Here is a 45,389-nt window from a genome sequence, read left to right as displayed (position 1 = left end):
CCTTCACCCGTGGCCCGACCGGCGTTTTGCCGTCAAACACCCAAGGTAGGAGCCCGGTGCCCGAATTGGGCACGCCGGGATCTGTGCGGGGGGTGCTCAGTAATGAGCATTCCTACCGCGATCACGCGGCGGCGAGAGGCCCGCACCCTTCGGCGGCCCAGCGCCGCGGTCCGCAAGCGCTTGGATGTCGGGCGGGCACTGATGGAGGCCCGCCCGAGCCTGTGCAACTCCCTTGAGAGAAGCCGAATGCCCGCTTCTCCGCCCGCCGCGGTTAGCGCGACTTACCAATCCCCTCAAGATTTCCAACTCGACACCATCCCGTTCAGCCACGAAACTGGCCTTACCCAATTCTTTCCAGGTTCTCGAAATGAACGACGATAAAAGCACGCCGCCGCCGCTGAAAGGCATCAAGGTCATCGAACTGTCCCACCTCATTGCCGGACCGTATTGCGGCCAGCTTCTCGCCGAGGAAGGTGCCGAGGTGATCAAGGTCGAGCCGCCCAGCGGCGAACTTTCCCGGTCGCGTGCCCCGCTGCGCGAGGATGCGGAGGGGCATACTGTCTCGGCCCATTACGGTGCGCTAAACCGTGGCAAGCAAAGCCTTGCGCTTGATCTGAAGAACGCTGACGGCATAAAGGTCATGCACGGCCTGCTGGAGTCGGCGGACGTGTTCATCACCAACATGCGCGCCGCTGCATTGAAGCGACTGGGCATCCATCCGGAAGCCCTGCACAAACGCTATCCGCGGCTCGTTATTGCCTGCATCTCCGGATTCGGCATGGGGGACGCCGGCGAGTATGCCGACCGGGCGGGCCTGGCCCTTGTGGCCGAAGCCATGACAGGTACCACCGGCCTCACCCGCGACCATGCGGGCAATCCGGTATGGTGCGGCTTCGCCCTCGGGGACATCCTCGCCGGCATGAGCGCCCACGCGGCGATTCTCCTGGCGCTACGCAATCAGGAGCGCCACGGCCTGGGCCGGATTCTGGACTTGGGCCTGATCGAGTGCACGCTCCCCATGGTTTCGGTGGCACTAGCACGCGTTCAGATCGCCGATGCCGCCCTGTCCGCCTTCGCTGGTTCCAACGATTTCCACGGCGTGCCCTATGGAGCCTTCCCCGCGTCGGACGGCTACGTCAACATCGGTGTCAATCGTGACGACTTCTGGTGCCGCCTCTGCGAGGCGATGGACCGACCCGAGTTGGGCACCGATGCGCGCTATGCGACCTACGTGGAACGGGCAAAGCGGCAGGAGGAGGTCATTGCCATCACGGAGACCTTCACGCGGGCGCACACGCGCGCGGAGATCACGGCAAAACTGAACGATGCCGATGTCCCCGTGGCAGGCGTCCTTAGCATGCGCGAAGTACTCGATGATCCCTATCTACTGCAGCGTGGCGCGCTACAGGAAGTCGACGACGGGCTCGGCGGGACACTGCGGCTGCCGGCCGACCCCTCGCGCTTCAGGACCGCGCAGGGTGTACCGCGCCTGCCGCGACTTGGCGAACATCGGGTAGCGGTGCTGGAGAAGGAGCTCGGGCTCTCCGCCGCCGAGATTGCGCGCCTGGAAGCAGCGGGCGCCTTCGGCGCTGCGAAGCCGGCGCGCGCGACTGCCGAATCCTGAAACGCCATGTCCGATATCAGGCATGCATACACGGATCCACATTATATAGGCAGATATGAAGGAACAATCGGAGAAGCCGCAACGGAAGGTTGCCATCGTCACTGGCGCGACCGCCGGATTGGGTAAGGCCATTGCCATCCGGCTGGCGCAGGAAGGCGTGTTCGTCGTCGTAACCGGCCGCAACCAGGCGGCTGGCGAGGCGCTCGTCGCCTCCATCCACTCGTCGGGCGGACAGGGTGCCTTCCTGGCGGCCGACATTGAGGACACCGCCGGGGCGACCGCACTGGTCAAGTGGGCGATCGAGGAATTCGGCCAAGTGGATATCCTGGTGGCCAGCGCCGGGGCGCCGCCTGCCGCGCAGGGCGTGATCGGCCAGGTCGCGCCGAACGCTATCGCGGACCAGATCGCCAAGACGGCTCGCATCAAGCTCAACCCGGTACATGCAGTGGTGCCGCACATGACCGAGCGCGAAAGCGGCTCGATCCTGTTTGTCACGTCCGAAGGCGGCCGCTTTCCGACCCCCGGCCAGACGACGGTGGCCCTCCACTCCGGCGGGCTCATCATGGCTGCCAAGGTGATGGCGAAGGAGTTGTCGCGCTCTCACGTGCGGGTCAATACGCTCTGCGTCACGCTGGTCGAGGACACGCCGGTGTACGAGCGTTTCGCGGGCGGCCAACTCACGCCGATCCGCCAGAAAGTGTTCGACAAGATCGCATCGAAGGCTCCGTTCGGCCTGGCGAAGCCCGATGACGTAGCGGCGGTGGCCGCATTTCTCGTGTCGGATGCAGCGAGCCACATCACCGGTGCGACGCTGAGTGCCACCGGCGGGCAAACCTACTCCTGACGGAACAGGTCGAGCCTCGCGCACGGTACCGATGCCGTGCGAGAGTTTTTTTCGTGGAGAATCCCGGGAGGGCAGGCTGCGGCAAGTTGCGGTCATGGCCCCAGTGCTTGCAATGCGTTCAGCGGCCGAAATCGCCCGCTGCCTTTTATCCATCTCCCGGAAGCCAAGGCGCACGACGACTGCGCAGGCTTGGCCACCAAGTCACCTCCGATTCACCATTCACTCCTGTCGCAGAGCCTCCCGGACAGCCGGCACGGCACGCCGGAGGAAGCCGAGCGCGGCGCGGCCGAACACATCGTTGCGATCGCCCGAAACCATGTGGCCGGCGCCCGCGATGTTCACGAACTCCGCCTTCGGGCACAGGCCCAGGAAGTCGCGCGCGCCTTCCTCGCTGACGACGTCCGACTGGCCCCCACGTACCAGCAGCGTCGGCAGTGTCAGACGGCGCGCCGCCTCGACGCGCCGTTCGTCGCTTTCTCGCCCGCGCGCCATGAGTTGGGGGTCCCAGTGCCAGTGGTACCTGCCATCCGCGCCCATCCGGAGGTTCTTGGCGATCCCGTTGGGCATGCGTGATTGCTGCGCGCGCGGGCGGTAGGCGTGGATGGCATCGGCCGCTTCCTCGAGGGTCCGGAAGCCGTTGGTCGTGTCGCGCATGAAGGACTTCACCTTCGCCACGCCGGACGGCTCCGTGCGCGGCGCGATGTCCACGAGGATGAGCGCGCTGGCATCGATGTGCCCTTCGCCGACCCCGATCAGGCTGGTCGCCCCACCCATCGATGCGCCAACCAGCGCCGGCCGCTTTTCCAGTTTCGCGATCAGACGCTCCAGGTCGCGAATCATCGCATCCCGGGAGTAGTCGCCATCCGCGGCCCAATCGGAGTCACCGTGGCCGCGCGCGTCGAAAGCCACGGCGTGGTAGCCTGCGGCGCCAAGTATCCTGCCGGTTGCGCGCCACGCGTGCCGCGTCTGTCCCACGCCGTGCAGCAACAGCACCAGAGGCCCATGAGGATCGCCCCAGGAATCGCCGGCGAGTTGCAGGCCGACGTCGACAGTCCAATGGTGCATGGGCACCGGGGTGCCGGGAAGTCGGGTGTAGGGGTGCATGGCTGTGGCGGTCATGGAATGCTATTTAGAACAGAGGCCCCGGCGCAGAGCCTGCGGCGGGGCCGGATGCAGGCACGCTGTCGGACGAGGCGTGCCGGAATGACAGAGGGAAGCGTCAACCCTTGGGGCGACGGCGGTACAGGAAGGTGGTCCGCATCTCCTGCGCGACAATCCCGTCCTGCTTGACGACTTCGCGCTGGACCACGATCACGCCGCGGTCCGGCTTGCTCGTCTCCTTCTTCTCGATCACGCGGACGCGCGCCCGGATCGTGTCGCCGTGCTTGACCGGCGCCAGCATCCGCCACTGGTCGTTCTGCAGCAATGCGATCAACGTGCCGTCGTTGACCCCGCTGGCATATTGCAGGCCGGCCATTACGGCGTACACCAGCGGGCCGTGCGCGATCGGTTCTCCGAACGAGGTGGTCTTGCAATATTCGAAGTTCGTGTGGACTTCGTTGAAGTCGCCCGACAGGCAGGCGAAGTTGACGATATCCGTCAGCGTGATAGTGCGCGCCGGACTGATGAATTCCTGTCCGACCTCAAAGTCTTCGAAATACTTGCCGCGCGGCGCGGTGGAAATGGTCATGGCAATCCTTGGGATATGGTGAGCTCGGGACCTCAGCCCCTGTCGTTGGCGAGAATGATGGTGCAATGCGAGGACAGGATGCCGCCCTCGTTGTGGACGAGCGCGACTTCGGCGCCATCGACCTGCCGCTCGCCCAACCCGCCGCGCAGTTGGCGCACCGCCTCGACGATGCCGAACAGCCCGCCGGCAGCGCCAGCGTGCGCGTGTGACAGCATGCCGCCGTGCGTGTTGACCGGCAGCCTGCCGCTGATGCCGGCGTGGCCCTCCGCAAAGAACGCGCCCCCCTCCCCGGGCTTCACGAAGCCCAGCTCTTCGAGCTCGAGGATCGGCACGATGGTGAAGCAGTCATACAATTGCGCCACATCGATGTCGCCGGGCCCGAGTCCCGCCATCTGGTATGCAATGCGTCCCGATTCCGTGGCGCCGAACTCGGTCAGGCTGGGCGCGCACATCAGGTGCTCGTGCGTGTGATATTCGCCGATGCCCTGGAGGTACACGGGCTTGCACTTGAGATCGCGCGCGCGTTCGGCGGAGGTTACGATAAACGCACCGCCCGCGTCGGAGATGAGGCAGCAATCGAGCATGCCCAGCGGATCGGCGATGGGTTTCGCCGCTAGCACATCCTCAAGCGCCAGCGGCTTCTTCATATGGGCGTTGGGGTGCAGCAGGGCGTGCTTGCGCGTCTGCACGGCGACGTGGGCGAGCTGCTCACGCGTCGTGCCGTACACCTCCATATGCCGCTGTGCGATCATGGCGTAGTAGCCCGGGATGGAGCCGCCGTAGGGTTGCTCGAAATACGGATGCCCCACCGCGAGCAACGTGCTGACCGTCGCATCGCGCGACTGGCCGGTCGCGCGATTCTCGCCGGCGCAGACCAGGATGGTCTCCGCCTGCCCCGCCGCGATGGCCTCGGCCGCGTGCTTGAGCATCACCGCCGGGCTTCCGCCGCCTACCACCATGGAGGCGTTGTAGTGAGGCTTGAGGCCCAGGTATTCGCACAACACCGAGCCGAGCATGAAATACGGCTCGGTGAACGAATAAGCCGTCAGCAATCCGTCGATGTCGGAAACCTTCAGTCCGGCATCGTCGAGCGCGCGCTTGGCCGCCTGCGCATTCAGGCCGAGGCCCGACATGTGCGGCACGCGGCCAATCTCCGATTCGCCGACGCCGACGATGGCCACCTTGTTCTTCAGGGATGCAGGTGTCTTCATGTCATGCTCCCGACGCGGCGACCCGCTCGAACTGCGGAATCAGGGCGCCGTCGCCGCGATCCTCGAACGTGAGCTTCACGGCGTCGCCGATCGCGACGTCAAGCGCATCGTCGCCAAGGATGTTGGCCATCATGCGAGGCCCCTCGTCGAGCTCGATGAGCGCGATGACGTAGGGCACGCGCGAGGCGAAGGCCGGATCCGAGGCACGGTGGATCACGCTGAAGCTGTGCACGCGCCCCTTACCATTGGCATCGATCCAGTCGAGGTTGTCCGACCAGCACGTGGGGCACAGGTAGCGCGGCATGAAGTGGATCTGGCCGCAGGCATTGCACTTGCGGATGACGAGGCGCCGCTCGCGGGCGGCGTTCCAGTAGGTCTGCGAGTCGGCGTTGGCGACCGGCTTCGGCAATATGGCTTGCACGGCTTGTTCTCCTTGTGCTCTTCTCAGTTCGCGGTGGCGGTCTCGACGTAGGCGCGGGTGCGGATCATCCGCGTGGAGTCGTACACCATGACCACCTCGCCGCGCTGGTTCTTGACCTCGTGCGCCGTCGTGACCACGCCCCGGTCAGGCTTGCTCGTCAGCCGCTTCGACTTCAGCCGCACGTGAACCGTGAGCGTGTCGCCCGCGAAGACGGGCTTCACGAACTTCGGCGTCAGTTCCATCAGGAAGATGCCGCGGCGGCGCGTCAGTCCCGCCTGCAGCACTGCGCCCTCCGCCAGGCACAGGCCGTGCAGGCCGGGCGCCATGCGCGCGCCGTATTCCTTCGACGATTCGACATAGCTGCGGTCGGTGAAGGTCGGCGTGTGGAACCGGTGCAGGTCGACGAAGCCGGAGATGCCTTCTTCGGTGACGGGCACCGCCGCGGACTCGTACCTCCAGTCCTCCATGTAGTCCTCGAAATAGAGTCCTTCGTCCATCGTCTTCTCCTGGCTCAGTAGGAACGCGGCAGGCCCAGGACGTGCTGGCTGACGTAGTTCAGGACCATGTTCGGCGAGATCGGAGCGATCTGGAACACGCGGGTGTCGCGGAAGCGGCGCTCGATGTGGTACTCGCGCGCCAGCCCGAAGCCGCCATGCGTCTGCATGCAGACGTTGGCCAGTTCCCACGAAGCGTCCGACGCAAGCATCTTGGCAATGTTGGCCTCGCCACCACAGGGCTCACGACGATCGAACTTCTCGGCTGCCTTCCAGCGCAGGGCGTCCGCCGCTTCCAGATGCGCATAGCCGAGCGCGATGGGAAACTGCACGCCCTGGTTGGCACCGATCGGCTTGCCGAACAGCACGCGCTCCTTGGCATAGTTGACTGCCTTCTCCACGAACCAACGGCCGTCTCCGATCGCTTCAGACGCAATGATGATGCGCTCGGCGTTCAGGCCGTCGAGCAGGTACTTGAAGCCCTTGCCCTCCTCGCCGATCAGCGACGTCTCGGGCACGCGCATGTTGTCGTAGAAAACCTCGAATGTGTGATGGTTGAACATCACGTCGATCTTGCGGCTGGTGTACTGCTTCGGATCGACCTGGCGCTTGTCGACCAGGAAGGCTGAGATGCCCTGGTGCGGCTTGGCCGGGTCCTTCGGCGAGCTGGTGCGCGCGAACACCATGAAGGCGTCGGTGTAGTCGAAGCGCGAGGTCCACAGCTTCTGGCCCTTGATCACCCACTCGTTGCCGTCCCGCCATGCTTTCGTCTGCAGCTTGGCAGTGTCGGTGCCGGCGTTCGGCTCCGTCAGCGAGAAGGACTGCAGGCGCACGCGGCCCGCGCACACTTCCTCCAGAATCTTGCGCTTCTGCTCATCAGTGCCGTGGCGGGCAAGGATGCCCATCATGAACATCTGGCCATGGATCATGGAGCCGACGCCGCCCGAGCGGTGCATCTCCTCAACGATGACGCAGGCCTCGCGCAGGCCGAGCCCCATGCCGCCGTACTGCTCGGGAATCATCACCGTGTGCAGCTTGGCGTCCATCAACGCCTTGATGTAGTCGTGCGGGAAAGCCTCTTCTTTGTCCAGCTTAGCGAAGTACTCGTCGCCGAAGTTCCGGGTAACGGCCTGCGTGGCCTGGAGCACGTCGTCCAGTGTGACGCCGTGGGAGGAGCTCTGTTCGGTGGAAGTTGGGATAGCGGACATGTTGGTTTCCTTGGTTTCACTGCAGCGAGGAATCACGCCGGGTAACGCGGTGGCTTTCGTTCGGTGTCTCGTGCTGTGAGGTCAAGTTTCAAATCTGCGGGATGAAAAGTCGAGTCGATTTTTTTGGCGACATCGGTAAGTTTTGCTAACGCTTATCCGGGCGCAGGCGCGGCGAAGCAGGCCGAGTTCCGGGGGATGGCGGATGCGATGCGCAGAGGGATCCAGCGGGAGGACGTGCAGGCGCGCGCCGCATCATACGGCGACCAGATGGCAGCGAGCAGCGAGGAATGACACGTAGCGTCGCACGCGAGAAAAAGCCCGCCCGGGGGCAGGGGGGGCAATGCGGGGCCACACGGCTGCCGAGGCGCGACGCAACATCACGTCGCGCCCTGTGGCACGGCCGCTGTCGGAACAGGATGCGGCGAACCGGCGGCCTATGCGTCAGGCGCGTGGCAAAACGCGTCCACGAGTTGTGCGACGCTGGCGAGCTGGTCGACCGACCATAGCAGGTCCAAAGTCCGGCGGGCCGCGGGGCCGTCGCTCCAGGGGCGGTAGAGTTCGAGAAACTTCGACTCCAGCTCCGCATCGGTCAGCGGATTGGCGGCGCTTCCCTTGGGGTCGTTTTGCAAATGGCTGTACGTGGTGCCGTCCTTCAACCGGATCGCGATGCGACTGCGCGAGTGCGCGGGGAAAGCGTTGGTCAATTCGGCGGAGCAACCGACGCGAATCCGCTCCATCAGGCGCAGGGTCCGTGGATCTGCGAGCCGCTCGCGTTCATAGTCGGCGGACACTAGCCGGCCGTTCAGCAAGGCGACGGCAATCGTATAGGGCAGGCTGTGATCCGCGGTTTCCCGGTTCGTCGGCGCCCAGCGCGTGGGGTCGCCGCCCATGGCGCGAAGGGCGGCCTCGTAAGTCTGCACCTCGATCGCTTCGATGGACTCGATGGCCACAATGTCTTCGCCGGAAATCCTGTCGCGCAAGGTCAGCGCCGCGTCCACCGCCGCCTGACCGTGATAACAGACAGGATGGAACTTCAGATGCGTGCCGACGATGAGCGGCATCTCGCCCGCGCCAACCCTCCAGTCGAGTTCGCCTGCGACGTCGCGCAGGCCGCCCTTCCCCTCCACCACCGCACTCGGCCCTGTAACGCCTTCGCGGGCCAGCAGCGCGGCAAAGACGCCATTGCGGGCACCGTTCGGACCGGCACAGCCCTTCCAGTCGGACAGGTCGCCGGTACGGACGTTGTAGAGTTGCAGGCTGGATGACAGCGCCAACGATATCGCCTCGCCGGCTTGCGTCTCGCCGAGGCCCAGCAAGCGCGCCGCGCCGGCGGCGGAGCCTGCCGCCGCGCACGTGCCCTGATCGATGCCGCGCGAGGCGAGCGCGGTGCTGTCGCAGAGGCTGCAATACACTTCATAGGCGACGACGATGGCCGTCACAAGATCCTCGCCGCCCAGGTGAAAAGCCTCGGCCAGCGCGACGAGGCCGCCGATCATGTCGCTCGGATGCCCGTTGCTCTTGCCGAGATGCGTATCGCTGTAGTCCTGGTAGCGCAGCATTGTGCCGTTGGCAAACGCCGCCATCTCAATGGAGGTGCGTTCGCCGCTCCCCCACATGCGGGCGGCGGGCGTTCCGGCATAGCGTGCGGCGAACGTCCGGATCGTGGCGCAGAACGGCTCGCGGTAAGCGGCGGCCGCGCAAGCCACGCTGTCGATGATGCGGCGGCGGCATTCGTGGATGGCCTGTTCAGGCAGCCGCCTGAACTCGGCCGCCGCGACATGCCGCGCAATGCGAAGCGTCGTAGCGTCCATGTTCAGCCCAGTACGCGCAGTACATCAGTCGCATCGTCCAGCGCCTCGAGATGCCGCACCATCTCCTGCGCCTTGCGAATGCCTTCGGACGAGGGAGGAACCGCGGCAAGCTCGGCGCTGTAGCGGAATTTCTCATCGAGGTACTCCCAGCTCATCGGGCATTCCACGTCGCCCGGAACATTTTCCCCGACGCGCGACAGCGTGCGGCCGTCGCGTGTGACGATGTCGAGGCGGCCCTTGGGAAGCGTGGTCTTCCAGTCGAAGCTGTCGTCGACAACAGGGACCACTTTCTGCGCGACCGCCAGCACCTGCGGGTCCCGCAGTGCGTCGCCAAAGAAGTCGGACACCTTCACCTGGCGCTTGGTCGCGGCGACGGCCACGCAGAACGGGATGCTGAATTTGGCATCCACCGGCGTCGCCGGACGACGGCGGCTTTCAATCGGCTCGCAAAGCTGCTTCTGGAAGTCACCGACGTTCACGCGGATCTGCTCGATGTCGCCGATAGTCAGCCCGTGTTCCTTCATGAGTTCCAGCGTCGCATGGATAAAGCCGTGTGAGGCGCCGCAGGAAGGCCACGGCTTGTAGAGAATCGACCCGCCGTCATAGATCTCGCCGAGGTTCTTCACCATAATCGCCCGGTCGTACTCTCCCCGGAAGTAGACGTTGAAGAAGCCGGCTTTGCCCTCGAACATGCTCTTGACGCCGCTGACGCCCTTCTCGGCCAGCAGCGCGGCGAGCACGGCACCCTTCGTCGTAAAGCCGGCATACATGCCACGCAGGTCGCTGCCCACTCCATACGCCAGTTCCATGGTGCCGCAGCACTGCATGCCAGCAATGCCGAAGGCGTCGACGATCTGCTCGCGCTTGAGGCCGAGCACATGCGCGGCGGTCGCGGTTGCTGCATAGACCCCGATCACCGTCGTCAGGTGCCAGTCCTGCCGGTTTGCGACGTTGCGCCGGATGCGCAGGAACATGTCCTGCCCTGCGGCGACGGCGGCGATGAGGTCGCGCCCCGAGACACCGCCCGCGCGCTCAGCCAGGGCAAACGCGGCGGGCACGATCGAGCTGCTCGGGTGATGGCCTTCTGGCGCGTGATCGTCGAAATCCAGGCAATGGGCCAGCGCGCCGTTATGGAACGCGGCCCAAAGCGCCGGGGCACGCCCGCCGAAGCCGAGCAGCGTGCTCTCCTCCGCGCCGCCAGCCTCACGCACCAGCGCGTTCACGCCCTTTACCGCCGGCTCCACGCCGGTCGCCGCAAGCATCACTCCCAGGGTATCCAGAATGCTCTTCTTCGCCCCCTCGACAGCCTCCTGGGGCAAGTTAATATACTGGGTGTTCGCGACGAACGTGGCGAAGTCGTAGGACAGGTCGACAGCTTGTGTCATGGAGTCTCCGAGTATGGTGGCCTTTGATTTTTTCTGATTGTCAATGGGCAGCCACAGGCATGTCGAGTCAGATTTTCCTAAAGCGAGAGTAAGCCGATCTGACCGCCGTACCCATGCTTTAGGAATCGTAAGAACCGCTTACGCTGGCATCGACGAAAAGCGACTGGCTCTGCGCCGTCATGCCGGCCGATACTCGACGTGTCTACAACCTTACCTGTCTCACTATGGATATCGCCAATCTGCTCGCCTCGAATGCCATCGGCCGCGAATACGACAAGCTGCGCGACGAAACCATCGATGCCACCGTCGACGGCCTGATCGACAGTCTCGCCTGCGCCCTTGCCGGCCTGCACGCCCCCGGGCTGAAGGAGGCGCGTGCGGCATTGGGGCGCTGGGGCACCGGCGACTGCTCGGTCTGGGGCGGCTTCGGCCGCGCCAGCGCGCCGTTTGCCGCGTTCCTCAACGCGGTCAGCATGCACGCGCTGGACTACGACGACACCGACGACAAGGTGCCCCTGCACGCCAATGGCATGGTGCTGCCGGGCCTGATCGCCGATGTCGAGGAAAACCGTCCTGACTGCGATGGCCGCGAGTTTCTCACCGCACTCGCCGTCGGGGTCGACGGCGCCATGCGCATCGGCCGCGCTGGAGGTCCCAAGGGCTCGCGCGGGTGGAACTACAGCGTGATCAGCGGCTCGGTGGGCGCGGTACTCGCCATCGCGCGGCTGCGCCGCTGGGACACGGAAACCACCGTCAACGCGCTCGGTCACCAGCTCACGCAGACGGCTGGCAGCCTGCAATCGATCATCGACGGCAGTCTCGCCAAGCGCTTCCAGCCGGCACAGATGGTGAAGAACGTCGTCATGTCCGCCGCCCTTGCTCAGGCCGGCATCGATGGGCCGCGCAATGTGTTCGAAGGCAAGGCCGGATTTATCAACCTGTACCAGGACGGCAAGTTCGATCTCGACGCCATCCGCGCCGGCATCGAACGGTGCGACCTGCCAGAAGACCTGAGCCTCAAGCCCTACCCGGCCTGCCGCTTCACGCACGCCCCCATCGACCTCGCCCTGCAACTGCACGCGCAGGGGCTGCGCTCCACCGACGTCAAGCAGATCCGCATTCGCGTGAGCGGCCAGGCAGTGAACATGGTGGGACGGAAGTTCAACCATCGCTCGGCCGGCGTCGTCGACGCGCAGTTCAGCATCGCCTACACCGTCGCTGTCGGCCTGGAACGCGGCGCCGTTCGCATCGGCGACTTCACCGAAACGGCCATCCGCGACGCGCGCGTGGGCACATTCGCCGCCGAGCGGATCACGATCGAAGCCGATCCCGCCCTGCCGTTCCTGGGCATGGTGCCGGTATCGTTCGACTTGGAACTGGCCAACGGCAAGCGGCTCCTCGTCGAAACCCAGGACGTGTGCGGCAGTCCCGAGAAGCGCATGTCGGCCACGCAACTGCGAGACAAGGTCGTGGACTGTTTGGACTTCGGCCGTTCTTCCGTCAGTGCCGACGCACTGATCGAGGCCGTGCACGGGCTGCGGGACGGCAAGCCGTTTGCCTCGGTGCTGCAGTTGATCGCCTGAGTTGCTGCCGGATGGCCGCCGCAGCGGCCGTCCGCGAAGCCATGCCCCGGCTATGACTGTGGAATACCCTCGGCAAGACACCCAAATGGAAAACGACGCGGGCCGCATGACCGCGTCGCTGCTGGCGATTCCTCCAGGTCGAAGGCTTCGGAAATGCTACCGCGAAACGACGTCCGCGCTCCGGGCGCTGTCGATCATACTCAGCCGCTTGTAGAGATAGGAGCGTGAAATGCCGAGCTGCTCCGCGACGCGCGTCTTGTTGCCGCCCGTGCGCCGCATGGCCTCCATGATCATCTCGGACTCGACCCGTTCGGTCGCCTCGCGGATCTCATAGCTATTCTCCTCGGGACCGCTTCGCCTGCCACCCCCCTGGATGGAGCTGGACGGGTGTTCGACACTGTCGAGGCTCCCGAAGTCCAGGATGGACAACACCGGGCTATCGCAGAAGATGGCCGCCCGCTCGATCGCATGCTGGAGCTGCCGGATATTGCCCGGCCATGAGCGCGATTGCAGGAAGCGGATCGCCGATTCCGAAATCGACTTCTTTGGCGTTCCATGCCGAACTGAGAATGCCTCCAGGAAGCTGTCAGCCAGCTCGGGAATGTCCTCCAGGCGCTCGCGCAGGGGGGGCAGACGGAGGGTGACGGCACTAATGCGGTAGAAAAGATCCAGCCGGAAACCGGCGCTCGCGATCATGGCATTGAAATCGCGGTTGCTGGCCGAGATGAGCCGGAAATCGGAGTGCCGGGCATGATCGCCACCCACACGCTCGAACCGGCCGTCCTGGAGCACCCGCAGAAGCTTTACCTGCATGTCGATGGGCATATCTCCGATCTCGTCCAGGAAAAGCGTGCCGCTGTCGGCCGCCTCGAACTTGCCTATCCTTCCCTTGCGATCCGCCCCGGTGAACGCGCCCGGCTCGTAGCCGAACAGTTCGCTCTCGACAAGGTTCGGCGGCATCGCCGCGGCATTGACCAGCACCAGGGGCTTGTCGCTGCGCGGACTCAGCATGTGGATGGCGTGCGCGACCATCTCCTTGCCGGTACCGCTCTCGCCCGTGAGCAGGACGGGCACGTCGAGCGGCGCGAGGCGCAGGATATCGTCCTTGAGGCGGCGCACGGCGTCGCTGCTGCCGACGATCTGGTCCAGCCCATAGCTCCGGTTCCGGATGCCGGAAAGCTCGCGCCGATAGAAATCCAGCTCCTGCTTCACCTGGGCCAGCTCGACCGTCAGCTCGCGGATGGATTCCGGCCCTTTGAACATCACCTGCCCGATGGCCGCGACCACCCGCTTCTTGCGGTCGAGAATGGGAAGGCGCGAGACCACACGAGTGACGCCGTTCATCTCCTGCAACTGCGCAACCTGCCCCTTCCCAGTCGCCACCACCTCGTGCAGCCGCGTGTTCTCGACCACGGCGGTCACGTGCTTGCCGATCGCTTCGCCATGCCGGAGGCCGAAAAAGCGCTCATGGACGGGACTCATGTACGTGATCTTGCCGTCGGCGTCGACGACGACCAACGCCTTGTATCGATCGGTGATGAAGTGACGGAGGATGTCCTCCGCCGAGTCGACGCTCGCCAGGAACTCGCTGAATTCGTCCCCTTCCTGCGAATCGAAGATCAGAAAGCAGACTGCATCCCGCGTGGGGATGGCAGCCACTGTCATCGGGCGGTCCAGGTTCGTCACGGCCGCCAACCGTTTGACCGGCACCCGTCCCCGGTTCTGCCAGAGCTGGCAGAGCGACTGGGCGATCAGCGAGTCCCGACCCAGGCCGCTGGAAAACGTCGTTGCCCCATGCTCGTCCAGGACGAGGATTCCTTCCGGTTCACGCTTCATGTTTCAACCACCATGACGATCGCTCCATCACCGATCCGGCAATATCATTCCGGCTGGATGTTTGCTTCCTTGATCAATTGCACGGTCCGCTTCTCTTCCGCCAGCAGGAAAGCCTGGAATTTTTCGGGCGTGCGGACTTCGGACACTTCCTGGTCCAGCGCGGCGAGTCTGGCCTGCAGCGCCTGGTCGGAGCGGGCGACCTCCATGGCGTCCGCCAGCCTGGCCAGCACCGCCTTCGGAACGCCGGCCGGTGCAGCGAGGCCGACGAAGATGCTATACGTGCCCTCGGGATAGCCGAGTTCCTTGAAGGTGGGAACGTTCGGGAACTTCCGCGACCGGCTCTCGGAAGAGATGGCGAGGGCGCGCAGCGTTCCTGCCTGGATCGAGCCGTACAGGGATGTCGCCGTCCCCATCATGCAGCTCACCCGCCCGGAAATGACATCGGGCACCACAGGGGCGACGCCTTTATAGGGGATGTGCGTGAGGTGGATGTCCGCGCTCTTCATGAACAGCTCCACTGGCATATGCGACGTGCTACCCTGGCCGGCGGAGCCGAATGTCACCTCCCCGGGCTTCGACTTCGCGGCGCTCACCAGATTGCCCAGTGCCTTGAACGGTGACGTCCCTCCGACGACGAGCAGGCCGGGAGAGCGTGCCATCTCCCCGACTGCCACGAAGTCCTTGTCGAAGTCATACCCTGCCCCCTTCACAAGGTGAGGCATAGTCACCACCGTATTGGCGAATGCGAGAAGCGTGTAGCCGTCCGCCGCCGAGCGGGCGACATAGCGGGCGCCTAGCATGGAACTGGCGCCCGGCATGTTCTCCACGACCACCGACTGCTTCAGGTAGCGCGACATCCTGTCCGCATACAGACGGGCGGAAGCGTCCAGCAAGGCGCCGGCTACGCTGCTGACGATGATCCGGACGGGCTTGGTCGGATACGACGCCGACTGCGCGCCCGCTCCGCAAGTTACGACTGCCAACGACATCCCGCCAACAGCCCTGACGAATTGACGCCTGTTCATTTCCTTTGTCTCCTGCTTCTAGTTGTATGGATCGGATGCTAGTGCGCCGTCGCTTGGTGCGTCGAGTTCGATTTTCTCCGCCGTTTGGTAAGAGAAGCTAACCGTCCTTCATGCGTCTACGGGCGGAGGAGAGCCTGGAAAGTGCCGCGACGGAGATCCCGAACTGGTCATACACCGCGTTCTCCAAGCGGCACCGGTCCGAAAACCCATAGGACACTGCGGAAGACTTCGCCGCCGAAGATAGAATGTCGAAGACGAATCGCGAAAGCCGCTGCGCCCTGACCAGTTGGCGAAGGCTCGAGCACTCCTGCAGCAGCTTGCGCGAGAGCCATCGCCCATCCAACTTGCCAAGGCATGCTGCGGCGGACGAGAGCCCCCAGTCCAATTGAGGGGAGGCGAAGACGGCCAGGGAAATTCCCGCCGTCGCGGGCTTCCGCTCTCGTAGGTCATCCACCGACAGGTTGAAGGCGCCGCGGTCTTGGCCGCGTCCGGATTCGGGAAGAATCGTCAGCGTGACCCTGGCCTGTCGCAGCAAGGTCAACGACACCTCTTCGAGTGCGGGAATGAGGCGGGACTCGCCGCAGCGAACCGTCCTGGTAAAGCCCCGCATCGAGACCTCGCACGCCCCAGTTTCCACGTCCACCCGGATTGGCAGCGGAAACCGGATATTCCGGATGCCAATCATCCCTGCGTCGAGGGAACTGAGCTTCACCGGCCCGGCGAGACGTTCGATCGACCGATGGAGCGTGCGCTCGGCGCTCGCACACATATAGTCGACGGAGATTGGCATGGCGACGCAGCGTTGAGCCATGCTTCAGCAGCCAACTGAGGGGTCCGGCCGGCTCAGACTCACTTTCGGAGCAGGCTCACCGATTTCTCTTCTTCTTGCCGGAGGAATGCGTCGAACTGCTCTGGCGTTCTCACATTGGAGACTTCCATGCCCAACTGCCGCAGCCGCCCGGTGAACGTTGGGTCCTGCTTTGCCAAATCCATGGCATCGGCCAGTGTCTTCCGTACGGCATCGGGGATCGCGGCGGGCGCAAAAATGCCAAAGAACAGGTTGTAGGTCGCATCCGGGTATCCCAGTTCCCTGAAGGTCGGGACATTAGGAAACGCCGGGGAGCGCGACCATGAAGTGATCGCTAAGGCACGCATCTTTCCGCTCTTGGTTAACTCTTCCGTCGAAGTCGATGGCCCCATCAGGAAGTCGACTCTCCCGGCCAGCACGTCTGGCACCGCCAGCGAAATCCCCTTGTACGCGATGCCATTGAAGCTGACTCCAGCGTCCCGCGCGAACAACTCCGCCGTCATGTGCGACGTCGTCCCGCGGCCCGTGTACGCATACGTAACGACGCCCGGATTCCTCTTGGCTGCCGCGACAAGCTCGGGGATCGTCTTCATCTTCGACGATCCGCTCACCACCAGCAGAGATGGCGAGCGTGCCAACTCCCCAATGCCGACAAAATCCTTCATCTGATAGCCGGCATTTTTCTCGACGTGAGGGAGCGTCGCGATGGTGTTGGCAGCGACGAGCAGCGTATAGCCGTCGGCGGCTTGTCTTGCAACATAGCGCGAGGCGAGCATCGTACTGGCGCCAGGCATGTTTTCGACCACGAACGGCTGCTTCAGGGTCTTCGAGAGTTTGTCTGCATAGAGGCGCGCTAAGATGTCGGTCATCCCGCCGGCCGACGTCGAGACGACCAGGCGCACCGGCCTGACTGGAAATGCTCCGTCCTGCGCCTGCGCGGAAACGACGGCTGACGCGATCAGGCAGCCGGCAAGGGACTTCAGAAGATGGCGGCGGTTTTTCATGTGTCTCCTCAGGGTATTTCGGGCCGACGGAAAGCCCGCTGCAGCCGGATTCGACCCGGTGCAGGCCCTGTCCTGGCAGGAGCAGACGTCGTTGCCGCATGGTGCCGGGCGATGCCGGGCGATAAAGGGGCCCTGTTTGCTGTGCATGCAGAGCGATGAACAAAAGTGTCGTCGCTGCACGGCCTGGGCGTCCAGTTGATTTTAGGCCCTTATCCGGTAAGCTGTGCTTACCCTGCGACCAGCGTCGAGCGGTTAGCATTGCTTACCAGATACAAGGTAAACGCGACTCGACACCCCGGCACAATGTTGCGACACTGTAAGCAAAGCCGACCTTCCCAGCCACGGAAACGCGGCGGCCCGTCGACCGACAAGCACGAAGCCCCTGACAGAGACATCCCCCGATCCATGGAACTCAGACACCTGCGCTATTTCGTCGCAGCCGCAGAAGAGGAGCATTTCGGTCGAGCCTCGGACCGTCTGTTCGTCACGCGCCCCGCGGTGTCGCAGATCATCGCGGACCTGGAAGACGAACTCGGCGTGGAGCTCTTCGAAAGGCAGCCACACAAGGTCAAGTTGACCGCCGCCGGGCAGGCGCTCCTGCCTCGCCTGCAAAGCATCATGAGCGATCTCAGTCAGGCCGTCACCCTGGCCAAGCAGGTTGGCGAAGGCAAGGTAGGCGGATTGAGCATCGGCTACGGATCACTGACCCTGTACCACCCGCTCTTCCGCGCTGCCATCAAGCGATTCCTCGAATACCACCCCAACGTCGCACTCACGTTGGTCGAGATGCCGACGTCCGAGCAGGTCAAGGCTGTGCTCGAGGGACGGATCCAGGCTGGCTTCATGCATTTCGGCCCGGATGCCGGAGCGCCCCGGAAGCAGCGAAAGGGCATCGTCCAAGCGGAAGGCAAGGCGTCGCTCGAACGCTACGTGATCCAGACCGGCGGGCTTGGCGTCGTGGTGCCCGCCGACCATCCCCTCGCAAAGCGGAAAGCGGTCTCCCTGAGCCAGCTCGCCGGCGAGCGATTCGTCGTCGTGCCGAGGTCCAGCGTCAGCCCGGGATACGGGCCACTGTTCGCCTTCTGCCAGGAGGCGGGATTCGAGCCGCAGGTCGTGCAGGAAGTCCACTCCATCGCATCCCAGATGAACCTGATCTCTGTCGGGGTCGGGATAGGATTGGCCGTGCTGGGGAAGGACTTTACCTACCCCTCCGGCCTGGCAGTGATCAAGCTCACTGACGTCAACTACAGGACCAACTTCCAGCTTTGCTGGATGAAGGGTCGTATCGAACCTGTCCTGCAGCAGTTCATCGCCGTCGTCCAGGAGCTTTCCGGCGCGAACCACGGCAAGGCCGCGGCGTCCGGGGCCGCAGCCGACTCACACTAACACTGAGCGAGGGCGGCGAGGTTCACTTTGCCGACAGATCCGCCAGCGTGCGCGCCGCGCTTTCCAGGAACCTCTCGAGTCCCGGCGTCACGAGGGCCGGATTCCAGACCAGCATGCCACGTGCGGGCACGGCGGGACCAGCGAGCGGTACAAGTCGCACGCCGGCCATGCGCATGCGCCCGAGCGTGCACGGCACGATCGCCATGCCGCAGCCTTCCGATACCATCGACATGGTGGTCATCCAGTTGCGCGTATAGTGCACGATCCTCGGATGGATGGATGCCTGGCTGAACAAGCCGATCACCGTGTCATGGTTCGCCGGGTTCATCTCGCGCTCGAACATCACGAACGGTTCGTCTTCCAGCCTGGCCAGGTCGATCACGCTCTCGGCAGCCATCGGGTGCGCGACTGACAGGCAGAGCACTAAGTCATCCTCTTTCAACGGCATCGACCTGAGCTCGGGCGGCGGCGTCACGCCGTGCGCGAATCCCGCGTCCAGCCGTCCGTGCAGCAAGCGGTCGAACTGTTCCGCCGACGGCATTTCGCGCAACATCACCTCGATGCCCGGAAGCTCGCGATTGAACTGCCCGATGATCGTCAGGATGTCGCGAAACAGGAGCGTCCCGCCGAAGCCGATGTCCAACCGCCCGCTCATGCCCTGGTCGATGGCCCTGACCACGCTGACGGCCCGTTCCACGCCCTCCAGCAACTTGCGCGCTTCCACGAGGAACGCTGCGCCTGCCGGCGTCAGCTGCACCCGGGTCTTGCTGCGCAGGAACAGGGCCGCGCCCAACTCGTCCTCCAGGGACTTGATCGCCGTGCTCAGCGGCGGCTGCGTAATCGCCAGACGTTGCGCGGCGCGGCCGAAATGCAGTTCCTCGGCCAGGACGACGAAGTACTTCAACACGTTGAGCTTCATGGCATCGGCGCTCTGATTCGCAATTTGTATCAGCTCAGTGAAAAAGAGAATTAGACCCGAATCACGCGCGGTAGCAAAGTCCCGACTGAACAATGGCAAACACCAGCCCCTACGGCGCTGGAGAGAAGACATCATGGAGACTTGGGACTACGTTGTAGTGGGCGCCGGCTCGGCTGGCTGTGTGGTGGCACGCCGTCTGTCGGATAACCCTTCGATGCGCGTGCTTCTGATTGAGGCGGGCCCTTCCAGCAAGACATTCTGGAGCAACGTGCCGGCCGGCATGGCAATGCTGATCGGCGACGAGCGCTTCGACTGGCGCTACATGACCGAGCCGGTTCCGGCGCTCAACGGCCGCCGCATATCCTGGCCGCGCGGCAAGACCCTGGGCGGCAGCAGCGCGATCAATGGCATGGTGTATACCCGGGGCAACCGGCGCGACTATGAGCATTGGGTGAGCCTTGGCAATCCGGGCTGGGGCTGGACCGACATTCTGCCTTACTACAAGCGCATGGAAGACAATGTGCGCGGGGCCAACGAGTTCCGCGGCCAGGGCGGCCCGCTGAAGATCAGCGACGCCGCTCCGGCCTCGCGCGCCGTGCAGGCATTCATCGAGGCAGCCCATCGCTGCGGCATCGAGCGTGTCGACGATCTGAGCGTGGCAGGCGAGGAAGGCGTAGGGCTGCTGCAAGCCACCATCCACAAAGGGGTGCGCCAGACCACCTACGACGCGTTCATCGCGCCTGTGCGACACCGCGGCAATCTCGACGTACTGACCGAGGCTCACGTCGCCCGGGTGCTTGTTGAAGGCGCTGCCGCCGTTGGCGTTGAAGTGATCGAGAACGGCAAACTGCGCACCATCCGCGCCGCGCGCGAAGTGATCCTCTCCGCCGGCGTAACCAATTCTCCACATATCCTGATGCTTTCGGGGATAGGCGATGCCGAGCATCTGGGAGCCCACGGCATCCGGGCGCGTGTGCACTTGCCCGGCGTCGGCAAGAACCTGCAGGATCACGTCGGTGCGCACGTGAAGGTACAGACACGCCCGGGCTGGTCTCACAACCGCGACCTGCGCGGCTGGCGCAAATACCGCGAAGGCCTGCGTTACGTGGTAGCGAAGACCGGCTACCTCGGCGCCAGCGCCACGCTTGCGGCTGCATTCGTGCGCAGCAGCAGCAAGGTCGATTATGCCGACCTGGAGATCGGCTTCCGGCCGATGACATTCAGCCAGGCTCCCAACGGCAACATCTTGGTGGATGACTGTGACGCGATTAGTGCCAATGTCTACCGCGTGCGACCGGCTTCACGGGGTGAAATCCTGCTGCGCTCTGCCGATCCGCTCCAGAGTCCCGCATTCCACGCCAACTTCCTGTCGGCACCGGAGGACCAGGAGGCCACGTTGTCCGGCCTGCGCCTGATCCGCCGGGTTCTCTCGACCGACCCGATCGCGTCGGGCATCGTCGGCGAACTCCAGCCTGGCCCGGAGGCGCGCTCCGACGAGCAGTTGATCGAATTTGTCGGCAAGTACGGCAAGTCTTCGTACCACCCGGTCGGCACCTGCAAGATGGGCAACGACGCACTTGCCGTCGTCGACGCGCGACTCCGCGTTCGCGGCGTGAATCGCCTGCGCGTCATTGACGCTTCGGTCATGCCGACACCCACCTCCGGCAATACGGCCGCGGGCACCACCATGATCGGCGAGAAAGGCGCCGACATGATCCTTGCCGACGCCATGGACATCCTGCCGCCGACCTGAGTGATACACCGTCCTTCGCTTTCTGAACCACAGTGACCAAGTCAATGACATCACATTCGAATATGGCGGGAGATACCGCGCTCGACCCCGGGCAGCAGCAAGCCCTGGACTGGATCCTTTCCGGCACGAAAAAGCTTCTGATAGGCGGAGATTGGGTCGAGGCGGTCTCCGGCAAGTCCTTCCGGACCGAAGACCCGTCCACTGAACAGTCGCTCGCACAGGTGGCAGAGGCCGACGCGCCGGACATCGACAAGGCAGTCACAGCCGCTCGCAGCGCCTTCGAGGCGCCCTCCTGGTCGGCGATCTCGCCCCACGAGAGAGCGCGCTACCTGCTACGGATCGCCGATGCAGTGGAACGACATGGCGATGAACTTGCCGCGATCGAGACCTACGACAACGGCGTGCCCTACCTCGCCAGCAAAGCGCGTATTCCGCATATCGCCGAGACCTTCCGCTACTATGCCGGATGGGTAAGCAAGATCTACGGCACGACCAATCCCGCCGATGCCTCCCGCTTTATCTATATGCTGCGCGAGCCGATGGGGGTCTGCGCCCTAATCAATGCGTGGAACGTGCCACTGGGCATGGCCGCCACCAAGATCGCCCCGGCACTGGCATGCGGCAATACGGCTGTGCTCAAGCCAGCCGAGCAGGCCCCGCTCAGCACGCTGCGTCTGGCGGAACTGATCCAGCAGTGCGGCTTGCCGCCGGGCGTCCTGAATGTCGTTCCCGGGCTCGGACCCACAGCTGGTGCCGCCATGTCGGCGCACATGGGCGTGGACAAAATCGCCTTCACGGGCTCCACGGGCGTGGGGAGGCAGATTCTGCAGGGCTCCGCCGGCAACATGAAGAAGGTGTCGCTGGAACTCGGCGGAAAGTCGCCCAACATCATCTTTGCCGACGCCGACCTCGATACTGCGGTGCCAGCCGCGGTCGCGAGCTTCTGCCGCAACTCCGGCCAGATCTGCTCGTCAGGGACGCGCCTGTTCGTACAGCAGGATATCTATGACGCGGTCGCTGAACGCGTGTGCGCGTTGGCCGCGGGATACAAGGTAGGCTCGCCGTTCTCCCCGGACACGCAGCTGGGGCCGCTGATCTCCGGTCAACAAATGCACCGCGTGCTGTCATACGTCGACGCGGGGCAACGCGATGGCGCGCGATTACAGCTTGGCGGCCAGCGTGTGGGGTCGATCGGCTACTTCGTCACTCCGACCGTATTCACCCATGTCGGCAATCGCATGACCATCGCCCAGGAAGAAATCTTCGGCCCGGTACTGTCGATTATCCCTTTCAAAGATGAAGCCGAAGCGGTATTCCAGGCAAACGAGTCGATCTACGGTCTGGCGGCAGCGGTTTGGACGCGTGATACGAGCCGCGCGCACCGCGTCGCACGAGCGCTGAAGTGTGGGCGGGTCTGGATCAACACCTATGGCGAGGCCGATCCGGTGATGTCCATCGGTGGCTACAAGCAGTCAGGCTTTGGACGAGAGTACGGCGCCGAATCGATCGAAGCCTATACGCAGACGAAGTCAGTGCTCATGAAGCTTTGACTGGCCTTCCTGGTCACGCTTGCCGCAGCAAATCATGCTGAAGGAGACATCGTGAAATTCAACATATTGACCACCATGGCGGTGCAATGCCTCGCAGCCTTGGCAATCGCCGCAGGCACGCCGGCTCAGGCTGAGACATGGCCCGGCAAGCCAATCCGGCTCGTAGCCCCCGTTGCAGCGGGAAGCGCGACCGACCTCGTCGCCCGCGAGCTCGCATCCCGCCTTTCGAAGGAACTGGGCCAGCCCGTCGTCGTGGACAACCGCCCCGGCGCCAACACGGGCATTGGCATCATGGCAGTCGCCAGGAGCCCGGCGGACGGCTACACCTGGCTGCTCGTGTCGTCGACGCTGACGTCCAGCCCAGCGCTGACGAAGGTCACGTTCGATCCGGTCACGGATTTCACGCCCGTCTCCATCCTCGGCTATGCGACCACCATCGCCGTCGCCTCGCCCGGGTTAAAGGTGCATAACGTGAGCGACCTGATCGCGCTGGCAAAATCAAATCCGGGCGCAATCAACTACGCCTACCCTTCGGTGGGCGCACTCGGTCACCTGCATTCCGCAATGCTGGCCCATACCGCTCGCATTACGCTGAGCGGCGTGCCATACAAGGGTTCTTCGCCGGCCATGACCGACCTGCTGGCCGGCCGGATACAGTTCATGTTCGCCCCACCCGGCGTGGTACAGCCCTATGTGAAGGCCGGCAAACTGGTCGCACTGGGCGTAGTTGGCGCCGAGCGCCTGCCGCTGTACCCGAACGTGCCCACGCTGAAGGAACAGGGCATACGGGGCGTCGACCTGGAGGCCTGGATGGGCGTCCTGATGCCGGCCGGAACCCCGCAGTCGATCGTTTCGCGAGCTAACGCGGCGATCGACCATGTGCTGCGCGAGCCGGGTGCCAGCGAGGCGTTTGACCGGGCCGGCATACGCACGGCCCCGGGCGGTTCGTCGATGGCATTTGCGCGGCGGATCCGCGACGACCTCGTGGAATGGCCCAGGCTGTTCGCACTGGCCAAGATCAGCCGGTTGGACTGAACTTCGCACCCGCGGCCAGCCGCCTCAATCACAGCGCCTTTTCGCACCCCGACTGCGCGTTGGGGGTGGGCGCACTTTACCCGCAGAAACCGTCGATCCATGGACTCCCTCACACAACAGCTCGTAGAACTGGCGCACGACACGCGCTATCACACCCTGGGCACCGAGACCGTACACGAATGCAAGCGCCGTCTCATCGATACCATTGCCTGCGCGATGGGTTCGTTCGACCATCCCCTGAGCGTATCCATGCGCGAACTCGCTTCGCACTACCACGGCACGCCCGGCGCGGGCATTTGGGGAACCACCTCCCGCACCACTCCGGAAATGGCGGCATTCGTCAATGGCGTAATGCTCCGCGTCGGCGAGAACAGCGATACCTACATCGGCAAGGGCGGTGGCGGCCATCCGAGCGACATGATCTCCGGCATGGTAGCAGCGGCAGATGCCTGCGGTGCCAATGGCCGCGCCCTGGTGGAAGCCGTGGTCATCGGCTATGACGTCTACTGCCGGTTGATGGACGCCAGCAACCTGGGCGAGAAAGGCTTTGACCAGGTGGTACACGTGGTGCTGGGAACAGTGCTTGGGGTGGGGAAGCTGTTCGGGCTGACGGCAGTGCAGATGCACCATGCGGTGGCACTCGCTATCGCCCCCAACATGGCGCTTCGCCAGACCCGTCACGGGCAGCTTTCCCATTGGAAAGGCTGTGCGGGCGCCAACGCTGTGCGCAACGCCATTTTTGCGGCCGCGCTGGCAAAACGCGGCGTCGAGGGACCCGCATCGATCTTCGACGGGAAGCAGGGCCTCTGCTCGGTAACCGGCAATTTCGCGTGGCCGGCACTGGAAGAATTCCGCTCGCATCGCATGATCACGCGTACCAGCATCAAGCCCCTGCCGGTTTGCTATCACACGCAATCCGCGGCACTCGCTGCGCTGGAACTGCACACGAAGCTGAACTTGGGGGAGGTGGACGACATACACGTCGAAACGTACAAGACGGCGGTCGACATGGCGGCTGGCGATGCGGGCCAATGGACTCCCCGCACGCCCGAATCGGCCGATCACAGCCTGCCGTTCGTCGTGGCGACCGCGCTGGAGCGCGGCAGGGTCGAGCCGAACTGCTTCCATGCGGACGAACTCTGCCACCCCGGCGTACTGCGCCTGATGGCCAAGGTGCGCGTTACCGAAGACCAGGCGCTCTCACGCCTTTGGCCCGAGAGCGCCGCCGCGCGTGTCACGGTGCGCGGCGCTTCCGGCCGCGAAGTGTCCTCCGAGGTGCTGTACCCGAAAGGACACATCCGCAACCCGATGAGCGATGCCGAGATCTCCGCCAAGTTCGTCGCCCTATTCGGCCCACGTTCGGGCGCAGGCGCCTGCGACAGGGCGCTCAAGGCCTTGTGGGAGATCGATGAGTCCGACGACCTGAACACTGACCTGCTCGTTCCGCTTTCGCTACAAGCCGTCTGAGCCCAACCATCGCACAAGAATTATTGGAGGAGACCTCATGAACATCTTCAATCGCGGGATGGTGCAGTCTGCCGTTGCCATGACCATACTGGTGGCCACCCATGCGTCGGCAGCCGACCCGATAAAGATCGGGCTCGTCATGCCATTTTCTGGCCCCGCCGCCGCCTACGGCATAGAGGCACGACAGGCCGCCGAACTGGCCGTGGAAGAGATGAACGCCGCGGGCGGCGTCGTCGGAGGTCGTATGCTGCGCGTGGTATACGAGGACGACAAGGGCACACCACAGGGGGCCGTTGGGGCGACCCAGAAACAGATCTCGGTCAACAGGGTCGATGCAATCGTGGGCGGAATGGGCAGCCAACTGGCGCTGGCCCAGGCGTCGGTAACCAACAACCGCATCCTGTATGTCAATAGTGCGGCGCAAGCCGAGGCCATCACGGAACAGGGAAACAAGTGGCTGTTCCAGATCAATAACACGACCAACATGAACTCGGCGGCCTTCAACAAGTACGTCATCAGTACCATGAAGCCGAAGACAGTCGCCTTCATTGGGGAGAACACCGAGTTCGCGCGGCCGCTGTTGAACATCCTGAAGCGGGATCTGGCCGAAGCGAAGATCGAACTTGTCAATGTGTCGCTGTACGACACCGAGACCAATGATTTCACTTCGATCATCACCAGAGTGCGATCGCTCAACCCCGAGTTGGTCTACGTGGCGGACGGCGCCCCGGCGCGGCTGGTGCAATTCTGGAAGCAAGCGCGCCAACTCGGCGGCTTTCGGGCGGGAGCGGTCACTCCTGGCGTTGTGACACCCACCGTGTTGAAGGCGTCGGAAGGCGCCATGGACGGTGTCATCAGCGGCGATATCTTCTCCGCCAGCGATAGCGCTCCCGAAACGCAAAGCTTCGTGAAGGCCTTCCGCAAGAAGTACAACGCGGACCCCGGCAAGGTACATCTGGTGGTCTACGAGGGCGTCAAGGTCATCGCCGGCGCGATGGAAAAGGCGAAGACCTCAAGCAACTACGCCGCGCTCGCACAGGCCATGCGTGAGAACGCCTGGAATACTCCGCGCGGCACGCTCCGATTCGATGCCAAGGGGCGTGCCCATGCACCTTACTTCTATATCCAGCGAGTCAAGGGCGCGTCGCTCGAACTCGTGAGCCGCTGGCAAAACTGAGCGGGATCTCGCCATGGAACTCCTGCTCCAAACATTGGCCAACGGACTGCTGATCGGTGCCGGTTATGCGTTGATCGCGGTAGGCCTTACCCTCGTCTTCGGTATCCTGGGCATCGTCAATTTCGCGCATGGCGCGTACTTCGCTCTGGGCGCATATTCGGTACTGATCGCAGCGAACCTGGGCGTGCCATACCTTCTAGCGGTGCCCGCTGGCATGGCGATCGTGCTGGCGGCAGCCTTGCTGACCGAACCTCTGGTTGTACGCTGCGTCCAGTCCGGGGAATCCAGCCATGGTTTCCTGATCGTGACTTTCGCATTGTCACAGGCGCTGACGGCCTTGATGTTGCTGGTGGCCGGACCCAATCCGCAACCGGTCGGCTCGCCCTTCGCAGCCATCAGCCTTTCGCTCTTCGGGATTGTCTTTGCCGGACAGCGCGTGCTGATCCTAGTAGTGTCGGTTCTGGTCCTCGCTGGCCTTGGCCTCTGGCTCAAGTCCTCCGTGCGCGGGCGGCAGGTAACGGCCGTGGCGCAGAACCCGCGCGGCGCTCTCTATACCGGCATCAACGTACCAAAAATCCGGCGGCTATCGTTCCTGGTCGGCGTGGGCGCAGCGGGCTTGGCTGGCGGCCTGCTCGCGCCAATCAGCAGTGTGTTCCCGACCATGGGTAACGCATCGCTCATCACGAGCTTCATCGTCGTGATCCTGGGCGGCATGGGAAGCATAACGGGCTCATTGCTCGGCGCATTGCTCGTGGGGATTGCCAACGCGCTGTTCGAGACTTATGTCTCGGTGTCGTGGACGCCGGCCCTGGGGTGGTCTCTGGTAATTGTGATCTTGCTCGTCGCACCACAAGGCTTACGCGGCAAGGCACTCAAACACAGGTATTGACATGAGCTTCAAAGACAACCTCAACCGGACGCCTTTCGCTCCGGTCCTGGCAGGCGTGATTTTCATTGGCGCCTATGGTTTGGTCGTCGAGGACCCATTCCTGCTGACCCTGGGAGGGTACACTTGCGCCCTCGCGCTGTTCGCACTGAGCATCAATCTGATGCTCGGCGGCGTGGGCGAGGTGCCTCTCGGCCAAAGCCTGTTCTTTGGCCTCGGCGCATATGGTGTGGGCATCGGCATGAAGAAGTTCGGGCTTTCGTATGAAGGCGGACTGCTGGCGGGTGCGGTGGTTGCCGCCACACTGTCGCTGGCCATCGGCAACCTCACGCTGCGGCTGACTGGAGCGTATTTCTCGATCGTGTCATGGGGACTCGCGAGCGTTGCGGTAGTTGTAGCGTTGAACATGGAGCACTTCACCGGAGGTGGCATGGGCCTCTTTGCGCTGCCACCGATGTACCTGACTGGACTGGACCTGTCTCAACCAGTGCTTTACTTCTACCTCGCCGCGGCCATGTTGACAGGCGCAGTCGTCTTGCTGGTCGCTGTCCGTGATTCCCGCTTCGGCTACGCATTGGAGAGCGTCCGGCAAAACCGGCACCTTGCCAGCGCGCTCGGTATTGACGTGTTCCGGCAGCGGCTCAAGGCCTTCGTCCTGAGTGCGGTGCTTGCAGCGGTGGCGGGGGCACTTTCGGTGCCGTATACGCAGATCGTCACGCATGAGTCACTCGGCATCGGAATTACCATCGACGCACTGCTGATGGTGTTGCTGGGCGGCGTACGGTGGCTGTATGGTCCGATATTGGGCGCCCTCGTCTTCAGCGTCGTGCCGTTCTACCTTGAGCTCGACGTGAACGTCCGTATGTTTGTGTTTTCCGTCGCCATCATCCTGATCATGATGCTCGTGCCTAACGGACTGCACCAATGCGCGCAGGCGCTCGTATCAAGGCTCAAGGGAGTTCGCAATGTACGTATCTGACGTCGTCAAGATTGCCGAACACGCCAGGGTGGTCAGGCCTGCATCCTCCCTCGCCGTCGCCGTCGCCGTCGCCGCATCGGCAGTCACGAAGCGCTATGGTGGAATCGCTGCGCTCAAAGGTATTGATCTCGCAATCGAGGAGGGTGAAATCTTCGGCATCATCGGCCCCAACGGCGCCGGCAAGTCGACACTGTTTGATGTGCTGTGCGGCATCGTCCAGCCCACTTCCGGGGAAGTGCAGCTGTTTGGCCGATCCATCAGCGGAATGCAGCCGCACGAGGTTGCGCGACTCGGCGTCGCGCGCAGCTTTCAGCGCACGGCCGTATTCGCGGAAGCTTCAGTCTCCCAGAATCTATGCTTTGCCTGGCACCGAATGTCCGGCCATTCGGTGCTCGGTCGCTTGTTTCACTCCAGGCACTGGCACCGTGATCAGGAAGCATGCCAGGACCGCGCTCGACACATCCTGGAGATCACCGGGCTGTGGGAGGACCGCAACCGGTCCGCGAGCGTACTGGCATACGGCGTGCAGCGCCGGCTTGCTGTCGGGGTCGCACTCATGACCGATCCCGAGATCCTGTTTCTCGATGAGCCTGCTGCGGGCATGGACGATCACGACAGCGCGGGCTTCGTCGATCTGATCCGGCGTGTGGCGCCCGGACGTACCGTCGTGCTGGTGGAGCACGATATGACGGTGATCCGTGCACTGTGCCACCGCTGCCTCGCCATGGCGGACGGGCGGCCACTGGTATCCGGCGAACCTCTCGATGTGCTGCAGCACCCCGAAGTCGTCGAAGCCTACCTTGGAGCGGAAGATGCATAAGACGATCCTGCGTGTAGACGCTATCCGTGCCGCCTATGGCAAGGTGGTGGCCTTGAACGGTGTTTCGATCGAGGTGAACGAAGGCGAGGTCGTGGCCATCCTCGGCGCAAACGGCGCGGGCAAGACCACGCTGCTGAACGCCATTTCAGGTGTGGTGCCGATTACTCACGGCGATATTTCATTGGACGGGAAGCCGGTTCACGGTCTTAAACCCTGGCGACTGGCCCGGCTGGGCCTGATTCATGTTCCCGAGGGACGGGAGGTTTTCCCCGCCATGACCGTGGAGGAAAATCTTCGGGTAGTCGATGCCATTGGCGACGGCCCGGAATTTACGGTGGACAGTGTCCTGGATATGTTCCCCAGGTTGCGCGAGCGCTTCGACCAGGCTGCCGGCAATCTGAGCGGCGGCGAGCAGCAGATGCTCGCCATAGGTCGCGGACTGATGGCTCGCCCGCGTCTAGTCCTGTTCGACGAGCCCTCGCTGGGCTTGTCGCCCCTGATCTCCAAGTTCGTTTTGTCCACTATTGCTGCACTCCGCAGCAAGGGCGTGGCAAGCCTGCTGGTGGAGCAGAACATGCGCGCGGCGCTGAAGGTTGCCGATCGAGCCTATGTACTGAGAGTAGGCCGCGTAGTCAAACATGGCCCGGCAAGCGACATGGCAGTTGCTCAAGACATGCGCGAAGCGTACTTGGGGGCATAGGCCTACGCCCTTTCTGGCGTACCGGATTGGAGGAGAACATCAATGACCAAGACTATCGTAGAGAAACTCGCCGACTTTACCGCGGCCACTACGTTCGATCGGCTGCCGCCGGGAGTGGTGACGGAATGCAAGCGCATTCTGCTCGATTCAATCGGCTGCGCGTTGGCCGGCATCGACTTTCAGAAGGGCCGGGCGGGACGCGACTTTGCCAAGATGATGGGGGCGGGCACCGATGATGCCTCGATCATCGGCGACGCTGTGCGGGTTTCCATCCCGGCGGCAGCCTTCGCGAATGCGGAACTGATCAACACCATGGACATGGACGCGGTGACCGTGCCCGGTCATGTTGCGCCGGCTGTGCTTTCCACTGTCATGGCCGTGGGCGAGGCGAAGTCCTCGACTGGAAAGGAAATCATCGAAGCTGTCGCGATAGGCCATGAGATCGGCAATCGCCTTGGCCGCGCCGTGGACAACCTGCGCGATACCAGGCACGGTGAGTCGACCCCCCCGGCAGTATTCGGCTACACGAACCCCATTTTTGGCGCAGCTGCATCCATTGCCAGGATGCGGGGGCAGTCGCCGGTGACAATCGCCAATGCTCTCGGTATCGCGGCGTGCATCTCACCGGTGAACTCCATGATGTCGTGGATCTATCATGCGCCCGCCACGACAATCAAGTACACGCTGAAGGGTTCACTCGCTCTGCAAGCCGTCACTGCCGCGTTCATGGCTGAATACGGGCACCGAGGCGATCTCCAGGTACTGGACGATGCCGAATATGGCTATCGACGCTTTATTGGCTCTACCAAATGGGAGCCTCAACACATCGTGAACAATCTGGGTGTCGACTGGCGCTTTCCGGCAGAGACATCGTACAAACCTTATCCACACTGTCGAGTCTTCAATGCCCTCCTCGACTGCGTCATCAGCATCGTCGAGAACCACGACATCCAGCCCCACGAAATCGATGGCATCAAGGTCTACGTCGAAGGCTTCGCGGAGAAACCAGTATGGGTGAACCGCGAGATCGCCGACGTGCATGACGCGCAGTTCAGCATGTATCACGGCATAGCCGTGGCGGCGCATCGCCTGCGGCCTGGAAAGGCATGGCTCGAGCCAGAACTGATTCATAGCCCATCTGTAATGAAGCTGATGGCCAAGGTAACCAGCGAGCCTCATCCCGACTATGTGAAGCTGCTAACCGGTAACGCCGCCAGCCGGCCAGCGCGTGTGCAACTGATGGCTCGCGGCAGGACGTTTATCGAAGAAAAGCGCTATCCGAAAGGCAGTCCTTCGCCCGATCCGGATACCTTCATGACCGATGAGGAGCTAATCGCCAAGTTCACACATAATGCTCAAGGTACCCTGAGTGGTACCGTAATCCAGGAAGTTGTCGAAGCCCTGATGGGCCTTGAGCACGTAGGCAACTGGAGGTCAGTGATGAAGCTTGCGTGCAGACAACGATAACTTAACCCAGAGCAGGCAAACTCACCGCCCGCCTCCGAAGCGGGCGGTCGCGTTCAGGCGCTGGCGAATTCCCGAATAGGCGTTCTCAAGCTCAGAGCGAGGCATTGTTTAACACACCAGGTGGCGGTAGCAGCGCGGTCGCATAATGGATGGCATGGTCACGCTGACATGCAGCTTGCGAAACTCCTCGCTTGGAAACGAAGTGCACGGCGACGAGAATTTGTCATTGTCTTCCGCGCGAACGATAAACGTCTGTGCGGAAGACAACGCTGCCGCGACCTTCTTGATCCGCTCCACCCTATCCGTCCAGAAGTCCTTTGAACACGCAGGAAATTTTCGGCCATTATCTGATTCTGCCCGTTGGCACAGCGATTGCAATAGGGCAAGCATCGCTGATCGCAAAGTGGCAGAAATATGAGCACTGACAGAATGTCCTTGCGAGGACTACTCGCAAAGTGGGTTGGCGTCGACGCGGATACGCTGGCTCGTGTTACACGCGTGCGCCCACCCAGGCAATGCACGGCCTGTGTCCAGGTGGACGTGGCCCGCGCCTCTGGAAATCTGTCGCTTTTCTTCTTCCGTCATGCCGATGGCTCGTGGTGCGTGTTTCCTCCGTCCACGCCCGGACATTGACCGCGGCCCATGCGGTTCCACTCGGGCCGATCGCCGGTCCAGACCACCTGTCCCTCCTCTCCCCCTTGTCGATCCCAATCCCCAGCAGAAAGATGCCAATCTGGAACTGCTGCGCCGCCTGCGCGGGGAGCAGAATGGCGCCATGGCATTGGTGAAAATAGGCATCCCCCGGGAGTCGCGGCAACCCCGGAGACGGTGAAGAGGTATGTCGCACAGGGCGACCAGGTCATCGTGCAGGCCGGCGCCAGCGCTCCAGAAGGCGGAAAGGGCAGGCCTGTGCAGCAACCAGGGCTGCGGGCTTGTGCACCGTGCGAGAACAACGTCAACGTCAGCGCAGTCTTGTAAAGGCAAAGTCAAAAGCAACCCCATATGACATCCCCCCCCAGCAGTCGTGGGGGTGTCGCTTCTGCTGGCTTCTGCCGCTCGCGAGGCTGGCGGCCACGATGCTGCGGGACTAGCTGGATCCGAGGTAGGCGCGGTGGCGCGGTGTCCCGCGCCAGTGGGAGGGGCGCGCGGGAGAGGGCCGGCGTGTCCACGGAGTGAAAGTCTGTGGTTGCCCGCGAGCGCTGGCGCTGGCCCTCTCCCCCAACCCCTCCCGCGGCGCGGAGAGCCGGTCGTCGGTCCTTCGGGCCCTGCCGCGCCAGTGCCAAACGTGTCGTGAATTTCGGAAGTATCAATAGTTGCGCGTTCCCCGGCCTGCCGCGGCCGCACGCGAAAGCCCCTTTTTCCGCGCCTTCCATTGCCTGCCCGCCGCATCCATGCGGCGCGCCCTCGCCGTTGGGTGTCCTCGCCGACTACAAGTTTGCCGTCTCGCGCGCCGCCAACGACAGGGCGACTACAGTCCCACGCCGGTTCCTGCCGTCGGCTTCGCAAGCCTCGCGCTGCGCGCGCATCGCCGCAAAGGCCTGCCACATAAGCGTTTCCGGCAATCGCGGAAGACCGGCAGCGCCTGCAACAGTGTCCGTGTCGGCCATTGGCACATACCTTGCAGTAAGAGACACACCCGCATGGACCCCGACCCGAAATGAACACACTGAAGACACTTCCCTTCCAGGCGCCCGGTAGTGGCCTCTCCTGCTTGCAGGGCATCCGCGTGCTCGACTTCACTACTTCGGTGGCCGGCCCCTACGGCACCCTCCTGCTCGCCGACCTCGGCGCCGAGGTCATCAAGGTGGAGAAGCGCCAGGGCGGCGACGACACGCGCAGTTGGGGCCCTCCCTTCCTCGACGGCGAGTCGCTGTGGTTCCTGAGCATGAACAGGAACAAGCAGAGCATCACCATTGATCTTTCGCGCCCCGAAGGCCAGCACCTGGCCCACGACCTGGTGCGTGGCGCCGACGTGGTGGTGCTCAACACGACCCGGCGCGTGCAGGAAAAGCTCGGCCTTGACCATGAAACGCTGAAGACCATCAATCCCCGGCTGATCCACGTGTCGGTGACGGGTTTCGGCCTCCAGGGCGAGCGAGCCGACCAACCGTGCTACGACCTCATCGCCGAGGGCTACTCCGGCGTGATGCACCTGACGGGCGAAGCGGATCGCCCTCCCCAGAAGGTGGGCACGCCCGCCGCCGACCTGCTCGCTGGCCAGGACATCGCCATGGCCACGCTGGCTGCCCTGTTAGAGCGCGCGCGCACAGGCGTGGGCCGACAGGTCGACATCTCGATGGTCGCCACGATGGCGCGCTTCATGTCGCCCCGGATCGTTCCTTACCTTGGCTCGGACGAGCCACCGAACCGCTCCGGCGGCACCGACTCTGTGATCGCCATCTACCAGGTCTTCGACACCGCCGACTTCCCCATCACGCTCGGACTCGGCAACGACGCCATCTGGCGGCGCTTCTGGACCGCCGTGGGCCGTCCAGAGTACGGGCAGCAGACCGGCTTCGAAACCAATGCAAAGCGGCGCGAGGCGCGCGAGTCGATCGTGCAGGCTATCGCGACACTGCTGGCGGCGCAGCCGCGCGAGCACTGGCTGACCCTATTCGCCACGCACCGCATCCCCGCCGGTCCCATCAACAGCATCGACCAGTTGACCGCCGACATTCCCCTGCGCGAGGACGGCATGTTCTTCGCCACCCAGGGCGCTGCCGGCCTCGTGCCGCAGGTCGGTCTCGGCATCCGCTTCGACGGCAGCAGCACCGTACTGAGAACGCCGCCTCCGACCCTGGGCCAGGATACCGAACGCATTCTTACGAAAGAACTTTCCATGTCCGCAACTTGCATCGCGGGCCTCATCGACTCGGAAATCATCTGATCAGGAGACACCATGCCCTACACCGAAATTCTCTACAAAGAGGACGGCCCCATCGGCACCATCACGCTGAACCGTCCGCACGACGGCAACATGTTCACCGAGACGATGTGCCACGAGATCCGCGACTGCATCAACGAGATCCGCCGCGAGACGCGCACGCGCGTGGTCGTCATCACCGGCGCGGGCGAAAAGTTCTTCTGCACAGGCGGACGCAAGGACGGGATGCCCGACACCACGCTCTATGCCGGCGTGCTGCCGACGCTGGAGATGTACGAAAGCATCGACCGCCTGCAGAAGCCGGTGATCGCCTCCGTCAACGGCTTTGCCGTGGGCGGCGGCAACGTGCTGCAGGTGGTCTGCGACCTGACCATCGCCAAGGAATCCGCCATCTTCCGCCAAGTCGGCCCGATGGTGGGCAGCTTCGACGCCGGCTATGGCACCTGGTATCTGGAAGATCTCGTCGGAAAGAAGCGCGCCAAGGACATCTGGTACCGCAACCCGAAGATCACGGCGCGCGAAGCGCTGGAAATCGGGCTCGTCAACCGCGTGGTGCCTGATGACCAGCTCGCCGCGGCCACCCGCGAGTACGCGCTAGAAGTGGCCGAGCGCGGCGCCTTCGCGCTGGCCTCGCTGAAGAGCGCGTTCAACGCGCGCCACGGGGGCGTCAGCGGCCTGTCGCGCATGGCCCACGACCTGCTGCTGCGCGGCTACCTGAACTCCGACGAGCACGACGAACTCGCCGCCGCCTTTGCAGAACGCCGCAAGCCGGACCCGTCCCGGTTCGGCCACTGAAACCCCGGTGACCATCATGCAGAACATCCTGACGCTCCACAATCCACAGCACGCGCGGGACTACTACCTGTCGGCAGTCTGGCAGCAGGAGACGCTCTACACGCTGGCACGCCGCCACGCGCGGGAACGGCCGACGTCCTGCGCGCTGCGCGATGCCGACATGCGGCTCACCTGGCGCGAGGTGGTCGACTGGGTGGACAGCGTGGCCGAGGCGCTGCACCGGCAGGGAGTGAAGCCGGGCGACCGTGTCGCCATCTGGCTGCCGAACGTGGTGCAGGCGACGATCATCTTCCTGGCCTGTTCGCGCAACGGCTATGTCTGCTGCCCATCGCTGCACCAGAACTACACCGTGGACGAGATCTGCACGCTGCTGAACCGCATCCAGTGCCGTGCGCTGTTCGGCATGCCGGGCTACGGCGCGGACGCGGACAACCGCTCGGTGTTTGCGCGCGCCGCCGACGTTCCCACTCTGGCCGCGACGTTCGCCCTGCCCGCCCAGGCCGGCGATCCTTCCGCTTCCCCGCCCCGGGGCGCGCGCGCATTCCCGGACCGCCAGCCGCCCGCAGCGCTGTCGCCGCCGGACCTAAATCCGGACAAGATTGTCTACCTCGCCTTCACGTCGGGCACCACCGGCCTGCCGAAGGGCGTCATGCACAGCGACAACACGCTGCTGGCCAACGGCCGCGCGCTGGTCGAGGACTGGGGGCATTCCGCCGACACCACCCTGCTGACGCTGAGCCCGATGAGCCACCACATCGCCACCGTGGCGTTGGAGCAGGTGTTGGTGGCCGGCGCCGAACTCGTCATGACCAACCTGCGCGCCGGCAAGCAAGCCCTCGACTGGATCCTCGAGACCGGCGCGACATATGTGATGGGCGTTCCCACCCATGCGATGGACATCCTCCAGGCCGTGCGCGACCGCAACCTCACGGCGCTCGGCGACGTGCGCACGTTCTACATGGCCGGCTCCGCCATTCCGCGCGACGTGGCGCAGAAGTTCGTCAGCCTCGGCGTCACACCGCAGAACGTCTACGGCATGACCGAGAACGGCTCGCACAACTACACCATTCCCGCCGACACCCCGGAAACCATCGTCTCCACCTGCGGCCGCGCCTGCCGCGGCTACGAGGTCCAGCTTTGGAAGCAGGACAACCCGGACATCGAGGCGGAACCCTGCGAGATCGGCGAGATCGGCGGCCGGGGCGGCCTGCTGATGCTCGGATACTTCAGCAACCAAGTCGCCACGGAGACGTCATTCAACGTGCATGGCTGGTTCATGAGCGGCGACCTCGGCGTCCTGGACGACGACGGCTGCATCCAGATCGTCGGCCGCAAGAAGGACCTGATCATCCGCGGCGGCCACAACATTCATCCGGCACGCATCGAGGAACTCGCCATGCAGCACCCGCTGGTGGAGCGCGCCGCCGCCTATCCGGTGCAGGACGACCGCCTGGGCGAGAAGGTCTGCCTGTCGGTGGTGGTGCGCAGCGGCCAGTCGCTTGCGGCCGACGACATACTGGCCCACTTGGCCGGAAGCGGCCTGTCGAAGTACGACATGCCCGAGTACTTCCTGTCGCTGGACCGCTTCCCGCTCACGGCCAGCGGCAAGATCCTGAAGCGCGACCTGGTCGACATGACCCGGCGCGGCGACCTGCAACCGATGCCCGTCCGCTACAAGGCGCGGGCCACCGTGGGAGCGTAACCATGTCGATCGATATCAAGTTCGACGGCCCGTGGGCCATTCTGACGCTCAGCCGTCCGGAGGCACGCAATGCCCTCCAGTTCACGATGATTGAGGCGCTGTCGTATGCGCTCGACAAGGTGCGCGCTTCCGACGCGCGCGGCCTAGTCGTCACCGGCGCGGGGCCGAAGGCCTTCTGTGCCGGCGCCGACATCAAGGAACTCATGGACCGCAGCCTGATGGACCAGCGCCTCGGTGCACAGCTTGGCCAGCGCACCTTCGACAAGTTGGCGAAGCTGCCCATCACCTCCGTAGCGGTAATCCACGGATATGCCTTCGGCGGCGGCCTTGAGCTGGCGATGGCCTGCACCTTCCGGATAGCCACGGCGCAGGCGCGCATGGGTCTGCCCGAGATCAAGCTAGGGCTGATTCCCGGCTACGGCGGCACGCAGCGTCTCCCCCGCTTGGTAGGCGAGGCCCGCGCGTTGGAAATGGTGATGTCGGGGCGCACTGTGGAAGCCGCCGAGGCCGAGCGGTGGGGGCTCGTGAATCGGCTCGTCACCGACGGCGACCCCGCCGAGCTCGGCAAGGCATTCCTGGCAGAATTCACCGGATACAGCCGCTGCGCCTCGCTGTTCGCGCGCGAGGCCGTCGTGCGAGGCATGGAGACCACGCTTGGCGCCGGGCTCGACATCGAGGCTGACCTGTCCACGCTCGCCTACCGGACGGAAGACGCCGTCGAAGGCATGCGCGCCTTCATCGAGAAACGCACACCGGAGTTCAAGGATGCCTGAGTTCAAGCAAGGCACAGTCGTGGTGACCGGAGGCAGCCGGGGCATCGGCGCGTCGATTTCCCTGGAACTAGCGCGCGCCGGGCTGCACGTGGCGTGCCTCTCGCGATCGGGCGAACTGCCCGACGCCGGCGGGCTCGATACCGCGGCGCGGGCGCGGCTGACCGCCCTGCGCTGCGACATCACCGACGCGGCCTCGGTCCAGGCCGCGTTCGCCGCCGTGCCGGCGTTGTTCGGGCTGCAGGTCGTCGGGCTCGTCAACAACGCCGGCATCCACCTGCAGGGGCCGTCCGCCAGCTTTCCCATCGCCGACTTCGACCGCGTGATGCAGACGAACGCCGCTTCCCTGCTGCTGGCCAGCCAGGTGGCCTACCCCTACCTGCGCGAGGCCGGCTCAGCGCTGATCGTCAACATCGGCTCGTTCTATGACAAGCTCGGCGTGCGCGGCAACGTCGCCTATTGCGCATCCAAGGCGGCCGTGGGCGCGATCTCGCGCTGCCTGGCGGTCGAATGGGCGCGCGACGGCATCCAGGTCGTCAACATCGCTCCCGGCTATATCGAGACGGACCTGAACCGCGAGGAGATGAACGAAGGCGCCCTGCAGGCATTCCTGAAGAAGCGCATTCCCACCGGCGGCCCCGCGCAGTCCGCGGACATCGGACGGCTCTCCGCCATGCTGTTCCGGCTTCCCGGCCGCTTCCTGACGGGCGAGACGATCTACATCGACGGCGGCCAAGGCATGGCGCTGTAACGGCACTTACGGAGGACGACATGAACATGCTGGACCGGATGGACGCGCGGCTGCCGCTATCGTCCGAGGAACGCATGCTCCTCGACAGCGTCAAGGAGCTTTGCCATGCACAGATCGCACCGCGTTCGGGCGAGTACGACCGCTCAGGCGCCTTCCCCTGGGAGAATATCAAGGCCATCAATGAACTGGGGCTGAACGCCATGTTCATCCCCGACGCCTACGGCGGCGCGCAGCTTTCCTTCGTCAGCTATCTCGCCTGCGTGCGCGAGATCTCGAAGGCGTGCGCCGCCACCGGCATCATCTGGGCCACGAACTTCCACGCCATCAAGCCGCTGATCGAGTACGGCAGCGAGGAACAGAAGCAGCGGCTGCTGCCGCGCATAGCCGAAGGCGGTCTGGCGTCGCTGGCGATCACCGAGCCGTCCGCCGGATCGGATGCCACGGGCATGCGCACCACCTTCACGCCCGACGGCGACGACATCGTCATCCAGGGCGGGAAAACCTTCATCACCAATGGCGACGTGGCCAACCTTTACCTCGTGTTCGGCAAGTGGTCGGAGATCGCCGATCCCAAGGCCGCCATCTCGGTGCTGATCCTGGAGAAGGGCACGGACGGACTGCGCGTGCTCGGCACCGAGCACAAGATGGGCACGCGCGCGTCGAGCACCGCGAGCCTCGCGTTCGACGGCTGCCGCGTGCCGCGCGCCAACCTCATCGGCAACCCCGGCGAGGGCCTGCAGATCCTGTTCGGCTCGCTGAACCGCTCGCGGCCCAGCGTGGCGGCCCACGCGCTCGGCATCGCGCGCGCCGCATTCGAGGATGCGGTCGACTACATCAACGAGCGGCGCCAGTCCGGCAGGCGGATCCTCGAATTCCAGGGCATCCAGTTCATGCTGGCCGACCTGGCGACGGAACTCGCGCTGTGCGAGTCATGGCTGTGGCGCGTAGGAGAGATGGTGGATGCCGGCGACAAGGACTTCGGCATCGAGGCGTCGCTGCTCAAGCAGCGCGCCTCCGACGCCGCCATGCGCATCACCACCGACGCCGTGCAGCTCTTCGGCGGATACGGCTACTGCAACGACTATCGCGTCGAGCGGCTCATGCGCGACGCCAAGATTACCCAAATCTGGGAAGGGACCAACCAGGTGCATCGCCAGCTCATCGGCCGCAGCTTCCTGAGGAAATAGGAGATTGGACGTGACAACCATTCAAACCGTCGGCGTCGCTGGCGCCGGCACCATGGGCGCAGGCATCGCCATCGTTGCCGCCCGCGCGGGCTTCCGGACCATCGTGTTCGACACGCGGCAGGGGGCGCTGGACCGTGCCCGAACCCAGACCGAGGCGTTCCTGAAGAAGTCCGAGGAGCGCGGCAAGCTGCCGGCCGGCGCCGCCGCGGCCGCCCTCGCCCGCTGGGAGGGCACCACGGACCTGGCCGGCCTAGCCGGCTGCGACATCGTCATCGAGGCGGTCTTCGAGGACCTGTCGGTCAAGCATGACCTGTTTGGCAAGCTAAACGAGATCTGCCCGGAAAGCACGATCTTCGCGTCGAACACATCGACCATCTCGATCACCGAGATCGCCGGCGGCTCCGGCCGGCCGGACCGCTTCGTCGGCATGCACTTCTGCCTCCCGGCACAGTTGATGAAGCTGATCGAGATGTCGCCGGGGCTGGCGACGTCGGAGGAGACCTTCCGCACGGCGTGGGCGTTCGCCGAAGCGATGGGGCAGAAGCCCGTCGCCACACAGGATACCCCCGGCTTCATCCTCAACTACTTCCTGATTCCCTTCAACAACGACGCCATCCGGCTGGTGGAGCAAGGCGTGGCGGAGCCCGCCGACATCGACATTGCGATCAAGACCGCGCTGGGCTATCCGATGGGACCGCTGGAACTGCTCGACCTCGTCGGCATGGACACGCAGAAGCTGCTCTGCGAGGCCATGCACGGACTGACCCACGAACCCCGCGCCGCCTGCCCGCCGCTCGTGCGGCGCATGATCGCCGCCAACCGCCTCGGCAAGAAAACCGGACAGGGTTTCCATGCCTATGGCGATACCCGGATGTTTGGAGCCTGACATGCCCTACGAAATCGTTCAAGCCAGCGAAAGCGGCTCCTTTCCCTCACCCCACCCGTTCCTCGACCAGGCCGCCGCGCAGGGCGAAGGACGGTTCTATCTGGGAGCCGACGCCGGTGAGGCATACCGCAACGGCGACGGCCACGCCTCGCTGACGTTCGTCGCCATCGAACTGGATACCGAGTGCCTGGGCACCCACACCGGCGAGCGCCGCGGGCTGGAGGGCTCCAACGTGGTCGGCTTCGCCCGCTTCCGGCTCGGCGACGGCGACCCCAGCCCGCTGGTGGAACTCGTCCGGCAGCCCGGCACGGATGCCGCGGCGCTGGCAGGCGCGAGGGCTGCATTCGAGGCCGCCGGGCTGGTCGTGGCGGTGTGCAACGACTTCCCCGGCCGCATCGTCGACAGGCTGATCCGCCCCTACTTCAACGCGGCCCTGATCCGGCTGGACGAGAAGCTGGCCAGCGCCGACGACCTCGACAAAACCCTCTGCCTAGGCCTGGGCTACCCGGAAGGACCGATCTCGCTGCTCGAACGGACCGGCCTCGCCCAGCATTTCCGCGTCACGCAGGCACTCTACGAGGCGCTCGGACAGGAGCCCTACGCTCCCGCGCGGCGGGCACGCGTAGCAGCAAACCGAGACGCGGTTGCAGGGCGGGAGTTGTGATGCAGGCCCCTCGCCCCGACATACAGACTATCGGCATCGTCGGCACCGGCGCCATGGGCCGCGGCATCGCACAGATTGCCGCGCAGGCGGGCCTGACCGTCAACCTTTACGACGCGAACCCGCAGGCCGTCGAGGCCGCGCGCCAGTCCCTGCGGGACACGCTGGAGAGACTGTCCGCCAAGGGCAAGGTCAGCGCCGATGACGCCGCCGCCACGCTGGCGCGCGTGAAGCCGTGCGGCAAGCTGGAAGACCTAGCGCCCTGCGACGCCGTGGTGGAGGCCATCGTCGAGCGGCTCGACGTGAAGCGCGACCTGCTCGCCAAGCTCGAAGCCATTCTGCGGGAAGACGCGATCATCGCGTCGAACACCTCGTCGCTGTCGATCACCGCCATCGCGGTCGGTGCGAAGCATCCGGGCCGCGTCGCCGGCTACCACTTCTTCAACCCGGTGCCGCTGATGAAGGTCGTCGAGGTGATCGACGGCATTTCCGGCGACCGCGCCGTGGGCGACGCGCTGATGGCACTGTCGCGCCGCATGGGCCATACGCCGGTGCGTTGCAAGGACATGCCGGGCTTCATTGTCAACCACGCCGGCCGCGGCATGAACATCGAGGGCCTGAAGGTCGCCCAGGAAGGCGTGGCCGAGTTCGCCGACATCGACGACATCATGCGCGAACAGGTTGGCTTCCGCATGGGGCCGTTCGAACTAATGGACCTGACGGGGCTGGACGTGTCGCACCCGGTGATGGAGTCGATCTACAACCAGTTCTACCAGGAGCCGCGCTACCGGCCGTCGCCGATCACTGCGATCCGCGCGGTAGGCGGGCTGGTCGGCCGCAAAGCCGGCGCCGGCTTCTACACTTACCCTGACGGCCAGAAGACGCGCCCGACGCCTGGCGCCCCGGCGCCCGACGCTAGCCCGAAGAGCGTCTGGGTCAGCCGCAGCTGCGAGCACGGCTACGCGCTCGTCGCCAACCTGCTGACGAAGCTCGGCGTCACGCCGGAGACCGGCGCACTGCCCTCCCCCGACGCGCTGATTATCGTCACCCCGCTCGGCCTCGACGCCACCACCTGCGCGCTGCAGGAAGGCCTGGACGCCACGCGCACTGTCGCCATCGACACGCTGATGCCCTTCGAGGCCACGAAGCGCCGCACGATCATGACGACCCCGGTCACCTCCGCCGACGCCCGCGACGCCGCCCACGGTCTCTTTGCCAGCGACGGCGTGCCCGTTACGGTGATCCGCGACTCGGCAGGCTTCGTCGCCCAGCGCATCGTCTGCTCCATCGTCAACATCGCCAGCGACATTGCCCAGCAGCGCATCGCCACGCCGTCCGACATTGACCTTGCCGTCAACCTCGGCCTCGGCTATCCGAAGGGCCCGCTAGCCCTGGGCGACGCCGTCGGGCCCCAGCTCGTCCTTGAAGTGCTGCGCAATCTCGAACGCCTGACGGGCGACATGCGCTACCGCCCGAGCCCGTGGCTGTGGCGCCGTGCCGGCCTCGGCCTGTCGCTCCTCTTGGACTAGATGTGACGCGTGAAGACGTTGTTTCTCGGCGCTCGAGTCGGGACAAAGGCGCCTGGCCGGCAATGCCGCTATGTGGCCGATGTCAGTTGCAGCGGACGCGGCAGCCATCTGCGAGGCAGTGACTCGTCCCAGCATGTGCTTTGTCCCGCTCAAGGACGAGCACCAGCAAGCGACCCTGAGCTTGCATCGAACCCGACAGGGATTCGTAGAAGGGGTGATCGTACTTTTGAGGGTCGGACGCTATTCGTGAATATCTGAAGCTTCAGATATTTGCGAATAGCGGTCAACCCTCCTTTTCATGTAAAAAATGGCGGCTACAGGGCGCGCATCCGCCTGCAGCAAGGCATTTCGGTGCAATGAGTCTCGCCCGATTGGTGTACTTGTAAGTCCTTGATAGATCGAGATTTTCCGGGGCAGAACGCCAGAAAATGCACGGAAAGTACGATCACCCCNCACGCGGGTGCCCGACCGCGCCCCGACCAGGTCTGGCCCGTCTTGGGGTTGCGGTACCTCGGAGGCGGCGCGGCCTTCGTCTTGGTCGGAACAGCGCGGGCAGCGGGCTCAACACTGGGCTTGCCCGCAATGTCCTCAATGCTGAGGTCGTACTCCTGCATCCACTGCCGAATCTCCTCCACGACCTTTGGCACTTCCGTGGCTCGCAACTGCTCAAGTTGCGCATTGACAGATGCCAGTTGAGCGAGCAGTGAGGATTGGGACGGGCTTTGGGTTGCGGTAGGCGCTTTTTGCTCCTGTCGCGGCTTCCGGGTTTGCGGCTTCTGAGTCGGCGCTTCCGGGGCAGCCTCCACTTCAGGCAGTGTTATCTGCTTCGGCCCGCGCTTCCGGGTTGGGGTCTCTTGAGTCGTGACTTCCGGAGCGGCAACTTCAGCTAGGATTTTTGGCTTCCGACCGCGCTTTGGGGTCCGCCTCTCTTCCGGCGCAGCTTCCGGAGCGGCAGTTTCGGTGAGCGCTTTCGGCTTCCGACCGCGCTTCGGGGCCCGCGTCTCTTCCGGCGCAGCTTCCGGGGCTGGGGCGTAAAGCGGTGCTACCGGGGCGGCCGTTTCGGTCAGTTCGTCCTGGGCGGCAGCTTCCATCGGTTCGTCCGTGGCCAGGACTTCAACCGGAGCTTCGGCCACGGCTTCAGTGGTCGCTTCCGAGGGCATGACTTCAATGGGCGCTTCCGGCGCGTCAGATTCAGTCAACGCTTCCGAGGCGGCGGCTTCCATCGATTCTTCCGGTGCCACGTCTTCCGTTGAAGCGTCCGGGGCTGCGTAAGGCCGCCGGCGCCGATATGACACGGTCGCCGTCGGGCCGCTATCCCGGCTTGTCGACCAGAAGTCCAAGCGTCGGACCTGAGTGTCAACGCTGCCACTACCGTCGCATGCATCACTGGCTTCACCAATGACGGGATCCGCGTCGCGCATCGCCTCAGCGATGGGAAGCTCCATCTGACCAAGTCCGTCCGTCGCATTGCTCGCGACAACGGGTTCAACCACTTGCTCTGGGGCCAATTCGTTCTCCTTCATTGAAGTCACTGCAGGTGCAGACGCTCCCTTATCCCATGGACGGTGAGACCTTGTCTCTCGCGTGTCGTTCGCTTCTCGCCTGCGCCAAGCCTTCCTTACGAATTCTCGCGCCCAATCAACGCCGTACGACTTCGGGACCTTTCTGCCGACTCGTCGTATTCGACGTCCTCGGGCTCGGCGTAATAGAGAGACTGGATGAGCGGATCGCGTCCGCCCACTCAGTTTTTGCTGTCATCGCTGCCGTCACTGCTGTCGTTGCCATCGTCCTGATTGCCAGGCAGCGCCGCCGCCTCCTGCTCGTTGCCCCGCACTTCCCCCTGGTCTTCCTGCGCAGTCTCTTCCTGCGCAGTGGCTGCCGAACTTCCGACCTTGCGCCGCCGCCCCCCGTCGCGTTCGCGCGGCGCGACGCGCAAGGTGGCCAGCAGCTGGCGCGCGAGCGCCGCTTCCGCTTCGCCGCGCTCGGCCCGGCGCAGTGCCGCGGCGAGTTCCGCCTGCACGGCCTCCAGGTCGCCCGCCGCCTTGCGTTGCGCCTGCTCGGCTACCGCGAGCCGATCGGCCAGCGCCGCGGCCTGCGCTTCGAGCTTGGCGCGGCCCTCCGCCTGCGCCACGGCCGCATCGCGCGCTTCGCTGCGTGCCGCCGCCAGTTCGGCGCGCAGGCCTTCGGCCGTGCGCTCGCTCTTCTGGCGCACGGTGCGCTCCTGGTCGAGTTCGCGCAAGCTGCGTCGCTCGCTGGCTTCGGCGCGATCCTGCGCCAGCGTCACCGCCTCGCGCGCTCGCTCCAGCTCCGCCGAGAATTGGGTTCGCAAGGCGTCCAGCTGGCGCCGGCCCGTTTCGAGTTCCGTCCGCCCCGCCTCGAGCCGGGCCTGCGTGGCGGCGTGCGCCTGTCGCTCCGTGGCCAGGTCTGCCTGCACCGTGTCGTGCGCCTGCCGCGCTTCCGCCAGCTGGGCGGCAATGGCCGCCGCATCCTCGCGCGCGGCGGCCGTCTCCACGCGAGCCGCATCGCGCTCGGCTTCCGCTTCGCTCGCGGCGTGCCGGGCTTCCGCGCGCAGCGTCGCCAGTTCGGCGGTGGCCGCTTCGTTGGCCGACTGCCAGATGGTCTGGACCGCCTCGGCGGCGATCTGCTTGAGGGGGTCCGGCAGGTCCGGATGGTCGATGGTCACGCGCGTACGGCCGCGCAGCTCCTGCCAGAACGCCTGCAGCACCTCGGCGGGCGTGCCCATGCTGCCCTTGCGCACCAGGCTGTAGAGCTTGTTGGCCGTGGGTGTGACGCCGTAGCGGAAGAACAGCAGGCCGCAGACCTCTCGGTACAGCGCGCGGGTTTCGGGAAAGCGCCCGCGCAGCTCGGCCAAATCAGCCTGCAGCGCGGCGTCGGTCAGATCCAGGTCGGCCACCGGCATGGGGTCTGACCAAGATCCGGGCAAATTGCTATCATAAGCTTTTTGGTTATATGCTTTCCCGTTTGTAGATCTGATGGTTATAAGCAATAAAGCCTCTGCCTAGGAGATTGTCGGATTTTCGGGGATCTCCAGTCGTCCGGCGGGACGGGTTGAGCGTTGATAAATTCACTGTTCGCTGAGTGAGCCCATAGATGAGTCGTTTCGTGCCCGTTGATCGTCAG

General features: G+C 64.4%; 37 protein-coding genes and 2 pseudogenes. 24 read left to right on the top strand and 15 right to left on the bottom strand.

The window, feature by feature from the left end; genetic code table 11:
* Window positions 1-367: 367 nt before the first annotated feature.
* Window positions 368-1,624 carry a CaiB/BaiF CoA transferase family protein gene (locus DN412_RS31155; protein ID WP_115215095.1) on the top strand — a complete coding sequence of 419 codons (1,257 nt, stop codon included), beginning with the start codon at window positions 368-370 and terminating at the stop codon, window positions 1,622-1,624.
* Between the two features lie 55 nt (window positions 1,625-1,679).
* Window positions 1,680-2,468: an SDR family NAD(P)-dependent oxidoreductase gene (locus tag DN412_RS31150; protein ID WP_115215094.1), complete on the top strand. Its 789-nt coding sequence runs from the start codon at window positions 1,680-1,682 to the stop codon at window positions 2,466-2,468.
* A gap of 219 nt (window positions 2,469-2,687) precedes the next feature.
* Here the strand turns inward: DN412_RS31150 and DN412_RS31145 are convergent, their stop codons facing one another.
* The 8 genes from DN412_RS31145 to DN412_RS31110 all read right to left on the bottom strand — a co-directional run bounded on the left by DN412_RS31145 (window position 2,688) and on the right by DN412_RS31110 (window position 10,688).
* Window positions 2,688-3,587: an alpha/beta fold hydrolase gene (locus tag DN412_RS31145; protein WP_244222843.1), complete on the bottom strand. Its 900-nt coding sequence runs from the start codon at window positions 3,585-3,587 to the stop codon at window positions 2,688-2,690.
* Between the two features lie 100 nt (window positions 3,588-3,687).
* A complete protein-coding gene (locus DN412_RS31140; RefSeq protein ID WP_115215093.1) occupies window positions 3,688-4,158 on the bottom strand; it encodes a MaoC/PaaZ C-terminal domain-containing protein in 471 nt (156 codons plus the stop codon).
* Window positions 4,159-4,190: 32 nt separating this feature from the next.
* Complete coding sequence (locus tag DN412_RS31135) at window positions 4,191-5,369, bottom strand: thiolase C-terminal domain-containing protein (RefSeq protein ID WP_115215092.1); 1,179 nt, start codon at window positions 5,367-5,369, stop codon at window positions 4,191-4,193.
* A gap of 1 nt (window position 5,370) precedes the next feature.
* The gene (locus DN412_RS31130; RefSeq protein WP_115215091.1) at window positions 5,371-5,790 is read right to left on the bottom strand and encodes a Zn-ribbon domain-containing OB-fold protein; all 420 of its coding nucleotides are present in this window, start codon (window positions 5,788-5,790) and stop codon (window positions 5,371-5,373) included.
* A gap of 23 nt (window positions 5,791-5,813) precedes the next feature.
* Window positions 5,814-6,287: a MaoC family dehydratase gene (locus tag DN412_RS31125; RefSeq protein WP_115215090.1), complete on the bottom strand. Its 474-nt coding sequence runs from the start codon at window positions 6,285-6,287 to the stop codon at window positions 5,814-5,816.
* 14 nt (window positions 6,288-6,301) lie between these two features.
* On the bottom strand, window positions 6,302-7,492 hold the full coding sequence (locus tag DN412_RS31120; protein ID WP_115215089.1) for an acyl-CoA dehydrogenase family protein: 1,191 nt from the start codon (window positions 7,490-7,492) through the stop codon (window positions 6,302-6,304).
* Window positions 7,493-7,926: 434 nt separating this feature from the next.
* Window positions 7,927-9,303, bottom strand: a complete 1,377-nt coding sequence (locus DN412_RS31115) for an MmgE/PrpD family protein (RefSeq protein WP_115215088.1) — start codon at window positions 9,301-9,303, stop codon at window positions 7,927-7,929.
* A 2-nt stretch (window positions 9,304-9,305) separates the two neighbouring features.
* The gene (locus DN412_RS31110; RefSeq protein ID WP_115215087.1) at window positions 9,306-10,688 is read right to left on the bottom strand and encodes an MmgE/PrpD family protein; all 1,383 of its coding nucleotides are present in this window, start codon (window positions 10,686-10,688) and stop codon (window positions 9,306-9,308) included.
* Between the two features lie 224 nt (window positions 10,689-10,912).
* Here DN412_RS31110 and DN412_RS31105 point away from each other — a divergent pair, with 224 nt between their 5' ends.
* Entirely contained in the window at window positions 10,913-12,271 is a 1,359-nt protein-coding gene (locus DN412_RS31105) for an MmgE/PrpD family protein (protein ID WP_161564077.1), read from the top strand.
* A 156-nt stretch (window positions 12,272-12,427) separates the two neighbouring features.
* Here DN412_RS31105 and DN412_RS31100 read toward each other — a convergent pair whose 3' ends face one another.
* The 4 genes from DN412_RS31100 to DN412_RS31085 all read right to left on the bottom strand — a co-directional run bounded on the left by DN412_RS31100 (window position 12,428) and on the right by DN412_RS31085 (window position 16,944).
* Window positions 12,428-14,107, bottom strand: coding sequence for a sigma-54 interaction domain-containing protein (locus DN412_RS31100; RefSeq protein ID WP_115215085.1), 1,680 nt, complete (start codon window positions 14,105-14,107; stop codon window positions 12,428-12,430).
* A gap of 44 nt (window positions 14,108-14,151) precedes the next feature.
* Window positions 14,152-15,132, bottom strand: a complete 981-nt coding sequence (locus DN412_RS31095) for a Bug family tripartite tricarboxylate transporter substrate binding protein (protein ID WP_115215084.1) — start codon at window positions 15,130-15,132, stop codon at window positions 14,152-14,154.
* A gap of 97 nt (window positions 15,133-15,229) precedes the next feature.
* Window positions 15,230-15,922, bottom strand: coding sequence for a hypothetical protein (locus DN412_RS31090; protein ID WP_133303110.1), 693 nt, complete (start codon window positions 15,920-15,922; stop codon window positions 15,230-15,232).
* Between the two features lie 59 nt (window positions 15,923-15,981).
* On the bottom strand, window positions 15,982-16,944 hold the full coding sequence (locus DN412_RS31085; protein WP_161564076.1) for a Bug family tripartite tricarboxylate transporter substrate binding protein: 963 nt from the start codon (window positions 16,942-16,944) through the stop codon (window positions 15,982-15,984).
* Window positions 16,945-17,349: 405 nt separating this feature from the next.
* On the opposite strand from DN412_RS31085, the gene DN412_RS31080 reads away from it, so the two are divergent.
* Window positions 17,350-18,330: a LysR substrate-binding domain-containing protein gene (locus DN412_RS31080; RefSeq protein WP_115215081.1), complete on the top strand. Its 981-nt coding sequence runs from the start codon at window positions 17,350-17,352 to the stop codon at window positions 18,328-18,330.
* A 22-nt stretch (window positions 18,331-18,352) separates the two neighbouring features.
* On the opposite strand, the gene DN412_RS31075 is transcribed toward DN412_RS31080, so the two are convergent.
* Window positions 18,353-19,249 (bottom strand): LysR family transcriptional regulator, encoded by an 897-nt coding sequence (locus DN412_RS31075; protein ID WP_115215080.1) that lies wholly within the window; start codon window positions 19,247-19,249, stop codon window positions 18,353-18,355.
* A gap of 133 nt (window positions 19,250-19,382) precedes the next feature.
* Between DN412_RS31075 and DN412_RS31070 the strand changes: the two genes are divergently transcribed.
* The 20 genes and pseudogenes from DN412_RS31070 to DN412_RS30965 form a co-directional block, all read left to right on the top strand.
* Entirely contained in the window at window positions 19,383-21,002 is a 1,620-nt protein-coding gene (locus DN412_RS31070; protein ID WP_115215079.1) for a GMC family oxidoreductase, read from the top strand.
* A gap of 62 nt (window positions 21,003-21,064) precedes the next feature.
* A complete protein-coding gene (locus tag DN412_RS31065; protein ID WP_115215078.1) occupies window positions 21,065-22,552 on the top strand; it encodes an aldehyde dehydrogenase family protein in 1,488 nt (495 codons plus the stop codon).
* A gap of 75 nt (window positions 22,553-22,627) precedes the next feature.
* The gene (locus DN412_RS31060) at window positions 22,628-23,587 is read left to right on the top strand and encodes a Bug family tripartite tricarboxylate transporter substrate binding protein (protein WP_244222844.1); all 960 of its coding nucleotides are present in this window, start codon (window positions 22,628-22,630) and stop codon (window positions 23,585-23,587) included.
* 99 nt (window positions 23,588-23,686) lie between these two features.
* Window positions 23,687-25,054, top strand: coding sequence for an MmgE/PrpD family protein (locus DN412_RS31055; RefSeq protein ID WP_115215076.1), 1,368 nt, complete (start codon window positions 23,687-23,689; stop codon window positions 25,052-25,054).
* A 37-nt stretch (window positions 25,055-25,091) separates the two neighbouring features.
* The gene (locus DN412_RS31050) at window positions 25,092-26,231 is read left to right on the top strand and encodes an ABC transporter substrate-binding protein (RefSeq protein ID WP_115215075.1); all 1,140 of its coding nucleotides are present in this window, start codon (window positions 25,092-25,094) and stop codon (window positions 26,229-26,231) included.
* Window positions 26,232-26,244: 13 nt separating this feature from the next.
* Window positions 26,245-27,120, top strand: a complete 876-nt coding sequence (locus tag DN412_RS31045) for a branched-chain amino acid ABC transporter permease (RefSeq protein ID WP_115215074.1) — start codon at window positions 26,245-26,247, stop codon at window positions 27,118-27,120.
* Between the two features lies 1 nt (window position 27,121).
* Window positions 27,122-28,096 (top strand): branched-chain amino acid ABC transporter permease, encoded by a 975-nt coding sequence (locus DN412_RS31040; RefSeq protein ID WP_115215073.1) that lies wholly within the window; start codon window positions 27,122-27,124, stop codon window positions 28,094-28,096.
* Window positions 28,083-28,916: an ABC transporter ATP-binding protein gene (locus tag DN412_RS31035; RefSeq protein WP_115215072.1), complete on the top strand. Its 834-nt coding sequence runs from the start codon at window positions 28,083-28,085 to the stop codon at window positions 28,914-28,916. The genes DN412_RS31040 and DN412_RS31035 overlap by 14 nt, the downstream gene beginning before the upstream one ends.
* Window positions 28,909-29,616, top strand: a complete 708-nt coding sequence (locus tag DN412_RS31030; RefSeq protein WP_208647689.1) for an ABC transporter ATP-binding protein — start codon at window positions 28,909-28,911, stop codon at window positions 29,614-29,616. Before DN412_RS31035 ends, DN412_RS31030 begins: the two co-directional genes overlap by 8 nt.
* Before the next feature lie 42 nt (window positions 29,617-29,658).
* On the top strand, window positions 29,659-31,083 hold the full coding sequence (locus DN412_RS31025) for an MmgE/PrpD family protein (RefSeq protein WP_115215071.1): 1,425 nt from the start codon (window positions 29,659-29,661) through the stop codon (window positions 31,081-31,083).
* Between the two features lie 1,657 nt (window positions 31,084-32,740).
* On the top strand, window positions 32,741-33,970 hold the full coding sequence (locus tag DN412_RS31010; RefSeq protein ID WP_115215068.1) for a CaiB/BaiF CoA transferase family protein: 1,230 nt from the start codon (window positions 32,741-32,743) through the stop codon (window positions 33,968-33,970).
* Between the two features lie 12 nt (window positions 33,971-33,982).
* A complete protein-coding gene (locus DN412_RS31005) occupies window positions 33,983-34,762 on the top strand; it encodes an enoyl-CoA hydratase-related protein (protein WP_115215067.1) in 780 nt (259 codons plus the stop codon).
* 16 nt (window positions 34,763-34,778) lie between these two features.
* Entirely contained in the window at window positions 34,779-36,464 is a 1,686-nt protein-coding gene (locus DN412_RS31000) for a class I adenylate-forming enzyme family protein (RefSeq protein WP_115215098.1), read from the top strand.
* Between the two features lie 2 nt (window positions 36,465-36,466).
* A complete protein-coding gene (locus DN412_RS30995) occupies window positions 36,467-37,237 on the top strand; it encodes an enoyl-CoA hydratase/isomerase family protein (RefSeq protein WP_115215066.1) in 771 nt (256 codons plus the stop codon).
* Window positions 37,230-37,985, top strand: coding sequence for an SDR family NAD(P)-dependent oxidoreductase (locus tag DN412_RS30990; RefSeq protein ID WP_115215065.1), 756 nt, complete (start codon window positions 37,230-37,232; stop codon window positions 37,983-37,985). Before DN412_RS30995 ends, DN412_RS30990 begins: the two co-directional genes overlap by 8 nt.
* A 20-nt stretch (window positions 37,986-38,005) precedes the next feature.
* Window positions 38,006-39,172 (top strand): acyl-CoA dehydrogenase family protein, encoded by a 1,167-nt coding sequence (locus tag DN412_RS30985; RefSeq protein WP_115215064.1) that lies wholly within the window; start codon window positions 38,006-38,008, stop codon window positions 39,170-39,172.
* 10 nt (window positions 39,173-39,182) lie between these two features.
* A complete protein-coding gene (locus DN412_RS30980; RefSeq protein WP_115215097.1) occupies window positions 39,183-40,058 on the top strand; it encodes a 3-hydroxyacyl-CoA dehydrogenase family protein in 876 nt (291 codons plus the stop codon).
* Between the two features lies 1 nt (window position 40,059).
* Window positions 40,060-40,722: a 3-hydroxyacyl-CoA dehydrogenase family protein gene (locus DN412_RS30975; protein WP_115215063.1), complete on the top strand. Its 663-nt coding sequence runs from the start codon at window positions 40,060-40,062 to the stop codon at window positions 40,720-40,722.
* Window positions 40,722-42,248, top strand: coding sequence for a 3-hydroxyacyl-CoA dehydrogenase (locus DN412_RS30970; RefSeq protein ID WP_115215062.1), 1,527 nt, complete (start codon window positions 40,722-40,724; stop codon window positions 42,246-42,248). The genes DN412_RS30975 and DN412_RS30970 overlap by 1 nt, the downstream gene beginning before the upstream one ends.
* Before the next feature lie 88 nt (window positions 42,249-42,336).
* Window positions 42,337-42,459: pseudogene (locus DN412_RS30965) on the top strand (IS110 family transposase); the annotation flags it as partial.
* Between the two features lie 244 nt (window positions 42,460-42,703).
* On the opposite strand, the pseudogene DN412_RS30960 reads toward DN412_RS30965, so the two are convergent.
* A pseudogene (locus tag DN412_RS30960) lies at window positions 42,704-43,771 on the bottom strand (H-NS histone family protein); the annotation flags it as partial.
* A gap of 218 nt (window positions 43,772-43,989) precedes the next feature.
* Entirely contained in the window at window positions 43,990-45,168 is a 1,179-nt protein-coding gene (locus DN412_RS30955; protein WP_115215061.1) for a DNA-binding protein, read from the bottom strand.
* Window positions 45,169-45,389 lie beyond the last annotated feature (221 nt).

Origin of the sequence: Cupriavidus lacunae (assembly GCF_003353055.1) — a bacterium.
In the GTDB taxonomy this organism is placed as follows: Bacteria; Pseudomonadota; Gammaproteobacteria; order Burkholderiales; family Burkholderiaceae; genus Cupriavidus; species Cupriavidus lacunae.
This window is presented reverse-complemented; position numbering and strand designations above follow the sequence as displayed.

What these genes read in the sequence shown, in the direction of transcription:
- DN412_RS30985 (WP_115215064.1), top strand. Translation starts at nt 38,006, where the DNA reads ATGAACATGCTGGACCGGATGGACGCGCGGCTGCCGCTATCGTCCGAG.
- DN412_RS31065 (WP_115215078.1), top strand. Translation starts at nt 21,065, where the DNA reads ATGGCGGGAGATACCGCGCTCGACCCCGGGCAGCAGCAAGCCCTGGAC.
- DN412_RS31095 (WP_115215084.1), bottom strand. Translation starts at nt 15,132, where the DNA reads ATGAACAGGCGTCAATTCGTCAGGGCTGTTGGCGGGATGTCGTTGGCA.
- DN412_RS31030 (WP_208647689.1), top strand. Translation starts at nt 28,909, where the DNA reads ATGCATAAGACGATCCTGCGTGTAGACGCTATCCGTGCCGCCTATGGC.
- DN412_RS31045 (WP_115215074.1), top strand. Translation starts at nt 26,245, where the DNA reads ATGGAACTCCTGCTCCAAACATTGGCCAACGGACTGCTGATCGGTGCC.
- DN412_RS31080 (WP_115215081.1), top strand. Translation starts at nt 17,350, where the DNA reads ATGGAACTCAGACACCTGCGCTATTTCGTCGCAGCCGCAGAAGAGGAG.
- DN412_RS31070 (WP_115215079.1), top strand. Translation starts at nt 19,383, where the DNA reads ATGGAGACTTGGGACTACGTTGTAGTGGGCGCCGGCTCGGCTGGCTGT.
- DN412_RS31075 (WP_115215080.1), bottom strand. Translation starts at nt 19,249, where the DNA reads ATGAAGCTCAACGTGTTGAAGTACTTCGTCGTCCTGGCCGAGGAACTG.
- DN412_RS31040 (WP_115215073.1), top strand. Translation starts at nt 27,122, where the DNA reads ATGAGCTTCAAAGACAACCTCAACCGGACGCCTTTCGCTCCGGTCCTG.
- DN412_RS31150 (WP_115215094.1), top strand. Translation starts at nt 1,680, where the DNA reads ATGAAGGAACAATCGGAGAAGCCGCAACGGAAGGTTGCCATCGTCACT.
- DN412_RS30990 (WP_115215065.1), top strand. Translation starts at nt 37,230, where the DNA reads ATGCCTGAGTTCAAGCAAGGCACAGTCGTGGTGACCGGAGGCAGCCGG.
- DN412_RS31100 (WP_115215085.1), bottom strand. Translation starts at nt 14,107, where the DNA reads ATGAAGCGTGAACCGGAAGGAATCCTCGTCCTGGACGAGCATGGGGCA.
- DN412_RS30955 (WP_115215061.1), bottom strand. Translation starts at nt 45,168, where the DNA reads ATGCCGGTGGCCGACCTGGATCTGACCGACGCCGCGCTGCAGGCTGAT.
- DN412_RS30975 (WP_115215063.1), top strand. Translation starts at nt 40,060, where the DNA reads ATGCCCTACGAAATCGTTCAAGCCAGCGAAAGCGGCTCCTTTCCCTCA.
- DN412_RS31085 (WP_161564076.1), bottom strand. Translation starts at nt 16,944, where the DNA reads ATGAAAAACCGCCGCCATCTTCTGAAGTCCCTTGCCGGCTGCCTGATC.
- DN412_RS31135 (WP_115215092.1), bottom strand. Translation starts at nt 5,369, where the DNA reads ATGAAGACACCTGCATCCCTGAAGAACAAGGTGGCCATCGTCGGCGTC.
- DN412_RS31145 (WP_244222843.1), bottom strand. Translation starts at nt 3,587, where the DNA reads ATGACCGCCACAGCCATGCACCCCTACACCCGACTTCCCGGCACCCCG.
- DN412_RS31120 (WP_115215089.1), bottom strand. Translation starts at nt 7,492, where the DNA reads ATGTCCGCTATCCCAACTTCCACCGAACAGAGCTCCTCCCACGGCGTC.
- DN412_RS31005 (WP_115215067.1), top strand. Translation starts at nt 33,983, where the DNA reads ATGCCCTACACCGAAATTCTCTACAAAGAGGACGGCCCCATCGGCACC.
- DN412_RS31105 (WP_161564077.1), top strand. Translation starts at nt 10,913, where the DNA reads ATGGATATCGCCAATCTGCTCGCCTCGAATGCCATCGGCCGCGAATAC.
- DN412_RS31060 (WP_244222844.1), top strand. Translation starts at nt 22,628, where the DNA reads ATGGCGGTGCAATGCCTCGCAGCCTTGGCAATCGCCGCAGGCACGCCG.
- DN412_RS31025 (WP_115215071.1), top strand. Translation starts at nt 29,659, where the DNA reads ATGACCAAGACTATCGTAGAGAAACTCGCCGACTTTACCGCGGCCACT.
- DN412_RS31115 (WP_115215088.1), bottom strand. Translation starts at nt 9,303, where the DNA reads ATGGACGCTACGACGCTTCGCATTGCGCGGCATGTCGCGGCGGCCGAG.
- DN412_RS31140 (WP_115215093.1), bottom strand. Translation starts at nt 4,158, where the DNA reads ATGACCATTTCCACCGCGCCGCGCGGCAAGTATTTCGAAGACTTTGAG.
- DN412_RS31010 (WP_115215068.1), top strand. Translation starts at nt 32,741, where the DNA reads ATGAACACACTGAAGACACTTCCCTTCCAGGCGCCCGGTAGTGGCCTC.
- DN412_RS31125 (WP_115215090.1), bottom strand. Translation starts at nt 6,287, where the DNA reads ATGGACGAAGGACTCTATTTCGAGGACTACATGGAGGACTGGAGGTAC.
- DN412_RS31000 (WP_115215098.1), top strand. Translation starts at nt 34,779, where the DNA reads ATGCAGAACATCCTGACGCTCCACAATCCACAGCACGCGCGGGACTAC.
- DN412_RS31035 (WP_115215072.1), top strand. Translation starts at nt 28,083, where the DNA reads ATGTACGTATCTGACGTCGTCAAGATTGCCGAACACGCCAGGGTGGTC.
- DN412_RS31155 (WP_115215095.1), top strand. Translation starts at nt 368, where the DNA reads ATGAACGACGATAAAAGCACGCCGCCGCCGCTGAAAGGCATCAAGGTC.
- DN412_RS30995 (WP_115215066.1), top strand. Translation starts at nt 36,467, where the DNA reads ATGTCGATCGATATCAAGTTCGACGGCCCGTGGGCCATTCTGACGCTC.
- DN412_RS31090 (WP_133303110.1), bottom strand. Translation starts at nt 15,922, where the DNA reads ATGCCAATCTCCGTCGACTATATGTGTGCGAGCGCCGAGCGCACGCTC.
- DN412_RS30970 (WP_115215062.1), top strand. Translation starts at nt 40,722, where the DNA reads ATGCAGGCCCCTCGCCCCGACATACAGACTATCGGCATCGTCGGCACC.
- DN412_RS31110 (WP_115215087.1), bottom strand. Translation starts at nt 10,688, where the DNA reads ATGACACAAGCTGTCGACCTGTCCTACGACTTCGCCACGTTCGTCGCG.
- DN412_RS31055 (WP_115215076.1), top strand. Translation starts at nt 23,687, where the DNA reads ATGGACTCCCTCACACAACAGCTCGTAGAACTGGCGCACGACACGCGC.
- DN412_RS31050 (WP_115215075.1), top strand. Translation starts at nt 25,092, where the DNA reads ATGAACATCTTCAATCGCGGGATGGTGCAGTCTGCCGTTGCCATGACC.